47 protein-coding genes, 1 tRNA gene and 1 pseudogene (1 of these 49 only partly in view) are annotated in these 57142 nt (G+C 61.4%); 21 read left to right on the top strand and 28 right to left on the bottom strand.

All coding sequences use genetic code 11. The features are described from left to right. Positions 1-216: 216 nt before the first annotated feature. On the bottom strand, positions 217-1254 hold the full coding sequence (locus ACVWYF_RS08660) for a transglutaminase-like domain-containing protein (protein ID WP_457066685.1): 1038 nt from the start codon (positions 1252-1254) through the stop codon (positions 217-219). Between the two features lie 232 nt (positions 1255-1486). Here ACVWYF_RS08660 and ACVWYF_RS08665 point away from each other — a divergent pair, with 232 nt between their 5' ends. The 3 genes from ACVWYF_RS08665 to ACVWYF_RS08675 all read left to right on the top strand — a co-directional run bounded on the left by ACVWYF_RS08665 (position 1487) and on the right by ACVWYF_RS08675 (position 3718). Further along, the gene (locus ACVWYF_RS08665) at positions 1487-2203 is read left to right on the top strand and encodes a DUF421 domain-containing protein (RefSeq protein ID WP_457066687.1); all 717 of its coding nucleotides are present in this window, start codon (positions 1487-1489) and stop codon (positions 2201-2203) included. A 38-nt stretch (positions 2204-2241) separates the two neighbouring features. Continuing rightward, positions 2242-3117: a helix-turn-helix domain-containing protein gene (locus tag ACVWYF_RS08670; RefSeq protein WP_457066690.1), complete on the top strand. Its 876-nt coding sequence runs from the start codon at positions 2242-2244 to the stop codon at positions 3115-3117. A 166-nt stretch (positions 3118-3283) separates the two neighbouring features. Further along, positions 3284-3718, top strand: coding sequence for a DUF983 domain-containing protein (locus tag ACVWYF_RS08675; protein ID WP_457066692.1), 435 nt, complete (start codon positions 3284-3286; stop codon positions 3716-3718). Positions 3719-3808: 90 nt separating this feature from the next. On the opposite strand, the gene ACVWYF_RS08680 is transcribed toward ACVWYF_RS08675, so the two are convergent. The 4 genes from ACVWYF_RS08680 to ACVWYF_RS08695 form a co-directional block, all read right to left on the bottom strand. Continuing rightward, on the bottom strand, positions 3809-5803 hold the full coding sequence (locus tag ACVWYF_RS08680) for a M1 family metallopeptidase (RefSeq protein ID WP_457066694.1): 1995 nt from the start codon (positions 5801-5803) through the stop codon (positions 3809-3811). 195 nt (positions 5804-5998) lie between these two features. Beyond that, positions 5999-6388, bottom strand: a complete 390-nt coding sequence (locus ACVWYF_RS08685; RefSeq protein ID WP_457066696.1) for a hypothetical protein — start codon at positions 6386-6388, stop codon at positions 5999-6001. 61 nt (positions 6389-6449) lie between these two features. Beyond that, positions 6450-7631 (bottom strand): serine hydrolase domain-containing protein, encoded by a 1182-nt coding sequence (locus ACVWYF_RS08690; protein ID WP_457066698.1) that lies wholly within the window; start codon positions 7629-7631, stop codon positions 6450-6452. Between the two features lie 2 nt (positions 7632-7633). Further along, a complete protein-coding gene (locus ACVWYF_RS08695; protein WP_457066701.1) occupies positions 7634-8275 on the bottom strand; it encodes a hypothetical protein in 642 nt (213 codons plus the stop codon). Positions 8276-8331: 56 nt separating this feature from the next. On the opposite strand from ACVWYF_RS08695, the gene serA reads away from it, so the two are divergent. Then, positions 8332-10233: a phosphoglycerate dehydrogenase gene (serA, locus tag ACVWYF_RS08700; RefSeq protein ID WP_457066704.1), complete on the top strand. Its 1902-nt coding sequence runs from the start codon at positions 8332-8334 to the stop codon at positions 10231-10233. An 82-nt stretch (positions 10234-10315) separates the two neighbouring features. On the opposite strand, the gene ACVWYF_RS08705 is transcribed toward serA, so the two are convergent. Beyond that, entirely contained in the window at positions 10316-12169 is a 1854-nt protein-coding gene (locus tag ACVWYF_RS08705; RefSeq protein WP_457066706.1) for an FG-GAP-like repeat-containing protein, read from the bottom strand. Positions 12170-12553: 384 nt separating this feature from the next. Between ACVWYF_RS08705 and ACVWYF_RS08710 the strand changes: the two genes are divergently transcribed. Continuing rightward, positions 12554-13783, top strand: coding sequence for a YHYH protein (locus ACVWYF_RS08710; RefSeq protein WP_457066709.1), 1230 nt, complete (start codon positions 12554-12556; stop codon positions 13781-13783). Positions 13784-13795: 12 nt separating this feature from the next. Here the strand turns inward: ACVWYF_RS08710 and ACVWYF_RS08715 are convergent, their stop codons facing one another. The 4 genes from ACVWYF_RS08715 to ACVWYF_RS08730 all read right to left on the bottom strand — a co-directional run bounded on the left by ACVWYF_RS08715 (position 13796) and on the right by ACVWYF_RS08730 (position 18281). Beyond that, on the bottom strand, positions 13796-14482 hold the full coding sequence (locus ACVWYF_RS08715) for a GNAT family N-acetyltransferase (RefSeq protein WP_457066711.1): 687 nt from the start codon (positions 14480-14482) through the stop codon (positions 13796-13798). Positions 14483-14536: 54 nt separating this feature from the next. Next, entirely contained in the window at positions 14537-15685 is a 1149-nt protein-coding gene (locus ACVWYF_RS08720) for a DJ-1/PfpI family protein (RefSeq protein WP_457066713.1), read from the bottom strand. Positions 15686-15801: 116 nt separating this feature from the next. Further along, positions 15802-16767 (bottom strand): GlxA family transcriptional regulator, encoded by a 966-nt coding sequence (locus tag ACVWYF_RS08725; protein ID WP_457066716.1) that lies wholly within the window; start codon positions 16765-16767, stop codon positions 15802-15804. An 83-nt stretch (positions 16768-16850) separates the two neighbouring features. Beyond that, complete coding sequence (locus tag ACVWYF_RS08730) at positions 16851-18281, bottom strand: D-alanyl-D-alanine carboxypeptidase (RefSeq protein ID WP_457066718.1); 1431 nt, start codon at positions 18279-18281, stop codon at positions 16851-16853. Between the two features lie 257 nt (positions 18282-18538). Between ACVWYF_RS08730 and ACVWYF_RS08735 the strand changes: the two genes are divergently transcribed. Further along, positions 18539-19138 (top strand): helix-turn-helix transcriptional regulator, encoded by a 600-nt coding sequence (locus ACVWYF_RS08735; RefSeq protein ID WP_457066720.1) that lies wholly within the window; start codon positions 18539-18541, stop codon positions 19136-19138. A 12-nt stretch (positions 19139-19150) separates the two neighbouring features. On the opposite strand, the gene ACVWYF_RS08740 is transcribed toward ACVWYF_RS08735, so the two are convergent. Then, positions 19151-20056 carry a hypothetical protein gene (locus tag ACVWYF_RS08740; RefSeq protein WP_457066723.1) on the bottom strand — a complete coding sequence of 302 codons (906 nt, stop codon included), beginning with the start codon at positions 20054-20056 and terminating at the stop codon, positions 19151-19153. A 286-nt stretch (positions 20057-20342) separates the two neighbouring features. On the opposite strand from ACVWYF_RS08740, the gene ACVWYF_RS08745 reads away from it, so the two are divergent. Beyond that, a complete protein-coding gene (locus ACVWYF_RS08745; protein WP_457066726.1) occupies positions 20343-20621 on the top strand; it encodes a YidH family protein in 279 nt (92 codons plus the stop codon). A 21-nt stretch (positions 20622-20642) separates the two neighbouring features. Here the strand turns inward: ACVWYF_RS08745 and ACVWYF_RS08750 are convergent, their stop codons facing one another. Beyond that, the gene (locus ACVWYF_RS08750; RefSeq protein ID WP_457066729.1) at positions 20643-22253 is read right to left on the bottom strand and encodes a Na+/H+ antiporter; all 1611 of its coding nucleotides are present in this window, start codon (positions 22251-22253) and stop codon (positions 20643-20645) included. Between the two features lie 251 nt (positions 22254-22504). Next, positions 22505-22678, bottom strand: a complete 174-nt coding sequence (locus tag ACVWYF_RS08755) for a hypothetical protein (protein ID WP_457066731.1) — start codon at positions 22676-22678, stop codon at positions 22505-22507. Between the two features lie 222 nt (positions 22679-22900). On the opposite strand from ACVWYF_RS08755, the gene ACVWYF_RS08760 reads away from it, so the two are divergent. The 3 genes from ACVWYF_RS08760 (at position 22901) to ACVWYF_RS08770 (ending at position 27251) form a co-directional block, all read left to right on the top strand. Beyond that, entirely contained in the window at positions 22901-24547 is a 1647-nt protein-coding gene (locus ACVWYF_RS08760; RefSeq protein ID WP_457066734.1) for a CTP synthase, read from the top strand. 230 nt (positions 24548-24777) lie between these two features. Further along, positions 24778-26565, top strand: a complete 1788-nt coding sequence (gene yidC / locus ACVWYF_RS08765; RefSeq protein ID WP_457066737.1) for a membrane protein insertase YidC — start codon at positions 24778-24780, stop codon at positions 26563-26565. A 158-nt stretch (positions 26566-26723) separates the two neighbouring features. Next, on the top strand, positions 26724-27251 hold the full coding sequence (locus ACVWYF_RS08770; protein WP_457066740.1) for a DUF6438 domain-containing protein: 528 nt from the start codon (positions 26724-26726) through the stop codon (positions 27249-27251). A gap of 39 nt (positions 27252-27290) precedes the next feature. Here the strand turns inward: ACVWYF_RS08770 and ACVWYF_RS08775 are convergent, their stop codons facing one another. Together ACVWYF_RS08775 and ACVWYF_RS08780 are read right to left on the bottom strand one after the other, a co-directional pair. After that, positions 27291-28058 carry an alpha/beta hydrolase gene (locus ACVWYF_RS08775; protein ID WP_457066743.1) on the bottom strand — a complete coding sequence of 256 codons (768 nt, stop codon included), beginning with the start codon at positions 28056-28058 and terminating at the stop codon, positions 27291-27293. A gap of 110 nt (positions 28059-28168) precedes the next feature. Then, complete coding sequence (locus ACVWYF_RS08780; protein WP_457066746.1) at positions 28169-29965, bottom strand: ABC transporter substrate-binding protein; 1797 nt, start codon at positions 29963-29965, stop codon at positions 28169-28171. A gap of 182 nt (positions 29966-30147) precedes the next feature. On the opposite strand from ACVWYF_RS08780, the gene ACVWYF_RS08785 reads away from it, so the two are divergent. The 6 genes from ACVWYF_RS08785 to lepB all read left to right on the top strand — a co-directional run bounded on the left by ACVWYF_RS08785 (position 30148) and on the right by lepB (position 35405). Next, a complete protein-coding gene (locus ACVWYF_RS08785) occupies positions 30148-30954 on the top strand; it encodes a ParA family protein (protein WP_342296554.1) in 807 nt (268 codons plus the stop codon). A gap of 5 nt (positions 30955-30959) precedes the next feature. Continuing rightward, positions 30960-31238 (top strand): hypothetical protein, encoded by a 279-nt coding sequence (locus tag ACVWYF_RS08790; RefSeq protein ID WP_457066750.1) that lies wholly within the window; start codon positions 30960-30962, stop codon positions 31236-31238. A 318-nt stretch (positions 31239-31556) separates the two neighbouring features. Continuing rightward, positions 31557-32537 (top strand): ParB/RepB/Spo0J family partition protein, encoded by a 981-nt coding sequence (locus ACVWYF_RS08795; RefSeq protein WP_457066753.1) that lies wholly within the window; start codon positions 31557-31559, stop codon positions 32535-32537. A gap of 111 nt (positions 32538-32648) precedes the next feature. Then, entirely contained in the window at positions 32649-33377 is a 729-nt protein-coding gene (locus ACVWYF_RS08800) for a DUF5683 domain-containing protein (RefSeq protein WP_457066756.1), read from the top strand. Positions 33378-33439: 62 nt separating this feature from the next. Beyond that, complete coding sequence (gene dapB / locus ACVWYF_RS08805) at positions 33440-34159, top strand: 4-hydroxy-tetrahydrodipicolinate reductase (RefSeq protein WP_457066759.1); 720 nt, start codon at positions 33440-33442, stop codon at positions 34157-34159. A 94-nt stretch (positions 34160-34253) separates the two neighbouring features. Then, a complete protein-coding gene (gene lepB, locus ACVWYF_RS08810) occupies positions 34254-35405 on the top strand; it encodes a signal peptidase I (RefSeq protein ID WP_457066762.1) in 1152 nt (383 codons plus the stop codon). 70 nt (positions 35406-35475) lie between these two features. Here the strand turns inward: lepB and ACVWYF_RS08815 are convergent, their stop codons facing one another. Next, a complete protein-coding gene (locus ACVWYF_RS08815; protein ID WP_457066765.1) occupies positions 35476-36138 on the bottom strand; it encodes a uracil-DNA glycosylase in 663 nt (220 codons plus the stop codon). Positions 36139-36253: 115 nt separating this feature from the next. On the opposite strand from ACVWYF_RS08815, the gene apaG reads away from it, so the two are divergent. Then, complete coding sequence (gene apaG, locus ACVWYF_RS08820) at positions 36254-36640, top strand: Co2+/Mg2+ efflux protein ApaG (protein ID WP_457066768.1); 387 nt, start codon at positions 36254-36256, stop codon at positions 36638-36640. Between the two features lie 71 nt (positions 36641-36711). Beyond that, positions 36712-37491, top strand: coding sequence for an O-methyltransferase (locus tag ACVWYF_RS08825; RefSeq protein ID WP_457066771.1), 780 nt, complete (start codon positions 36712-36714; stop codon positions 37489-37491). A gap of 74 nt (positions 37492-37565) precedes the next feature. Here the strand turns inward: ACVWYF_RS08825 and kdsA are convergent, their stop codons facing one another. Both kdsA and ACVWYF_RS08835 read right to left on the bottom strand, forming a co-directional pair. Next, positions 37566-38423: a 3-deoxy-8-phosphooctulonate synthase gene (gene kdsA / locus ACVWYF_RS08830; RefSeq protein WP_457066774.1), complete on the bottom strand. Its 858-nt coding sequence runs from the start codon at positions 38421-38423 to the stop codon at positions 37566-37568. A gap of 94 nt (positions 38424-38517) precedes the next feature. Then, positions 38518-39126, bottom strand: a complete 609-nt coding sequence (locus ACVWYF_RS08835; protein WP_457066777.1) for a methyltransferase domain-containing protein — start codon at positions 39124-39126, stop codon at positions 38518-38520. A 123-nt stretch (positions 39127-39249) separates the two neighbouring features. On the opposite strand from ACVWYF_RS08835, the gene ACVWYF_RS08840 reads away from it, so the two are divergent. Continuing rightward, the gene (locus ACVWYF_RS08840; protein WP_457066780.1) at positions 39250-40200 is read left to right on the top strand and encodes a hypothetical protein; all 951 of its coding nucleotides are present in this window, start codon (positions 39250-39252) and stop codon (positions 40198-40200) included. Between the two features lie 74 nt (positions 40201-40274). Here ACVWYF_RS08840 and ACVWYF_RS08845 read toward each other — a convergent pair whose 3' ends face one another. The 5 genes and pseudogenes from ACVWYF_RS08845 to ACVWYF_RS08865 form a co-directional block, all read right to left on the bottom strand. After that, the gene (locus ACVWYF_RS08845) at positions 40275-42038 is read right to left on the bottom strand and encodes a hypothetical protein (RefSeq protein ID WP_457066783.1); all 1764 of its coding nucleotides are present in this window, start codon (positions 42036-42038) and stop codon (positions 40275-40277) included. A gap of 116 nt (positions 42039-42154) precedes the next feature. Further along, positions 42155-44782, bottom strand: a complete 2628-nt coding sequence (gene cphA / locus ACVWYF_RS08850; RefSeq protein WP_457066786.1) for a cyanophycin synthetase — start codon at positions 44780-44782, stop codon at positions 42155-42157. Positions 44783-44950: 168 nt separating this feature from the next. Next, positions 44951-45021 (bottom strand) — tRNA-Cys (locus tag ACVWYF_RS08855). Positions 45022-45621: 600 nt separating this feature from the next. Beyond that, positions 45622-47433, bottom strand: a pseudogene (gene rpsA, locus ACVWYF_RS08860) (30S ribosomal protein S1); the annotation flags it as partial. A 143-nt stretch (positions 47434-47576) separates the two neighbouring features. Continuing rightward, positions 47577-48176 carry a hypothetical protein gene (locus ACVWYF_RS08865; RefSeq protein ID WP_457066789.1) on the bottom strand — a complete coding sequence of 200 codons (600 nt, stop codon included), beginning with the start codon at positions 48174-48176 and terminating at the stop codon, positions 47577-47579. A 140-nt stretch (positions 48177-48316) separates the two neighbouring features. Here ACVWYF_RS08865 and ACVWYF_RS08870 point away from each other — a divergent pair, with 140 nt between their 5' ends. Beyond that, positions 48317-49156 (top strand): alpha/beta fold hydrolase, encoded by an 840-nt coding sequence (locus ACVWYF_RS08870; RefSeq protein ID WP_457066792.1) that lies wholly within the window; start codon positions 48317-48319, stop codon positions 49154-49156. A gap of 76 nt (positions 49157-49232) precedes the next feature. Here the strand turns inward: ACVWYF_RS08870 and ACVWYF_RS08875 are convergent, their stop codons facing one another. The 5 genes from ACVWYF_RS08875 to tsaD form a co-directional block, all read right to left on the bottom strand. Continuing rightward, a complete protein-coding gene (locus ACVWYF_RS08875; protein WP_457066795.1) occupies positions 49233-50300 on the bottom strand; it encodes a fatty acid desaturase family protein in 1068 nt (355 codons plus the stop codon). A gap of 60 nt (positions 50301-50360) precedes the next feature. Then, positions 50361-50852, bottom strand: a complete 492-nt coding sequence (locus tag ACVWYF_RS08880; RefSeq protein ID WP_457066798.1) for an HNH endonuclease — start codon at positions 50850-50852, stop codon at positions 50361-50363. Between the two features lie 235 nt (positions 50853-51087). After that, entirely contained in the window at positions 51088-51879 is a 792-nt protein-coding gene (locus ACVWYF_RS08885; RefSeq protein ID WP_457066801.1) for a C40 family peptidase, read from the bottom strand. Between the two features lie 140 nt (positions 51880-52019). Then, positions 52020-52478: an SsrA-binding protein SmpB gene (smpB, locus tag ACVWYF_RS08890; protein WP_457066804.1), complete on the bottom strand. Its 459-nt coding sequence runs from the start codon at positions 52476-52478 to the stop codon at positions 52020-52022. A gap of 102 nt (positions 52479-52580) precedes the next feature. Beyond that, positions 52581-53594, bottom strand: a complete 1014-nt coding sequence (tsaD, locus tag ACVWYF_RS08895) for a tRNA (adenosine(37)-N6)-threonylcarbamoyltransferase complex transferase subunit TsaD (RefSeq protein ID WP_457066807.1) — start codon at positions 53592-53594, stop codon at positions 52581-52583. 250 nt (positions 53595-53844) lie between these two features. On the opposite strand from tsaD, the gene ACVWYF_RS08900 reads away from it, so the two are divergent. Continuing rightward, positions 53845-57142: the 5' portion of a translocation/assembly module TamB domain-containing protein gene (locus tag ACVWYF_RS08900; protein WP_457066810.1), read on the top strand. It continues 1322 nt past the right edge of the window; only the first 3298 of its 4620 coding nucleotides appear in the window; the start codon lies at positions 53845-53847; its stop codon lies beyond the right edge, outside the window.

The raw sequence follows: 57142 nt of genomic DNA on the forward strand, positions 1-57142 counted from the left end.
TTAGCCCGCCCACATGATGGCAGGATGAGGACCGCCGCACCACTGGCCGCGCCTTGGATAAGCGCCGACGGCCCAGGTTTAAAACCAGATGTCCATCGCGAAGCCGGACTTCGCAATGGGCACCAAAAAAGCATTCCCAAACGGGCAGCGACTAAAACACCCCGGCCCGCCGACGCTGCTGGAGCGCCGGCGGGCCGAGGTAGTTTCCCGCACTAACTACTGCGCCGTGATGTCCGAATACTCGTACTTCCGGGCCACTTCCAGCGGCTGGCCGTCGGCCTCGGCGTAGGGATACACGAAGTAGTTGAGCGGCGGGCCAGCCTGCTTGGGGGTCAGCACCACGTCGCGGCCCCGGGTGAACTCGACGCGGTTTTCGTCGTGCGCGCCGAAAAAGTAAGCGCGCTTGTCCGGGTTCTTGGCGGCTTCGGAGGCATCGACGGGCACCCAGCCGGTTTCGGGGGTGAAGAATTCGGCCCAGCAGTGGTAGCCCTTGATTTCGCCGTGGCCGCGCTCGGCCGGCAGCGGCAGCCCGATGCTGAAGCGGGCCGGAATGCCCAGCGCCCGGCAGTAGCCGATGACGATGGCGTGGAAATCGGTGCAGTTGCCGCGCCGGGCATCGCAAGCGTAGTAGATATCGCCCCGGCCCCAGCCCTGACCGGTTTTGTCATAGGTGACGGTGCTCACAACGTGCTCGTAGATGGCGCGGGCTTTTTCGAGCGGGGTTTTGGCTCCGGCTTTGGCCACGACTTCTTCGGCCTGAAGCTTGATTTTAGCATCGAGCGGCACGAGGCGGTCAGGGGCCAGCCAGCGGGCCAGGTTGGGGTCCGTTTTTTCTTTGACGGGCTTGGCCGTGGGGGCGTTGGCGCGCAGGTTGAGGTGCTCGCGGCGCGTGATTTGGGCGGTGAGTTTCACCACCAGCGGCGCGGTGGATACGGCGGCGGGCTCGGACCTGGTAAGGCGCAGGTGCAGCATCTGGGTCCCGTATTCGCCCTTCTCGATTTTATACGGCACGGGCAACTCAATCTTGAGGTCGCGCACATCCTGCGAGGCATCGGCGTGGGGTACGGGCAACCACAAATCCAGGGTTTTGGTGCCGGCCGGGGGCACGGGCAAGGTCGCCGTACTGGTGAGCACGAACGTGCGGCTACGGGGCGTGGCCGCCGTTTGGCCCTGGGCACCCAGGCCCGGCAGGTGCGCAGCCGCACCCAACAGCCCCACCCAAATGGCGGGGGAAATCAACAACGAAACATTCACGGCAACGAGGCAACAGGTTGCTGCTGGCGGGCGTCGGCAAAGCTGGATTAAAGCCGATAAATCGGCCCAACCCGGCGGCCACCGCTCCGTGCGATACCCGCCGGCGCGACGCCGCACGCGACGCCCGCCAGTCAGGGCCAACCAGACCCCAGCAGTGCCCCAAAGGTACGGCGCGGCCAACCGTGAGCCGGGCCGTGCGTACCAGCAACGGCTTCACCCCTGCTTCCTTTTCATGCTCTTCCTCGCCGAACCCATCACGCCTTTCGACTGGCAGCGCCTGCTCTGGACGGCCGATGCGCCGCCCACTTTCCTGCTCGAAGTTGTGTTTCGGTGCGTGGTAACCTACCTGCTGCTGCTGGCCACCCTGCGCGTGATGGGCCGGCGCGGGGTGCGGCAACTGTCCATTTTCGAGCTGAGCATTATCCTGGCGCTGGGCTCGGCCGCCGGCGATACCATGTTCTACCACGACACGCCGCTGCTGCCCGTCGTCATCGTGTTTGCCGTGGTGAGTGCCATGTACTGGCTGTTCAACCGCCTCACCGAGTGGTTCCCCCGCTTCAGTGACTGGCTCGAAGGCACGCCCGTGCTGCTGGTGGAAGAAGGCCGCATCAACATGAAAAACCTCGATAACCTCAACCTGACCCAAAAGGAATTATTCGGCGAGTTGCGGCAGCAGCAGGTGGAGCACCTGGGCCAGGTGCGCCGCGCTTACATGGAGGCCACCGGCAACCTCAGCGCCTACTTCTACGCCCCCGATGCCGCCGCCCCTGGCCTGCCCATTTGGCCCGAGCTGCTGGCCAAATCGCAGCACCGCGCGGAGGCTGCCGGTGCCCACGCCTGCTGCAAGTGCGGCGAAGTAAAGGAGTTGGCACGCGGCGATGCGGCGACGTGCCCGATATGCCAGGGCAAGGGCTGGGTACCGGTGTGCGATGCTCAACGGGAGGCGTAATACTCTGGCTCATCCCGCCCCGCGCTACCTTTAGCGGTATGAAGCCCACCGCCCTGACGGGTACGCCCCCGCCGGTTCTGGCCCTGGCCTCGTTTCCGGGGCCGCTGGCCCGCACGCCGTACTACTGCGACCGCCTGCAGAGCCACGTCGTGCGGTTTCCGCACGTCAACGTGCCGCACTCCCACGACTTCTACCTGCTGCTCTACATTACCGAAGGCGCGGGCACGCATACGGTCGATTTGGTGACGTATGAGCTGCGGCCGGGCAGCCTGTTTTTTCTGGCTCCGGGGCAGGTGCATCAGTGGCACTTAGCGCCGGAGACCCGCGGCTTCGTGGTGTTTTTCAGCGCCGATTTCTACCTCTTTCGCTACCCCGGCAGCGGGCTCTACGACTTCCCGTTTTTCGCCAGCGCGCACTCGCCGGTGCTGTATTTGCCGCCGGCCGAAACGGAAATTCGCCCGCTTTTCGAGCGCCTTTTTGCCGAATACGAGGCGCCGCAGGCCAATCAGGCCGAGGTTTTCCGGTCCTACCTGCACCTGGGCCTGGAACTGGCCGCCCGTCACTACGCGGCCCCGGTCGCGGCCGAAACGGGCCTGGCGCAGCAGCAAATCCGGCAGTTTGGGGCGCTGCTCAACCAGCACTTTCGCACCCATCGCAGCGTGCGCGACTACGCCGACTTGCTGCACGTATCGGCCAACCACCTCAACGCCCTGTGCCGCCGGGTGCTCAACAAAACGGCCAGCGCCCTCATCCACGAGCGCATCGTCACCGAGGCGCAGCGGCTGTTGAGCCACTCGGCGCTGGGCGTGGCGCAGGTGGCCTACGAGCTGGGGTTCGAGGATGCCTCGTACTTCGGGCGCTACTTCCGCAAGTACACCGGCCACACGCCCGAGGCCTTCCGGCAGCAGCGTTGATTTGTCCGGTAAGCGCCCGCAAATGGGCGGGAGCTGCAGGGGAAGCGGCTGGTAATTTTGGGGCATCACAAGCGGCAGGTGCCGCGCCGGCCACTTGCGCATGGGCGCGGGCCGCATTTACCCGTATAGACACTACTATCTTATGCACTCCTCCCCCGCCCCGGTTATGGCCGAACCTACCCAAACACCCGAATTCGTCGATTCTACTGCGCTGGCGCTGCTCCAGCTGCGCTGCCCGCGCTGCCACCAGGGCAAGCTGTTCAGCTACTCGGCGCTGAACATCACCCGATTTGCCCAAATGCCCGAGCAGTGCCCCGTGTGCGGCCAGACCTTCGAGCCCGAGCCGGGTTTTTACTTCGGCTCGATGTACATCACCTTCGGCTTCAACGTGGCCACTACGCTGGTGCTGGGCGTGCTCATTTATTACCTGATGGACAACCCCGATGCGTGGGTGTACGTGGCCCTTGTCACCGCCGTCACGGTGCTGCTCACGCCGGTTATTCTGCGGTATTCGCGGGCGCTGATGCTGTATCTGTTTGGCGGCGCGCAGTATAACCCGGATTGGAAGCGGCATCGTCGCATTGGCGCCTCGGAGGATTAATACCCCACGGCGAACCAACCCACAAAAAAGCCCCGGCTGCTCAGGAAGCAGCCGGGGCTTTTCAACTCTCAAACCCTAACGCTTAACTCCTTACTTCAGCACCTGCGCCCGCCACACGTTGTTGGCGGGGTTGGCGTCGGGCAGCAGTTTGGTGGGGTTGAGGCGCACGAGGGTGAGCGGCGTGGTTGAGTTGTAGCGGAAGGTCCAGGTGCCGCTGCGCTGCCACACTTCTACGGGCAGGCGCACGCGGGTGGTCTTGCCGCTGGTTTCGGTCACGTCGGCAATGACGGGCATGGCGGCTTGGCCCTTGTTCTCCACGGTGATGAGGGCACCCTGGGCGGGGTCCTGGTTCACGTAGGCCACGGTGGTCACGGCCTGGTCGAGGGTCCAGTTATTGTACACCCACTCGCGCCAGAACCAGGTCAAATCCTCGCCGCTGGCCTCGTTCATGGTCCGGAAAAAGTCCTTCGGCTGCGGGTGCTTGAAGGCCCAGCGCTTGATATAGGTGCGGAAAGCATAGTCGAACCGGTCCGGCCCCAGAATCTCCTCGCGCAGCAAAAACAGGCCGTAGCCCATCTTGCTATAAGCCGCATAGCCGAGGTAGTTGGAGGGCGTCACGTCGGGCACGGTGTAGGGCGGCACGGCGGCCGGGTCCATGATGTAGCGGATGTTGCCCTGCACCAGCCGCGTGGTGTCGTTCAGCCGCTTAGCGTATTCGCCGTTGTTGAAAGCGCCCGACGACAGGATGTTGATGAAGGTGTTGAAGCCCTCGTCCATCCACGGGTACTTGCGCTCGTTCGAGCCCACAATCATCGGAAACCAGTTGTGACCGAATTCGTGGTCCGTCACGCTGTACAGGCTGGCTTTGCGGGCCTTCACGCCGCAGAACACGATGCCTGGATACTCCATGCCGCCCACCACGCCGGCCACGTTGGTGGCCACCGGGTAGGTGAATTCGTACCACTGCTTCGAGTTGTATTCGATGCTCTTCTTCACGTACTCCGTGCTGCGGTTCCAGGCCGTATCCTGCGCTGCTTCCACCGGGTACAGCGACTGCGCCAATGACTTGCGCCCGCTGGGCAGGTTCATCTTGGCGGCATCCCACACGAAGGCCGACGACGCGGCCCAGGCCACATCGCGTGCCCGCTGGCACTTGAAATGCCAGGTGAGGCGGCCGTTTTTGCCGCCGGGCCGCGAGCCGGCCTGCGTCACCTCGTCCGCCGAGCGCACCATCACGGTCTGGTCCGAGCCGGCCGCTTTGGCCAGGCGGCTTTGCTGGGCCGAGGTCAGGACTTCGGTGGGATTCACCAGCTCACCCGAGCCGCCCACGAGGTAGTTGGCGGGCACGTTCAGGGTGTAGTCGAAGTTGCCGTATTCGAGGTAAAACTCGGCCGTGAGGTAGGGCAGCGTGTTCCAGCCCTCTACGTCGTCGTACACGGCCATGCGCGGGTACCACTGCGCCACCTCAAATATTTCGCCGTTCTTGGTTTGCAGGCGGCCCAGCCGGTCCGAGCCGTATTCCGGAATGCTGAAGCCGTAGGCGATGTCGATTTTCAGCTTGTCGCCGTTCGGCTTCAGGGCCTCGGGCAGCATAATTTGCATGCGCGTATCGGTTACGCGGTAGTTGGCTTTTATCTTTTTGCCGTGTAGCTCGATGCTCACGGTTTGCAGCGAGTCGCCGCCCCGGAAGCCGCGCGAGTTGTTGCCGAAGCGCCCGCCGCCCACCGGCGTGATGGCCGCCCCGCGCGAGTCCTCGCGGTACAGGTTCTGGTCGACCTGTAGCCACACGAAAGCCAGCGCGTCGGGCGAGTTGTTGGTGTAGGTGATGGCCACGGTGGCCGTCACGCGGGCCGTTTTCTCGTCGAGGCGGGCGTCGATTTTATAGTCGGCCGCGTTCTGCCAGTACTCCGCGCCGGGCTGGCCGCCGGCCGTGCGCGTGGGTGTGCTCAGCTGCTCGATGAACGAGGGGTTGAAGAGCGTGCGCGAGTCGTAGGCCGGGCCGGTATTGGGGCTTTGGGCCAGGGCCGGGCCGGCCGCCAGCAGGGCCGCGCCTAGCAGCGCGCCGGGCAGGAAGGGTATTTTCATGCGAAGTATCAGAAGGAAAAAGTAAGTTGAGAGCAACAAGAACATTGCAAAAAGAACGTCATGCTGAGCTTGCCGAAGCATCTCTACCGCGCAACTAATCAATTTTAGTATTGCGGTAGAGATGCTTCGGCTGCGCTCAGCATGACGTTCTTTTTATCCTGTTCAATTCGCCAAAGATACCCGGCGCATCTGCTACTACCGCAGCCGCTGCTGCACCAGCTCCATCAGGCCATTCAGGTCGGCCGCGTCCATCTCCGGCGCTTCGATGAAGGGCGTGAGGCCGCCATCCGCATCCACGGCGAAGGCCGCTGGCAGCGGATGCCCGGCCCATTGCGGGTAGTCGCGCCGGAACTCGTCGCGGTGCGGAAAATCCACCGGCACGGGCAGCGTTTTGATGAATGCACCCCACTCCGGCCGCATCGCCGTGGCCCCGTAGGTGATGGCGCAGAGCGAGCAAGGATAAGTTGAGGGCGAAAGAATTTTGTGGAACATGTCCTTAAGGCCGGCCAGGCGGCCGCCGTCGGCATTGTACACGAAGAGGAGGCGTTGGGGCAGCACTAAAAAACGGGAAGCAGGAGGTGGCATAATAAAGGAAAGCTGATTGACAAACGGCAAACGAGCGCCGCCAGCTGGCTATTCGAAGCGGCTATTTTTCTACGTATTGATAGGGCACGTAATTCTCCCACTGCCAGGGCGTGTCCCGGTCGCCCAGCAACCGTTCCAACAGCGCTTTAAAGATTTTGTCGGCGTTGGAGCTGTTGCCCAGCAGCAGCAGCCCCACCTTGCGCTCGCCGAAGATAACGCTGTGGTTTTCCCAGCCATCGTCGTGCCCTTCCTTAAAATACGCGTGGCCGTAGGGCGACTCAAACGTGCCCCAGCCCAGCCCGTAGCCCAATTTAATCACGCGGTTGCTGTCCGGCGCAGCAACCGATGCCAGCGGCCCAAACTGCGCCTTGAACGGAATGCGTACCTGCGTCCGAATCATTTCCCGCTTGGTGGCCGGCGCTAGGCCCTGGCCCTGCATCACGGCGGCCATAAAGGCGGCGTAGTCGGCCGGCGTGGTTTCCATCGAGCCGGCCGCGCCGGCTTTGGTGCGCTTGTGCTTTTCGAGGGGCTGGCCCTGCTCGTCGTAACCCAGCGCATAATTCTGCTCAAAGGCCGGCTGCCATACGTAGCTGGTGTGCGCCATGCTCAGCGGCCGAAAAACCCGCTCCTCACTCAGCGCTACCAACCCTTTCTGCGTGATGGTTTCGACCACTAGCTGCAGCAGTTGCAGGCCTTCGCCCGAGTACGCGTAGCGCGCCCCGGGCTCAAACTGGAAGCGAAGCTTTTTGTCGGGCGCTATCCAGCGCCAGTTGGGCAGGCCGGTGGTGTGCGTGAGGGCCATGCGGGCCGTGAGGCGCGGCCAGCGCGCATCGTCGGCCAGGTCGTGGTAGGCGTCGTACTCGGGCAGCGGTTTGGGCAGGTATTCGGCCAATGGCCGGTCGAGGTCGAGGCGCTTTTCCTGCACCAGCTGCATCACCAGGTAGGCAAACACCGCCTTGCTGAGCGAGGCCCCGTACATGGCCGTTTGCGGTTCCAGCGGCGCTTTGGTTTCGAGGTTGCGGTAGCCGTAGGTGTGCAGGTAGCGCACCTTATTACCCTCCAGCAACGCCACCGCCAGCCCCGGCACCCGGGCCGAATCCATGAGCTGCTGCACGGTGCGGTCGATGTCGGCCGGGCGCAGGGTGCGGCCGTCGAGGGTGTGGAAGGGGGGCGCTTTCTGGGCTTGGGCGGGCGCGGTGGTCAGGGCCAGCGCGAGGGGCAACAGTTGCAGGAAAGTCTTCATGGCTAGTGAATTTCCAGTTTGGCGTAGGTGAAAGTATTACCGGGGTTTTTGCCGGCCCACATCTTCTTTTTCAGCAGCAGGGTTGAGTTGGAAAGCCAATGGATTTCAACCGGCTCCCAGGTAGCCGGGTCAACCGACGGCTCCAGTATCCAGAGCTGCTTCCAGTGATGGCTTTCGAATCGATAAATCCGAATTTCATTGGGAAAAACGGCATCCTCTATTCCTGCCGATATCGTGGCAAATCTTCTGAAGTCAGGGGAATAAACGGGCATACTGAAAACTTCCGTTTGCTGACCACTTCTATCAACCAGGATATTGCTCGACCATTCGTAGTGGTTATGCTCAATCAAGTGGCATTCCAACTGCGGGCAGTAGCCACGGTAATGATATACTTCCCAATCCGGATTTTCTTCCTCGACCGGATTATCTTTAAAAACCACCCGGCCTTTAGTAGTCGGAATTACAATGCGTCCCCGTATCTTCTTCAGCGGAAAAGTCACGGCTGGCTTAGTTACTACCGCCCCTTTCGCCGCCGCCAGATACGCCGCCTTCGTCAGCGGGCTGAACGTGACGCGCACCGCCGGCGGCACGGCAGCGGGCAGTTTCAGGAGCAGCGTTAGCAGCAGGAGTAGCACTGATTTCATAAAAACTTGGGCGTGGAATGCCGCGCCAAGGTACTGCCGGCCCCACCTTTGCGCTCATGCTCAACGCTGCCGCTCCCCTGCCCTACCTCGTCTTCGATTTCGACAGCACCTTCACGCAGGTTGAAGGGCTGGATGAGCTGGCCGACATTGCCCTGGCCGGCCGCCCCGACGCGGCCGAGCGCGTGGCCCAAATCCGCGCGCTCACCGACCAGGGCATGGCCGGCGAAATCGGTTTCCAGGAGTCGCTGGCCCGGCGGCTGGCGCTGCTGGGGGCCAATGAGCGCCACCTCGCCCCGCTCATTGCCCGCCTCCAAACCAAGGTAAGCGAGAGCATCCGGCGCAACGGGGCCTTCTTCCGGCAGTTTGCGGACCGGATTTATGTGGTGAGCAGCGGCTTCCGCGAATTCATTGAGCCGGTGGTGGCCGAGTTCGGCATTTCAGCCAGCCATGTGCTGGCCAACACCTTCACCTTCGATGCCGAGGGCAACATCATCGGCTGCGACCCGGCCAACGTGCTGAGCCGCGACGGCGGCAAAATCCGGCAGCTGGTGCTGCTCGATTTGGACGGGCCGGTGTACGTGCTCGGCGATGGCTACACCGACTACCAAATCCGCGAAGCCGGGCTGGCCCACCGCTTCTACGCTTACACCGAGAATGTTAGCCGCCCCACCGTGGTGGCCCACGCCGACGAAGTGCTGCCCACCTTCGACGAGTTTTTGTACCAACTAAGACTTCCCATGACTTTATCATACCCCAAAAACCGCATCAAAGTCTTGCTGCTGGAGAATCCCGATGCCCGCGCCGCCGAGCTGTTCCGCCAGGAAGGCTACCAGGTGGAAGAAGTGAAGGGCGGCCTCGACGAGGAAGAGCTAATTGCCCGCATCGAAGGTGTGAGCCTGCTCGGCATTCGCTCCAAAACGCAGGTAACCCAGCGCGTGCTCGATGCGGCCAACCGGCTGATTGGCATCGGTGCTTTTTGTATCGGCACCAACCAAATTGACCTCACCGCCGCCATGAAAAAGGGCGTGGCCGTGTTCAACGCGCCGTTTTCGAACACCCGCTCGGTGGTGGAGCTGGCGCTGGGAGAAATCATTGTGCTGGCCCGCCGCATCCCCGAGAAGAACCCCAAAATGCACCGGGGCGAGTGGGATAAGTCGGCCAACGGCTCGTTCGAGATTCGGGGCAAAACCCTCGGCATTGTGGGCTACGGCAACATCGGCTCGCAGCTTTCGGTGGTGGCCGAGGCCGTGGGCATGAAGGTGGTGTACTTCGACGTGGCCGAAAAACTGCAGCTGGGCAACGCCGTGAAATGCCGCACGCTGGAAGAGCTGCTCACGCAATCCGACGTGGTGACGCTGCACATCGACGGCCGCACTGAAAACACCAACTACATCGGTGCCCCGGAGTTTGCCCTCATGAAAAAAGGCGCGTTATTCCTCAACAACGCCCGGGGCCATGTCGTGGACGTGCCCGCCCTGGCAGCGGCCCTGCGCAGCGGCCACCTCGGCGGCGCGGCCGTGGACGTGTTTCCCTACGAGCCCAAGACCAACAGCGAGAGCTTCGAGAGCGAGCTGCGCGGGCTGACCAACGTGCTGCTCACGCCCCACATCGGTGGTAGCACGGCCGAAGCCCAGCGCAACATTGCCGAGTTCGTGCCCGAGCGCATCATGCAGTACATCAACACGGGTAACACGCAGCAGTCGGTCAACTTCCCCAACATTCAGCTGCCTACGCAGCAGGCGCACCGGCTCATCCACATCCACGCCAACGTGCCCGGCGTGCTGGCCAAAATCAACAACGTGCTGGCCGCCCACCACGTCAACATCCTGGGCCAGTACCTGAAAACCAACGAGCACATCGGCTACGTGATTACCGACATCAACCGCGAGTACGACCACGAAGTAATTCAGGCCCTGCGCGAGGTGGAGCACACCATCAAGTTCCGGGTGCTGTACTAAACCGACAGTCCTCCAACGAACACGGCCCCGGTGCTCCTTGCGGAGGCCGGGGCCGTGTTTATTTAGCCTGAATTACCGCCGCTTATTGGCGGGTTACTTTGCGGCTGATGCTGCCGCCGGCCGTGGTGAGGCGCAGGACGTAGACCCCAGCGGGCAGCTCGGGCAGGCCGGCCAGCACCTGGGGCGCGGCACCGAGGGCCAGCTTGGTAGCGAACACCGGGCGGCCGGCCAGCGAAAACAGCGTCACGGCCGTGGCCTGGGGCTCGATGGTGCCGGGCAGGGCCACCGACAGCTGACTGGTGAAGGGGTTGGGGTAGGCTTCGGCGGTGGCGGGAGTTGTAACAGCGGCGACGGTGGCGCGGCTCAGGGTCACGACCGGCGAGAAGTTGAGGGTACCGTCCAGGTCCACCTGGCGCAGGCGGTAGTAGCGGCGGCTGGCAGCCTGGGCGGTGGCCGAGGCATCGAGGTACTCGTAGTTGTGGGCGCTGGTGCTGGTACCGGCGGCGGCCAGCTCGGCCACGGCCACGAAGGCAGTGCCATCGGCCGAGGCTTCAACCACGAAGCTGGCGCTTTTCAATTCCTGAGCGGTGGTCCAGGTCAGGCGGTTGCCGGCGCTGGTGGCCTGGCCGCCGAAGGCGCTGAGCACCACCGGCAGCGGAGCCGTGATGGTGGGCGCGGCGGCCGAAACCGCTTGCTCGTAGCGGAACACCGTGCCGTTGCCGTTGCCGATGAAGAGGTCCAGCAGGCCGTCGCCGTCGTAGTCGGTTACGGCCGGGGCCGCGTAGCCGCCGCTGTTGCTGGGGTTGGTGCCCGAGTTGCTCATATTAATGACGCTGGCGGCCGTGCCGGCCGTGCTCAGGTTCTGCACGAAGCTAAAGGTGAGGGCGTTGACCGAGGTCTGGGTGTATAGCTGCACGTTGCCGGCCACATTGCCTACCAGCATATCGAGCTTGCCGTCGCCGTCGTAGTCGGTGATGAGGGGCTTGCTCACGTCGCCGGCATCGAGAATGGTGGTGCCATCGGCCAACTTGATGGTAGTGGCAGCGCTGAAGCCGGCCGTGGTATTATTGGTGGCGGCCAGCTGCTCGTAACGGTTCAGGTAACCATTGTTGCTGCCCACGATGATGTCAACCAGGCCGTCGTTATCGATGTCACCCACCGAAGGACGGGCGTAAGAACCGGCGTTGGCCACGGTGGTAGTGGTTACGCCGTAGGGGTTGACGAACAAGGTGGTGCCGGCTCCCATTTTGAACGCGTTGGCACCCGTGCTGGCGGCTTGCTCGTAAATCAGCACTTTGCCGTTTTCCTCGCCCACGATGATTTCCTGCAGGCCGTCGCCGTCGAGGTCGCTCACCGTTGGCTTGGCGTAGAGGCCCACATCGACGGTACCGCCGGCCGCGAACGTAATAAGCGTGCCGGTGGTGCTGAATGCGCCGTTGGTCGTCGTCTGCTCGTAGTCAATCATGGTGCCGTCGCCCTGGCCCACCAGCAGCTCCAGCAGGCCGTCTTTGTCGAGGTCGGCGGCCACGGGGGTCGAGAAGTTGCCGGCGGCCGTGGCGCTGGTGGCGTTCACGCTCAGCTGACCGTAGTTCCGGTTTGAGGAAACCCGGGTCACGCCCATTCGGGCCGCGCTCACGGCGGTGCCGGCGGCGGTGGTCAGCCGCACCCGGCCCGTGCCCGCGGCGGCCGGCACGATAAAGGTGGCCGTGGTAGCGGGCACCAGGCCCGCCGAAGCCCGCACGGCCTGCCCGTTCAGCAGCACCGAGGTGAAGCCCGTGAGGTTGGTGCCGGTGATGGTGACCGTGGCACCGGGGGCGGCCGTGGTCGGCGTTACGCTGCTGATGGTGGGCGCCTGGGCCATGGCGGCGGCGGGCAGCAGCAAACCCAGCGTGGCCAGGCAGAACAAACGAGCGGCGGGAGTAGCGAGCGTAAACATATTGCTGATAATGAGGGGAAGTGACTTGGGGAGGGGCCAGCTTAATTGCGACCGTTTTGATGATACAAAGCTCCTCACCGGGGCCGGGTGGTATTTTTTCCTTCGTCTAATCCGGTCACTTTCCCGTTCAATGAACCCGATTTCCCAGCGAATGAAATCCGGGCCGCTAACTGGCCAAAAAGTGCGTACCCAGCCCTTTGAAGGCGTTTTTACCGGGCTGTTTTTCTTCCATCGAGCACTATCGATAAGTCGTCGGCCTAAACTGGCCGTTGGTCGGTGCAAATTCCCGGGTTGGAGAAATATTGGGGGGCAAGCCTGCGACCGGGCTTACTTTCAGGCTTGATTCGCGTTTTTTCCGGTCGTCTCTCTTCAACTCCTGCCTCTATGCCCTATCGCTACTTCCTGGCCCTGCTACTACTGATTCCCGCTCTGGGCCGCGCCCAGATAACCCCCATTGTGAGCGGCTGGCTGGTGAACACCACCGGGGCCACCGGCTACAACAACATCCCGAGCAACGTGCAGCGCGTGCAGTACTCGGCGGCCAACGTGTACATCACCTGCACGGGCATTCCGGGCTACGCCATCGGCGGCTGGGGCAACAACCCCAATACGGCCACCAACCAAAACTTCGTGTTCAAGATAACGCGCACACCCACGCCCAACACCGGCCCGGCCACGGCCACGCCCCTGGGCCACACCGGCATCTGGAGCAACGGCGTGAGCCTCTTCAACGCCAAGGACGCCATGAGCTACAACAACGCGGGCGTGTGGAACCAGAACGCCATCGTGGTCGAAGGCCCCGGCTTCGACTCCTGCCTGGGCCACCCGGCCGGCAACGGTGAGTACCACCACCACCTCAACCCGCGCTGCCTCTATAACGACCACGACAGCAGCCGCCACGCCCCGCTCATCGGCTTTGCTCTCGATGGCTACCCCATTTACGGGGCCTACGGCTACGCCAATGCCAACGGCACCGGCCCCATCAAAAGCATGAAGACTTCGTACCGCGCCCGCAACATCACGGCCCGCACCACGCTGCCCGACGGCAGCACCGCCAGCTCGGCCGGCCCGGCCATCAACACGGCCAAGCCGCTGGGCTACTATGTGGAAGATTTCGAATACGTGGCCGGCCGGGGCGATTTGGACGTACACAACGGCCGCTTCTGCGTGACGCCGGAGTACCCGGCCGGCACCTATGCCTACTTTGTCACCATCAATAGCCGCTACGAAGGGGCTTACCCCTACACGCCCGGCCCTACTTATTATGGCGTGATTCCGGCCGGGGCCATCGGCCCGCAGTCGGGCCACGCGGTGGTAAATGAGCCAGTGACGACCTACGTGGTGACGGCTACTTTCCTGGCCGCCGGCCTGCAAATCAGTGCCTACCCCAATCCGGCCAGCAATAGCCTCACCGTGGCCCCCGAAGGCGGCGTAGCCAACGACCTGCGCGCCACATTATTCAACACGTTGGGCCAGCCCGTGACGGCGGCGGTAGCCCTGCATCCGTCGGTGCCGGCTGAGCTCGATTTATCCACTGTCGCGGCCGGGGTTTATTACCTCAAAGTGCAGGGCGCGGCAGTTGGCGGCACCCAAAAAATTGTGGTGACACATTGATGCCCTCCAGCCTCAGGCCGGATTTTTCCGGATGATGTAAAAGCTCATCTCCTTGCGGGCCACAAACCCGAGGTGCTGATAGAGCTGGATGGCCCGCGTATTGTCGGCTTTTACGTGTAGAAACGGGATGCCCGCGGCGGCAATGATGCGCTGGGCCTGGCGCTGAATGAGCTGGCCGGCGTAGCCCCGGCCCAAGTGGTCGGGATGGGTGCATACCGCGCTGATTTCAGCGTACGGGGCCGGATTCATCCGTTGCCCGGCCATCGCCACCAGCTCATTCCCCTCATAAATGCCTTCGTAGTGCCCGAACGCAATGGTGTTGGGGAAGAACGGGCCGGGGTTGGTTTGCCTGGTGAGGGCCAGCATGGCGGGCACCTGCGCCGGCCCCAGCAGCATGGCGGGCGGGCTGTCTGGGATGTCCGCTCCCGGCCGCTCCTGCACCATTTGCCCCACCTGCATTTGCTGCACCACCTGCCATTGGGGCGGAATGACCATTGGCACCGGGCTAACCACGCCCAGCACGCGTTCGGCGGGCACCAGGGCGTGGAGCGCATCAAAAGCCTGCGGCGTGAAGGTTTCAAACCCCACAAACGGCGACACGTCTTCCGCAAAATACTTTACCTGCGCGGTGCCATTCGCCAGGGGTTCATTGCCCGAAATCAGCGCGTTCCAAACGGGGTTATCAAGTATATGGGCCATGAATTCGATGATTGGGCAGGGGCCAAAAATACGCATCAGGGCAGAGAAAAGCCTCTAAAATCCCGGATACTCAAAATCCAGCGCCACACCGTAGGCGGTGGCCCGGCCGTAGCGGGCCGCGATGCCAGCCAGGGCATTATCGAGCTGCTGCGTAGCGGGCCGGCCATCGAAAGCCGGCAGCAGGAGGCCCGGCGGGTTGGGGGCACCCGTCGCTTGGTCGGGCACCACCATTAGGCCGTGGCGCGTGCGCAACGGCTCCCGGGTGGCGGCCACGGCGCAGGCGCGGCTGCGGCCGGTGCGCGAGTACGCATCGATGGTCAGGGCCAGGGCAATGTCGTCGACCCCAGGCGCGACTGGTACGCCAATGCTTTGCCGCCTGAAGAACCAGCCGTTGGTAAGATTCACGGCCAGCAGCGCCGTAAGGTTGCGGCCGAAGCGCGGGTGGAAGCTGTCGCTGTTGTGCCGGGGGCTCCAGTCGGCCACGCCCAGCGCCCGGGCCAGCGCGGCGGCCCGGGCGGGGCCGGCAATGGCCTCCACCAGCGCCAGCGAAACCGGCACCGCCGCGCTGATGCCAGCGCTGGAAATGAATTTACCATCGGCCACGTAGCGGGTATTGGTCAGCCAGGTGGTGGCCGGGTATTTCGCTTTGCGCAGGCTTTCGGTGGCCCAGTGCGCGGTGGCGCGGTGGCCGGTTAGCAGGCCGGCATTGGCCACCACCAGCGCGCCGTCGCAAATGCTGACAATGGTGCTGCCCTTGCCGGCCTGCGCCGTAATCCAGGCCAGCAGCACCGGGTCGGCACTTTTCACCACGGCGGGCACAATTACATAGTCGGCCCCGGCCGGAAAGCGCGCGTCAAAGGCCTGAATCGTGGCATCCGGCCGGAGCTGCAAGGCCGGCCGCATGCTGAGCAGGCCCGGCCGGGTGGCCACTGCCAGCACCTCGGCGGCCCCCGACTGCGCCAGCACCGCATAGGGAATCACGAAGTCGGTAAGCTCGGTGGCGCTGTTCTCGCCGATGACGGCCACCACCGGCCGGCTGCGCCCAAACCGGGCCAAATACGGGGCTATTCGCTCGGTTGGCACGGCAGCTGGGGCCGTTTTGGGCGGCGCATCAGCGGGCTGGGCCGCAGTTGTTTTCAACGCCCCAATCAGCAGGGTCGACGCCAATACAGCAGCCAGCAGAAATCGAAAAATGAGGGACATGGGCTTGATTACAGAAAAAAGGGTGAGGAAATAAAAGGGCGCGCACAGCCAGCCAGGCATTGGGCCAATGCTGATTTCAAAAAGCACGAAAGAGCGCAGGGGCCGAAAAGCGCCGCCTAGGGGGCCAGGGCAGGGCGCGCAATTTCGCCGGCGGGCTTGGGCAAAATGCGCTGAAGCTGCCGCACGTTGCGGAAGCCGCATTGGGCGGCAATGGCCTCGCGGGTCAGGCCCGGGTCGCGGTGCAGGGTGCGGGCCAGCTCCTGGCGCAGGGCGGTGGTGTACTCATTGAGCGTGAGCCCCGTGGCCAGGCGAAAGGTGCGGGTGAGCGTGCGCGGGCTCATATGCACCAGCTCGGCCAGGGTGTCGAGGGTAGCGCCGGCGGCCAGGTTTTCGGTGAGCCAGTCCTGCACGCGATGCACGGCCGAGTTGAGGTGGTTGCGGTAGTCGAGGTAGATGCTCTGCTGGCTGTGGCCGGCCCCGCGCCGGGCGTACACCACCAGCTCGCGGGCCACCTTGGTGGCGAATAATGGCCCGTGCGCTTCTTCCAGCAGGTACAGCGCCAGGTCGATGCCGGCCGTGATGCCCGCGCTGGTGTACAGGTTTCCGGCCTGCACGAACAGCTGGTCGGCCTGGGCCAGCACCAGCGGGTGGCGGGCCTGCAACTCGGCCAGCCGCTTCCAGTGCGTGGTGCATTTGCGGCCATCCAGCAGCCCGGCTTCGGCCAGAATGAATGCGCCGGTACACACCGAGCAAACCCGGATGCCCCGGCCGTGCTGCTCACGCAGCCAGGCAAAAAAGCCGCTTCCCTCCTGCCGGAACGCGGCGGAGCGCAGGTAGTCCATGTCCACGCCCGGCACGAAAATCAAATCGCCGGGCTCCACCTGAACATCCTCGAAAGCCCGCAGCGGCCCCAGGCCCAGGCCGGCCGAGCTGGTGCTCGCCGCGCCGGCATAGGAGCAGTACGTGAGCCGGTACGGCCGGCCATATTCGGCCGCCTCGTAAAAGACCTGCACGGGACCCGTTAAATCGAGCAAATGCACGCCGGGCGGCACAACAAACACAACGTGGGGCAAGGATTTCATACGGTGGCTGAATTTCTGAGTCAAAAGTACTGGCTCAGAAATTCAACCATCAGCCATTCACCGGACGTATCCGGCCAATGTTGCTACAGCCGCTCGCGCACCTGGCGCAGCACCCGCTCCACCTCGTTGCGCATGTCGCCGCTGTCCACTACGTGGTTATTGTTCATGAAGGTGAAGGCCACCAGCCGGCCGCTTTTGGTGCGCAGGTAGCCGCACACGTTGAGGTTGTTGCTCAGGGTGCCGGTTTTGCCCCACACCCAGGGGCCGGCGGCGTCGTGGTAGCGCTTGCGCAGGGTGCCCTGGCCGCCGCCGGCCGCCAGTAGGCTCAGCAGGCGGCGCTCGGGCAACTCCTGGTGCAGCTTGAGGAGCAGAGCCGTGAGGGTACGCGGGGTGACGAGGTTGAGGCGCGAGAGCCCCGAGCCATCCACCCAGACCACGGGGTCGGGCAGGCCGGTGAGCAGGTTTTTGCGGGCATAGCGAATTGCGCGGGCAGTGCTGAGCGAGTCGTGGCGGCCTATTTTGGTGCTGCACATCAGCAGCAACTGCTCGGCCAGGAAGTTGTCGCTCACGCGCAGCATACGGCGGTAGAGGGAGTCCACGCGCAACCCGTTCAGCGTGCGAACGGAGTCCAGGCCCGGCCGGGGGTGCCACACGGCCCCGGTGGTGGCGCGGCGCAGGGTGTCGCCCAGTAGCCGCAGCATCAGCCCGCTGCTGGTGACGAAGGGGGTTTCATCGACCCACTTCCGGGTGGTGGGCAGCACGTAGAAGCGGTTTTCGTGCAGGGCGCGGATGACGTGGGTGTCCTTATCGAGGGCCGGCGTGAGCAAATCGGCCGGGGCCGGCCCCGCCAGCGGCGCGAAGAAGCGCGGCAACACCCGCACCCGTGACTGCGGCACCAGCCCCGCCCGCACGGCCGCCCCGCCGCCCCTGCGCACCGGCGCGGGCGGCGTGGCGTAAAACCGCACGGTGTTACCGTAAATCGGGAAGGCGGCGCGCTCGGCCTGGAAATAGTAGCCGTAGTCGTCCCAGGTCCAGCCGGGGCCGAAGGGGGCCACGCAGGCAATGGCGCAGTAGGCGAGGCTGTGCTCGGGGCGGTGCAGCAGGAAGTTGTAGGCGCGGCGGCTGGGCACGTCGCCGTGCAGCAGCGTGGGGTCGCCGGTGCCCTGGAAAAACAGGGTGTCGCCACGGCTGAAATAGCGCAGGCTGGGCAGCGAGTCGCCGAGCAGGTGCAGGCCGGTGTAGAAGCTGAACAGCTTCATGTTGCTGGCCGGGGTAAAGTATTTGGTTTCCTGGAAGCCGTAGAACGGCCGGGCGCTGTCGGCGTAGGCCAGGCTGATTCCCACCTGGTGCTGGGCCAGCACCGGCGAGGCCGCTAGCAATGAATCGAGCCAGGGCAGGCGCGGGCCGGGCACCGGCGCGGCGGCCACCGGCGGCTTCTCCGGGGCCTGGGCGCAGGCCGATAGCTGGGTGGTCCCAATCGTGAGTAGCAGCAGGAAATAGAGCGGACGTAGCATTGGCCGCAACTTACGCAGCAAACGGGGCTGGGGTGGCCGTCGCTGGTTTCATAATGGCCCGGTCCGGCCGCTCATCATCCCTGCTGTTACCGAAAGCAGAATGCCTTGCGCGGCTACAACGCATTGAATACAGACGCGCTTGCCTAGCACGGAAAATAGTGTTGAAACATATTTGGCTTTACAATTGGAATATGTTTCAAGGTGTGAAACATATTCTTTATTTTTATGTGAATAAGTTTCACTGGATTCATAGTACCATGGCCCGCCCTTCCAATTTCCCCGATTCGCGCCTGGCCATTCTGCGGCGATACCTGGGCTTGCAGCAGGAGCAGCTGGCCCTGTTTCTGGGCATCAGCCGCAGCCTGCTGGCCAACATCGAAGCCAACCGGCGCGCGATGAGCCGGGTTGTTCACGAGCGCGCGGCCCCTTTGCTGGCCCTGCTGCCCGAATCGGCGCTGCTTACCGTACTGGCCGTGCCCCCGCCGCCGCCCGCCCTACCCGCCGCGCCCGCCCCCGGCCAGCTGGAAGCCCGCCGCGACTACTGCCAATGGCGCGCCGCCAACCTGCGCTACGAGCTGCGCACCCTCAACCATCGGGCGGCCGTGGCCCTCCGCTGGCAGCAGGCCTTGCCCGCGCTGCTGGCCGCCATGCCCCCGGCCGCGCCCGCCCCGGCCCCGCCCGGTGACTGGGCCCGCCTCAGCTATCCGCGCCTGCTGGCGCAGCAATGCGCCACCGCCTTCACCCCCGACGACGCGGCCCGCCACCACCTGCTCCGCCTGCAAGCCGAGGCATTGGAGGCGGAAGCGGCCGCCCTGGCAATGCTATTACCAACGCACCAGGCTGGCCGGCCGGAGTAGCGGCGCGGGTTGCTACACGCTGGCTGCTGCGGGCCGCTGGCCGAAGCGTTGCTTCAGGTCGTCGTAGGCCGCGGGCGAAATGGCCAGGTGCTGCACCACGGTGGCCGTTGCCTCGGTGGCTTTGCCTTTGTCGTCGACTTTGGGGGTCACGTTTTCCAGGGTCAGGTACCGGCAGGCGGGGTCGTTGGCCACGCGGTGCAGCTTGAGGCGGGCGAAGGGGGCGGGCCCGGATTGCGCCGGGTGGAGCGCGAGGGCGTGGAACTGACCGGTTTCGAGGGCCGTGCGGGTTTGGGCGGCGTCCTGGGCGAAGGCGATGGGGTGGGCCAGGGTTTCTTCCTCGGCCCACTCGTTGGTGAGTTCCGAGAAGGGCTCATCGGCCTGCGACCGGGCCAGCAGGTAGGCCCCGCCAATGATAATCAGCAGTTCCACCACCCACACAAACCACAGGAACGCGCCCGAGGGCGTGGCTCCTTTCAACGACCAGGTACCGGTTTCGTTGATTTTACCAATTGCATTCCACATCGCGCCCGGATGGGTGAGCACATCAACAAACAGGCGCGGGCTAAAGGAGGTGCTGGTATCGGCATTGCGCCCGGTGCCGGTGGTTTCGGAGTTGAACAGCAGGGTGAGGTACACGGTCCATTCCAGGTAGGTGGCGGCCAGGCCCACCAGCACCGCCAGCGCGGCCACGCCCTTCGGGCTGCGCAGCTTGCCGGCCCGCGCCAGCAGCATCAGCACCCCTCCCAATACCAACCCAAAACCCAGGCACAGAAAGAAGTTGATGTAGACGAAAGGGATGTACCAGATGGCGTAGATGTAGACAAACGCCAGCACGGCGGCGGCCACCGCGCCCCCCAGCAAAAACAGCAGCACGCCCCCAAGGGGCATTTTATTGGAAGGCTGGTAATAAAGACTCATGCGAAAAAAGTGAAGACAGAGGAATAAATTCAGTCAAAATAAACGACAAATAATAAGTCCCCCTGCCCTATCCAAACATTTCCACGGTGTCCTCCGGAGCGGTGCTTCGGGAGTATGCTTTGCTTTCCCAACCAGCTTTTACGGCATCGCAGGACCTGTCCTCCCCGCCTTTCTGGCGAAGGGCTTCGTATCAGGGAGCGCGCGGCAGACACAGCGGCCGAATGCGACCGAAAAACTATTCGGGGATAAAAAATCTTTTTTTTCTGAGCTTGTGCTCACCGGCCTCATGCTTCCGTCCGCCAACACTCCCCTCTCCCTCACCGACCGGCTGGCCCTCCAGCGTACCCGCCTCGCCAACGAACGCACCCTGCTCACTTACGTGCGTACCGGCCTGGCCCTGGTGGGTTTTGGCCTGGCCCTGCTCCAGTTTCATCCCGAGCGCGGCGGCCGGCTGGGCTACACGGCCCTGGCCGTGGCGGCGGTGGTGCTGCTGGTGGGCCTGCTGCGCTTTCGGGTGCATCGCCGGGAGCTGGTTGCCTGCGCGCAAGCCCCCAGGCCCTGCTAGCCGGCTCCGCCAGCCCCGCTCCTACCGCTCGATGTGCTTCACCTTGGCCTCGTCCAAATCGAGCTGGGCTTCCTGCTGGCGCAGCACTTCCTCATCGAAAGAGTCGTGGTGGCGCAGGTGCTCCAGCGCCGTGCGCTCCACTTGCAGCACGTCGAGCAGCACGCGGTGGTACTGGCGCAGGGCGTCGCGGCCCGCTTCATCCACTTCCAGCGAATTGAGGGTGTGGGTGGTGAGGCTCACCTCAGTTTCCATGCGCTGCTGGAGGCGGGCGATGAGCTCATTGGCCTGAACCTCGGCGGGGTAGTGACGCTTCAGGTGCTTCACGGCGGCGGTGCGCAGGTGCAGGCGCACGCCGGCTTCCTGCTCTTCGAGGGGCGTGCTGTCGTCGCGCTCGGCTAGTTTGGTGAGGCGGATGAGGGCCGGCAGCGAGAGCCCCTGGAGCACGAGCGTCACCAGAATGACCACGAAGGTGATGAACAGAATGAGGTTGCGCTGCGGAAATGCCTGCCCACCGCCCGCCAGCAGCGGCACCGACAGCGCCGAAGCCAGCGACAGCACCCCGCGCATGCCCGCCCAGCCCAGCACCAGCGTGCCCTGCCAGCCGGGGCTGGGCTCGCTGGCGCGGATGCTCCGGCTCAGCCAGCGCGGAATAAAAGCCGCCGGAAACATCCACAGCAGCCGAATTATAATCACCAGCCCGCTCATCAGCAGGCCGTAGGTAATGGCCTGCTGCAACGAATAATTGCCCAGTCCCTCCACCGCAATGGGCAGCTGCAGGCCGATGAGAATGAACACCAGCCCATTGAGCACGAAACTCACGCTGGCCCACACGCTGTAGGCCTGCAGGCGGGTATTGGCATCGAATACCCGGTGCGAGAGGTGCGCGAGCAGCAGCCCGCCGCTCACCACCGCCAGCACACCCGAAAAGTGGAATTCCTCAGCCAGCAGGTACATCACGTAAGGCGCCATGAAGGTGAGCACCGTGTTGATGCTGGGTGTGGTGGGCAGGTATTTATGGATGAGAAAAAAGCCGTAGGCCACGCCCAGCCCCACCACCAGCCCCATGCCGCTCACCAGCAAAAAGCTGGTGGCGGCCTGCTGCCACACAAACGTGCCCGAGAGCACCGCCAGCAGCGCAAACCGGAATACAATCAGGCTACTGGCATCGTTTATCAGACTCTCCCCCTCCAGAATGGCCGTCACCCGCCGGGGCACTTTGATGCCGCGCAGCACCGAGGTAGCCGCCACGGCATCGGGCGGCGAAATGATGCCGCCCAGCAAAAACCCCAGCCCCAGCGTGAACCCCGGAATCACGGCCCGCGCCACGTAGGCCACGATGAGCGAAGTGAAGGCCACCAGCCCGAACGCGAGCAGCCCAATGGCCCGCCGCCAGCGCCAGAAGTCGTTCCACGAGGTCGTCCAGGCCGCTTCGTAGAGCAGCGGCGGCAGGAAAATCAAGAAAATGAGGTCCGGCGCGATGGCCACGCGCGGTAGCCCCGGCACGAAACTCAGTCCCAGCCCGCCCAGCACCAGGAAAATGGGATAGGAAATACCCAGCTTCTGCCCCAGCATCACCAGCAGAAACACGGCGAACAGCAGGCCGAGGATGAGCAGCAGGATGGAATGGAGCATGGGCACTCGGTTGGGTTGAACAACCCAAAGGAACGTCAGTCCGCGCGAGCCTGCGAGTGGTCAGGCGGAGTGAGCGGCATGTTGTGGTAAAGCAAGTCCGTCATGCAGAGCGCAGCGAAGCATCTTGCCCGCTCAACGCAATCCAGTTGAAAGGATTAGTGACTGCGGTAAAGATGCTTCGCTGCGCTCTGCATGACGGGTTTATCGCTGCTGCTCGTCATTACCAACGAATCCACTCACCGGGCTTTCCGCTACTGATGCCACAGCCGCCGGCCCATGGTTGGCCGCCGGGGCCGGTCGAAAATCACCACGTAGAGCACTCCGAGCAAGGGCGTGAGCAGCAGGGCCGTGAGCAGCCGCAGGTGCCAGTAGTGTACCGGGCTCAGGCCCCAGGCCTGCACGAGGTGGTTGATGAAGTGTGCCATAAATAAATGTACACATTATCAATAGATTCTGCAATCGATTCCGGCCCATTTTGCAATCGTTTGTTCAGGCGGGCACAAAGTTTTTTTTTCAAACGGCAGTATCCGCCTTGGCCGGATGAACTTAGCTGTACCCGCCCCCCCCGCTTTCGCTGCCCCGCCACGCCCACGCTGCCCAGATTTATCGCCGTCCCAAATTCGGGTGCCGTACTTTTGACTCCCGTCATGCCCGAACGCTCCAACCCCTCCCCCAGCGCGTCGGCAGCGAAATACATTTTCGTTACCGGCGGCGTCACTTCTTCACTCGGCAAAGGAATTATTTCCGCCTCGCTCGCCAAGCTTTTGCAGGCCCGCGGGTTCCGAGTCACCATCCAGAAGTTCGACCCCTATATCAACATCGACCCCGGTACGCTGAACCCGTACGAACACGGCGAGTGCTACGTGACCGACGACGGAGCCGAAACCGACCTCGACCTCGGCCACTACGAGCGGTTCTTGAACACGCCCACCTCGCAGGCCAACAACGTCACCACCGGCCGCATCTACGACCACGTCATCCGCCGCGAGCGTGAAGGCGCCTTTCTGGGCAAAACCGTGCAGGTGGTGCCCCACATCACCGACGAAATCAAGCGGCGCATGCTGCTGCTGGGCCAGAACGGCCAGTTCGACGTGGTGATTACCGAAATCGGCGGCTGCATCGGCGACATCGAGAGCCTGCCCTTCGTGGAGGCCGTGCGCCAGCTGCGCTGGGAGCTGCCCGATGCCGACTCGCTAGTCATTCACCTCACGCTGGTACCCTACCTGAAGGCCGCCGGCGAGCTCAAAACCAAACCCACCCAGCACTCGGTGCGCGATTTGCGCGAGGCGGGCCTCCAGCCCGACATCTTGGTGTGCCGCACCGAGCACCCCATGCCGGCCGAGATGCGCCGCAAAATCGCGCTGTTCTGCAACGTGAAAATCAACTCGGTTATCGAAAGCCTCGATGCCGACAGCATCTACTCGGTGCCGCTGCTCATGCGCAAGGAGGGCCTCGATGAGCGGGTTATCAAACGCCTGAAACTGACCGGCGGCACGCTGCAACCCGATTTGGAAGCCTGGAAAGACTTCCTCGGCAAGCTGAAAAATCCGACTGAAGAGGTGACCATTGCCCTCGTGGGCAAGTACGTGGAACTGCCCGACGCCTACAAATCCATCAACGAAGCCTTCGTCCACGCCGGCGCGCAAAACGAGTGCAAGGTGACGGTGCGCAGCATCCAGTCCGACAACATCACGCCCGAAAACATTGCCGGCCTGCTGCACGGCTGCGATGGCGTGCTGGTAGCGCCCGGTTTCGGCGAGCGGGGCTTTGAAGGCAAGATTGTGGCTGTGAAGTACGTGCGGGAAAACAATATCCCCTTCTTCGGCATCTGCCTGGGCATGCAGGTGGCCGTGGTGGAATACGCCCGCAACGTCCTCGGCCTACTCGATGCCAACTCTACCGAGATGGATTCCCTCACGCCCAACCCCGTGGTGGCCATGATGGAAGAGCAGAAAAACATCACCCTGAAAGGCGGCACCATGCGCCTCGGGGCCTACGCCTGCGACCTGCGCCGGGGCTCCAAAGCCGCTAAAGCCTACGCCCGTAACCACATCAGCGAGCGCCACCGCCACCGCTACGAGTTCAACAACCAGTACCTGAAGCAGTTCGAGGACTCGGGCCTGCAAGCCACCGGCACCAACCCGGAAACCGGCCTGGTGGAAGTGGTTGAGCTGCCCACGCACCCCTGGTTCGTGGCCGGCCAGTTCCACCCCGAGCTGAAAAGCACCGTGGAAAACCCGCATCCGCTGTTCGTGCGGTTTGTGCGGGCGGCCATTCAGCACCGGAAAGGGTAGGACGCCTGCACTTAATTCAGTCGCCTGTCATCCTTTATCTGGCGTCCGCTTGCGAAGGACCTTATCACCGCTGAACGGTTTGCTGTAATGTCAAGCCATGCAAACGCGATAAAGACCTTCGCAAGCGAAAGCCAGATAAAGGATGACAGGCAACTTCATTCTTAATTCCTCATTTTTCCTTAAGCGCAGCGTCCCTCCGTACCTTTGCCCCTTCGCAACCTTTTTTACTAATGGATAGAAATTCAGCAACCGGCCTGTTCCTCATTTCGGCCTTGCTCCTCGTGTACCTGTTCTTCTTCAGCCCGAAGAAGCCGGATGAAAAAGCCGCCGGCAAAACCCCGCCCGCGACCACGGCCGCTGCCCAGGCCGGCGCAACGCCCGCCGCCCCTACGGCCCTGGCCCCGGAAACCGCCCTCGACACCACGGCCGGTCCGGCCAAGGACGTGACCCTGGCCAACGAAAACCTGACCGTCACTTTCTCGACCCGCGGGGGCCGCATCACGGCCGTGCGGATGAACAAGTACAAGACGTTCTTCGGCCAGCCGCTCGATTTGTTCGACGCCAAAAGCGCCCGCATGGACACCAAATTCCGGACCGTGGATGGTAAGACCATCAAGTTTTCGGATTTGAATTTCCAGGCGGTGCCTTCGCAGGCCGCCGCGGGCTCGGTGCTCACGTTCAGCGCGCCGGTGGCCGGCGGCAGCATCGTGCAGACATATTCGCTGCCTGCCAACAGCTTCGAGCTGAAGTACGACCTGCGCCTGTTGGGCCTGGAGCGCACCGTGGCCCAGGAGCCGCTCACCTTCACCTTCGTGGACCAGGTACGCCAGACCGAGCAGGACCTCAAGCAGAACCGCAACCACACCACCATCAACCACTACCTGGCCGCCGGCGACCAGGGCGCGCTGGCCGAAGCCAGCGAAAAGCCCGAGGAATACAAGGCCGCCGGCCCCGTAAAATGGGCCGCCCACAAGCACGACTTCTTCGTGGCCGGCTTCATTGCCGACCAGCAGCCCTTCGCGGGCGGCGCGTTCAACGCCGACGTGAACCTGGCCGACTCCACGACCATCAAAACCCTGAGTTCGACGCTGACCATTCCGGTGGCCGAGGTGGAGCAGGGCCGCGGCCAGTACCGCTTCTTCTTCGGCCCGAACGCCTTCAACCTGCTGAAGGCCGTAACGCCTGAGTTCGACCGCAACGTGTACCTCGGCTGGGGCCTGTTCCGCTGGGTGAACCGCTTTGTGGTGCTGCCGGTGTTCCACTTCCTGGAGCAGTTTATCTCGTCCTACGGCATCATCATCGCGCTGCTGGTGCTGCTTATCAAGCTGGTCACCTGGCCACTCACCTACAAAACCTATGAGAGCCAGGCCCGCATGAAAGTGCTGAAGCCCGAGATTGACGAGCTGAAAGCCAAGCACGGCGACGATGCCACCAAGGTGCAGCAGGAAACCATGAAGCTGTACCAGGAATTCGGCGTGAGCCCCCTGAGCGGCTGCGTGCCCACGCTGCTCACGATGCCGATTCTGTTTGCCATGTTCCAGTTCTTCCCGAACGCCATCGAGCTGCGCCAGCAAAGCTTTCTGTGGGCCAAGGACCTGAGCAGCTACGACGTGTTCATCCAGCTGCCTTTCTACGTGAAATGGTACGGCGACCACGTCTCCATGTTCACGCTGATGATGACGGCCTCGACCCTGCTCATGACCTGGCAGAGCAACCAGACCAACACGGCCATGCAGGGCCCGATGAAGACGTATAGCTACCTGATGCCCATCATCTTCCTGTTCGTGCTGAACAGCTTCGCGGCGGGCCTCACCTGGTACTACTTCGTATCGAACGTCATCACCTTCGCGCAGCAGGCCATCACGAAAACGTTCGTGGATGACACGAAAATCCGCGCCCAGCTTGACGCCAATAAAATCAAAAACAAGGACAAGAAGCCCGGCGGCATTCAGGGCCGCATTGCCGAAGCCATGAAGGCCGCGCAGGAGCGCGAGGCCCAGGCCAAGCGCAAATCGTAGGCTGAACAGCTGATTAGCACGTCATGCTTCGGCTTCGCTCAGCATGACGTGCTGCTTTACCACCCAAACCGGCAATACCGAAACCGCAGGCACGGTTTTCGTATTGCCGGTTTTTTGTGCGCTTACTTTTACGCTCGCATCACCTCACCCCAACCACCATGCGCTCCCTCTCGCTCCTGCTGCTACTTAGCTTCTTCGGGTTCAGCTTCGTGCTGCCCGCCTGCGCCCAACGGATGTCGACCCAAAAGGTGAAGGCCGGTAAAAAGACCGCCGCTGCCCCCAAGGCCGCCACGCCCACTGCCGCCGGACCGGTCCTCACCTTTGAGCGGACGCCCTGCTACGGCACCTGCCCCGGCTACAGCATGCAGGTGTACGCCGACGGCCGCGTGGCCTACGAAGGCCGCCGCGCCGTGCCCCTGATGGGCAAGCAGGAGCTAAAACTGCCCGCCGCCGCTGTGGCCGATATGCTACGCCAGGCCAAAGAAGTTCACTTCGAGACGTTTGATAAGCAATACTCCCGCAACACTTCCGACCTGCCTGGCACTATCGTGGCCATCCGCCAGCCCGACGGTACGCTGAAAAGCGTGACGGTTGAGGAAGGCGCTCCCGAAAACGTGCGAAGCTTCTTCACTTATCTTGGCAACCAGTTCGACCAGCTGGCCCAGCTCAACGGCGTAGAGAAATAGGCGGCCGACGCGGCTAATCTGTAGCGCCTCAAAAACAACCTAACGCGGGCTCACCGCGCGCGGCTTAAACACCGCCCGAAAGGCGCTGAGCGCCGCCGGGTGGTAAATGGTGGCGTGGGTTTCCTGCGGCATCGGTTCATAGTGCCAAGTACCGATACGGGTGGCTTCGGGGCCGGCGGCATCTACCAGCTGGCGCGTGGCTTTCAGGTCGCCCTGGCTACTGGTGGCCAGGTATACGGTGACCGGCGGCCGGCCGGTGGTGCGCAGCAACGCGTTTCCCTCTTTGGCCAACTGGCCATTATTCCACCACAGGCTGGGGTCGAAGGCGAGGTAGATATTGAACAATTTGGGCTCCAGCAGCAGGGTTTCGACCACAAACAGGCCGGCCAGCGACTCCCCCACGATGGCCGTTTCGGCCGTGGTGCGGTAGCGCTGCCGCACCTGCGGCATCAACTCCTCCCGGATGAACTGCCGGTAGGCAGCCGAGCCACCCACTTTGGGCGCAATTTTCCGGTCCTCGGCGTTGGTGGTGGGGCCGGTGAGGTCGCGGCGGCGCTGGGTATTTTCAATGCCCACCAAGATGAAGGGCCGCATAGTGCCATTACCGGTCAGCACCTGCACGAGGCCCGCGACGTGCAGGAAATCTTCCCCTAGCCCACCGTCAGGCATGTACAGCACCGGTAGTCGCACCGTAGCCGAGTCGGTATAGGCCGGCGGCAGGTACACGTTGATGCGTCGAGTTTCGCCCAGCGCTTTGGATTCGAGGGTAAAGGTCTGGCCAATAGCCAGCGGGGCGGCGGCAGTCACACTAGTAGACTGAGCATGTGCGCTCTGCCCTGCGGCCCAAGCCAACGCTCCCGTCAACAACACAATTCGCAGATACCGCATTGTCTGTTCCGTTTCGGTGAAATGAATGGCTACTCCTTGCGCACGCGCTCCAGCAGCAGCTGGTTCATCGGGTTTGGAGTGAGGCCGCGCACGTTGTTCTGCGTCAGGCGTACTACCTCATCGTAATACAGGCTGATAACGGGCGATTCCTCCACCACAATCCGGTCCATGGCCTGGTAGAGCGCGGTGCGCTTGGCCACGTTCTGGGTGCGGCGGGCTTCGTCGTAGAGCTGGTCGTAGACCGCGCTTTTGAAGTGGGTTTTGTCGGGGCCGGCGGGGCTGAAATTGGGGCTGTAGAACAGCGCCAGGTAGTTTTCCGCATCGGGGTAATCACCGAGCCAGCTTTTGGCGAAGAAGGCCACCCGGCCGTTATCCACTAAATCCTGCTGCGCCGCTGATTGGTTGATGTCAATCTGAACCTGCACGCCCACATCGGCCCACTGCTTCTGCAAATACTCGCCTATCTCCTTGCGTTCCAGTACGGTGCTGAGGCGCAGCTTCAGCGGGCGCTGGGGGCCGTAGCCGGCGGCGCGCAGCAGCTGGCGGGATTTCTGCGGCTGAAAGGTGTAGCCGGGCACCTGCTCCTGTGAAAACGAGGGCAGCGCCTTCGGCACGAAGCCGGAGGTGCCGGCATCGCCCACGCCATTGAGCAGGTATTTCAGCATTTCGGGCTTGTTGATGGCGTAATTCAGAGCCTGGCGCACGCGCTTATCGCGCAACGCCCGGCCCTGAATGGCCTGCTCGCCAATCAAATTGGCCGAATCGAGCTGAAAACCCAAGTATTCGGTATTCAGGTACGGTGCTTTCTGCACCGTGAACTTGCCCTTGAAATCGTCCCGAATGGTGCCATCGGGGTGCATAATCAAATCGCGCGAGCCGGCCCGGATGCCCGACAGAAAATCCAGCTTACCCTGCATAAAAGTCAGAAACTCCGTTTTGCGGTCAGGCAGGAAGCTCACGGCCACGGCATCGAGGTAGGGCAACGAATGGCCTTTTTTATCGCTCCGCCAGTAGTCGGGGTTGCGCTTATAAAGCAGCACGTTGCCTTCGTCCCAGAGCTTGAACCGGAACGGCCCCGTGCCCACCGGGTGCTCGCGGAAATCCTTGCCGTATTTCTCCACGGCCTCGTGCGGCACCACGTAGGCATACGGCATCGTGAGGATGCCCAGAAACGGAATGAACGGTTCCTTTAAATGAATGCGCAGCGTGGAGTCATTCGCCGCCACAAAAGCCGTGTCGCTGATGCTACCATCGGGTTTCTCCAGCACCTTGCCCCGGAAAATCCAGCCGCCCGAGCTGGCCGTGGCCGCATCAAGAATGCGCTTGAAACTGTAGACGAAATCCTGCGCAACAACCTGACGCGTAGCCACGGGATAAGCTTCTGTTCCATACTTTTCCACTTCAGCCCTGTTGCGCTCAGGATGGTCCTTCAACTCTTGGTCTATCAATGCTTTCGTATCTGCACCTGAAGGCATGAATACGGCTTCATTTTCATGGAAAAACACACCCTGCCGCAGCACGAACGTGTACGTTCGCCCATCGGGCGAAATTGAGTAGCGCCGGGCCAGCGCGGGCACCGGCAGCAGCGTCGAATCCAGCTCCATTAACCCATTGAATAGCTGCGATACGGCCCAGGAATTGGCCTGGTTGCGGGCAAAAGCGGGGTCGAGCGAGGACAGGGCCTCGGGCTGGTTGTAGCGGAATACGCGGCGCTCGTCGGCGGCCGGGCGGGCCGTGTCGTGGCAGCTGGCCAGGGCCAGCGCAGGCAGCCAGAATCTAAAAGGTTTAGCCAGTGAGCTAGCCCAGCGAGTCAAAAAAGGGGCCATGCGAACAGGGAAAGAATGTATCTTTGTCACAATGCTACGGCAAAAGTTATTAGTTATTAGTTGCCAGTTGTTCGTTATCAGTTGTTAGTCGGAAAGCGTGAAAACGCCCGGGCCCTGATACTGAACATCCAATACCAAGCAACTGACAACTGACAACGACCAACTGACAACTAGAGAGACTCATGGGAAAAATCATCGCGGTAGCCAATCAGAAGGGCGGGGTGGGCAAAACCACTACCTCCATTAACCTCGCGGCGTCCCTGGCCGCCCTGGACTACCGGACCCTGCTCGTCGATGCCGACCCCCAGGCCAACGCCACCTCGGGCGTGGGCTACGACCCCAAGGACATCCAGAACAGCATCTACGAGTGCATGGTGGACGGCATCAACGCCCGCGACATCATCGTGCCCACCAACATCCTGCCCCACCTCGACCTCATGCCCTCCCACATCGACCTGGTGGGGGCCGAAGTGGAAATGATAAACCTGCCCAACCGCGAAGAGAAAATGAAGGAGGCCCTGCGCCCCCTCGCCGCCGAGTACGACTTCATCATCATCGACTGCTCGCCCTCGCTCGGCCTCATCACGGTCAACGCCCTCACGGCGGCGCACTCGGTCATCATCCCGGTACAGTGCGAGTATTTCGCCCTCGAAGGCCTGGGTAAACTTCTGAATACCATCAAAATCATTCAGAGCCGCCTCAACACCGAGCTCGAAATCGAAGGCATCCTGCTCACGATGTATGACGTACGCCTGCGCCTCTCCAACCAGGTCGTGGAGGAAGTGCGGATGCACTTCCAGCAGCTGGCCTTTGACACCATCATCCCCCGCAACGTGAAGCTGAGCGAGTCGCCCAGCTTTGGCATCCCCGTCATTCTGCACGACGCCGAGAGCAAAGGCTCCATCAGCTACCTCAACCTGGCACGCGAAATCGTGGAGAAGAATAGCGTGGAGGCTACCGAGGAAACGGCGGAGGACGAGCGGATTTAGGGGTTATGATTGATAAGCAAACCGACCCCGTTGCTTGGTCTCTGCTAATTGATGAGTTGAAAGACGCCCAAGATGCGATAAACACCCTGCTCAGAGACGCAAATAATGAATCTGATTATGGGGAGGAAGAGTTTAGAGTCGATATGGCCCATGCCTTTATGCACTTGAATCGGGCTTGGCATTGTCGAAACGCAACCCTGGCACAACATGACGATAATGCCATTTGGGATGAGTGGGCGCAGTATCCCACCGATTTAAACCCTCTGAATTCGCCAGGTTTATAAAATATATTACTCTTCACATCGTACAGCAGTTAGCCCCAGCGGGGCGACATGTCGGTAGCAACCAAAGCTTCCTTAGATTCTCAAAGCCCCGTCGGGGCGGCATTCGTTGAATGAGTGTCGCCGCGATGGGGCTTTTTAGTTCTCCGCGCCTTGATTTTCTACCGATATGCCGCCCCCCTAGGGCCGGAAATCAGCTGTATCAGACCCTGATTTTAACCTCAACCGCCCGCGCCAAACTTATCGGCTTGCCCTTCGCCCAACAATCCGTAATTTTGACATCCGTTGCCGCAGGCCTTTTATGGGCGCGGCCGATGAACTATGCCGCTAGAGAAGAACGAAGAGAAATTGCAAGCTGCCCTGGCCGCCGCCGCCGCAGTGAAACGCAAGGGTGGGCTGGGCCGGGGCCTGAATGCCCTCATTGAAGGCAGCTACGACAAAAAAGGCGACCGGCCCGGCTCCGGCGACCGGCTCGTGTCGCATCCCGTCAACTCGGTTGGCCTCATCTCCGTCGAGCACATCGAGGCCAACCCCTACCAGCCCCGCACGCACTTCGACAAGGAAGCGCTGCAGGAACTAGCCGACAGCATTAAAATTCAGGGCATTATCCAGCCCGTGACCTTGCGCCAGCTCGGCACTAATTCCTACCAGCTCATCAGTGGCGAGCGCCGCCTGCAAGCCTCCAAGCTGGCGGGCCTGGAGACGATTCCGGCCTACATCCGCAAGGCCGACGACCAGCAGATGCTGGAAATGGCCCTGATTGAGAACATTCAGCGCGAAAACCTGAATGCCATCGAAATCGCCCTCAGCTACCAGCGCCTGCTGAGCGAGTGCAACCTGCGACAGGAAGAGCTGGGCGACCGCGTGGGCAAGAACCGCACGACCGTGACCAACTACCTGCGCCTGCTCAAGCTGCCGCCCGATGTGCAGATTGGCCTGCGCGACGCTGAAATCAGCATGGGCCACGCCCGCGCCCTCATCGGCCTCGACGATGCCAAGCTGCAGGTCGAGCTGTTCCGCAAAACCGTGGCCGAGGAACTCTCCGTGCGCCGCGTGGAAGAGCTGGTGCGCAACGGCTACGGCCGTGGGGCCGAGGCAAAGCCCAAGCCCGACGGCGATACTACGCCGCCCCCGCCCGCCGTGCCGGTGGCGGAAATCCGCCGCGCCGAGCGCCACCTCACCGACCGGTTTGGCTCCCGCGTGCAGGTGCGCCCTACGTCCAAGGGCAACGGCGAAATCAAAATTGCTTTCGATTCGGTGGAAGACATGCAGCGCATTCTGCACATTCTGCAGCCGTCGTAGGCCGGCCGTCCCGCCGGCTGCGTAGCTTGGACCGATGGCTTGCAGTGGCCGTTTTTCGGCCTTCGTTGACCAATGCGCTAAACGCCGGCGTTTCTCGTTAACAGGCTTGCCATGAAAAATCCGTATTCCTTTCTCGCAGGCTTTGCCTTGCTAACCAGCGCCTTGCTGGATAATTCCCGCGTTCAGGCGCAGGTATTTACCTCACCCGGCGCTACCACCACGCCTACCACCATCGTGCCCGATACCACCGAGCGCCGGGAAGTGGTGATGACACCCGAAGCCAAAAAGCAAAAAGCCGCCGCCGATTCGGCCAAGCGCACTGAACATATGTTCCGGGCCTTTGGCTACAAGGGCATTCGCCTCACGCGGCCCGGCAAAGCGGCCATGCTGGCCCTGGTGCTGCCCGGCGCGGGCCAGATTTACAACCACAAATACTGGAAGTTGCCGCTGGTGTACGGTGCGCTGGGAGGCGTGATATATGGCGAATATTATTACCAGAAGCATTACAGCGATTTTGCCTACGCCCTAAATGAGGTGGATGCTGGCCGAAAAAAGGTGCTCAACCCGGATTTTAAAAGCGGTGCCGATTTAGTGCGCAGCAGAGACGGCCTCAGTAGCGGCGTAATATTTTACCGGGGCTACCGCGACATCTTTTACCTCTACATCGGCCTGGCCTATGGCCTGCAAATCGTGGATGCGCTGGTTGATGCGCATCTCCAGGATTTTGACGTGAGCGACGACCTGAGCCTGCACTGGGAACCCCGAATGATGGCCGTGCCCGGCCAAACCAGCTTCCTGCCCACGGCTCCAGGCGTTATGTTTGCGCTGCGCGTGAAATAGGCGCGGGCCAATATTTTTGCTTTGGTTATCTGCTACTTACTGAATCCCGACTACCTGAACGCATGAAAATCCTCCTCATCGGCTACGGCAAAATGGGCCAGACCATTGGGGCATTGGCCGCCCAGCGCGGGCACGAAATCGCGGGCATCGTGGACCTGCACGCCAGCCAATCGAACATCCGCGATTTCACCCCGCAAACCGTCGACGTCGCCATCGAATTCACGCATCCCGATTCGGCTTTTGCCAACGTGATGACCAGCCTGGGCCAGGGCATTCCCGTGGTGTGCGGCTCCACGGGCTGGCTGCATCATTTTGAAGAGGCCCGCGCCCTGACTACTGAGCTGGGCGGCAGCCTGTTCTACGCCTCCAACTACAGCGTCGGCGTGAACCTGTTTTTCCACTTCAACGAGTACATCGCGGCCAAAATGGCCCAGTACGGGGGCTACGACGTGGCGATGCGCGAAATCCACCACACCCAGAAAATTGACCAGCCCAGCGGCACCGCCCTCACGGCGGCCGAAGGCATCCTGCGCCACTTCCCCGCCAAAACTACCTGGCGCAACGCCCCGGCCGAAGCGCCCGCCGAGCTGGCCATCATCAGCGAGCGCACCGGCGATGCCGTGGGTACGCACATCGTCACCTATACTTCCGATGTGGACGTGCTGGAGCTGAAGCACGAGGCCCGCAGCCGCGAAGGCTTCGCCCTGGGTGCGCTGCTGGCAGCCGAGTGGCTGCCCGGCCGGCCGGGGGTTTTCGGAATGAAAGAGCTGCTGGATTTGTAGTCCTTCCGGCTTTCGCAGGCGGCCCCGGGCCGGCCTCACGTTCTGCTGCGTTTCTTTGCCTGATTTTCATTGCCAAGCCCAAGCTTGCTCCCCCATGTCTTTGCTCAAAACCGACCCCACCGCTCCGCCCCAGCCGCCCAAAACGAAAACCCGCGAATGGGCCGATTCGCTGATTTTTGCCATCGTGGCCGCCACGCTCATTCGCTGGGCTACATTTGAGGCCTACACCATTCCTTCGCCCAGCATGGAAGCGTCGCTGCTGGTGGGCGACTACCTGTTTGTAAGCAAGTTGCACTACGGTCCCATCACGCCCCAAACGCCCTTGCAGGTACCCCTCACGCACCAAACCTTGTGGGGCACGGGCCTGAAAAGCTACTCCGACCTCATTCAGCTGCCCACGTTCCGGCTGCCGGGCTTCTCCGAAATCAAGCGCAACGACGTGGTGGTATTCCACGTGCCCCACGAAACACAATATCCGGCTGACCTGCGTACCAACTACATCAAGCGTTGCGTGGCCGTGGCCGGCGATACCCTGGAAATTAAAGATGGGCAGGTGTTCCTCAACGGCAAGCCCGGCGTGACGCCTCCCGGCCTGCAAACCACGTATTTTATGCAGGTCGACAACCCCAACGATGAAGTGCTGGCCGCTTTGCGCAGCCAGGGCGTAGTGGACTACGAAGCGCCCGGCGGCCTGCCCCAGGCCGTGCCCGGCCCCACGCAGGGCACCTACGGATACACCATCAGCTGCACCCAGGCGGCGGCCGACTACTTCAAAAAGCAGCCCTACGTAAAGGGCATGACGGTGCTCCAACCGCAGGTACAGCTGTTCCCCGACGTGGCCGATTTCCACGGCTCCACGGCCATGAGCGCCACCCCGCGCAACTGGAGCCTCGACAACTACGGCCCGCTGCCCATCCCCAAGAAGGGCCAGACCATTGCCCTGAGCCCCGCCAACGCCGCTATCTACTTCAAAATAGTGGCCCGCTACGAGCACAATACCGGCGTTACTTGGCAGGACGGCATGATTTACCAGGATGGCAAAATGCTCACCAGCTACACCCTGAAGCAGAATTACTACATGATGATGGGCGACAATCGCCACAACTCGGAGGATTCGCGTTTCTGGGGTTTCGTGCCCGAAGACCACGTCGTGGGCAAGGCCGTCCTTATCTGGCTCTCCACGGACCCCAACGCCGATTTCTGGCACAAAATCCGCTGGAACCGCCTGTTCAACATCATCCATTAATTAGGGCTGGCATTGCCAGACGCGAAAAAGCCCGCTCAACAGCGGGCTTTTTTTATTGAGCACCCAGCGCCTACCACTTCACCGGTGCCAGCTTATGCTCCACCAGCCAGGCATTGGCTTTGCTGAAGGGCTTGCTGCCAAAAAACCCTTTATCGGCCGCGTAGGGCGATGGATGCACTGATTTTATAATCAGGTGCTTGCGCTCATCAATCAGCTCCGATTTCTTGCCCGCGTAAGCGCCCCAAAGGATGAATACGACGTGCGCCTTCTCATTGGAAACCTTGCGGATAACCTCGTCGGTAAATTCCTCCCAGCCTTTTTTCTGGTGCGAGGCCGGCTCGGTGGCGCGCACCGTGAGCGTGGCGTTCAGGAGCAGCACGCCCTGCTCGGCCCAGCGGTCGAGGTTACCGTTGGCGGGGGGCGGCGTACCGGGAATATCGGCTTGCAGCTCCTTGAAAATATTCACCAGCGAAGGCGGCGTGCGCTGCCCGTCCTGCACCGAAAACGACAGGCCATGCGCCTGGTTTTTTCCGTGGTAGGGGTCCTGGCCCAGAATCACGACCTTGACCTTATCAAACGGGGTAGCCTCGAAGGCGTGGAAAATATTGGAGCCCGCCGGGTAGACGGTGGCAGTGGCGTATTCGCCCTTCACAAACGCAATAAGGCGTTGGAAATATGGTTTTTCGAACTCGTCGGCCAACACGGGCCGCCAGCTTTCGGCTATCTTTACCATTGAGTTTTTGAGAAAAATAAAACGGGTTTGTGCGGCGTTGTGGAGCCAAATTTGCGTAAAACCAATTCTGGCGGGCGGCTGTTACGCCCGCAGCTACTTCTTAGCTCCGCCGACTATGCCCACCACCACTACGCAAGGCGTCACCGTTTCGGTTACGACCAACTACTTGCCCGATTACTCCAGCCCGGGCCAGGAGCATTTCGTGTTCGCCTATAAAATCGACATTCGCAACAACAGCGAGTTCACCGTGAAGCTGTTGCGCCGCCACTGGCACATTCACGACGCCAACGGCGTGGTGCGCGAAGTAGAGGGCGAAGGCGTGGTAGGCCGCCAGCCCGTGCTGGAGCCCGGCGAGGCCCACCAGTACGTGAGCGGCTGCAACCTGAAATCAGGAGTGGGCAAAATGCGCGGCACCTACCTCATGGAGCGCCTCGCCAACGGCCAGGAATTCACGGTCGAAATCCCGGAGTTTACCCTCATGGTGCCGTATCGGTTGAACTAACGAGCTTCCATCTATTCCTGAAAAAGCGGACGGCGGTGCGACCTTTGCGGTTCGCACTGTCCGTCCGCTTCTTGTTTCAACTTCTCGCTTACCTCCGCTTCTGGCTTCATTCGGGCAATGCCCACGGGCTACACTCGCCGTTCGTGTTCGGCCTCTATACCTCGGCCGTCCGGCACACGGGCAGCTATGGGGCCTACGCGGCCGTGGAAGCGCGGCGGCAACAATTGCTCGGCAGCGCGGCCAGCATCAGCGTGACAGATTTGGGGGCGGGCTCGCACACCGGCGCGGGCCGGCAGCGCCGCGTGGCCGACATTGCCCGCACGGCCGCTAAACCGCCGCATCTGGCGCAGCTGCTGTTTCGGCTGGTCAATTATTTCCGGCCCACCACCATTCTGGAGTTGGGCACTTCCCTGGGCCTCACCACGGCCTACCTGGCTGCGGCCGATTCGCGGCACCACGTCACCACCTTCGAGGGCTGTCCCAACGTAGCCAGCGTGGCCCGCGAAACTTTTGCGGCCCTCGGAATCAACAACGTGAGCATCGTGGAGGGCAACATTGATGACACCCTCGCTCCTGCCCTCGTGGCTTTGCCCGCGCCCGTCGACTTCGCCTTTTTCGACGGCAACCACCGCTATGAGCCGACCCTGCGGTATTTCGAGTTGTGCTTAGCCCACCGCACCGACGAATCGGTGTTTGTTTTCGACGATATTCACTGGTCCGAAGAGATGGAGCGGGCCTGGGAGGCCATCAAAATCCACCCCGAAGTGACGGTGACGGTCGACTTATTCTACATCGGGCTGGTCTTCTTTCGGAAGAACCAGCCCAAGCAGCATTTCTCGCTACGGGTGTGAGTGTACCGTGGACGCTGCGACTCCGCGCGTTTGAACGGCCCACGGCGCGGACTCGCAGCGTCCACGGTACAGCACTAAGGCAACTGGTTCAGCTCTACTTCGCCCCGGTCCTGAATGGCCTGGCGCACGCGGGTCAGCTTTTGCAACAGGGCTTCGAGCTGGTCGAGCGGCAGCATGTTGGCCCCATCGGATAGGGCCGTGGCGGGCGTGGGGTGGGTTTCGATGAACAGGCCGTCGGCCCCCACGGCAATGGCAGCTTTGGCGATGGTTTCGATGAGGGCGGGCTGGCCGCCGGTCACGCCGCTGGCTTGGTTGGGCTGTTGCAGCGAGTGCGTCACGTCCATCACCACGGGCACCCCGAACTGGCGCATGGTGGGCAGGTTGCGGAAATCGACCACCAGCTCGGAGTAGCCGAAGGAATTCCCGCGCTCGGTGAGGATGACGTTGGGGTTGCCGGCCTGGCGCACTTTGTCCACGGCCCATTTCATGGCCTCGCCGCTCAGGAACTGGCCTTTTTTGATATTAACGACCTTGCCGGTTTGGGCGGCGGCCACCAGCAAATCGGTCTGCCGGCACAGGAAGGCCGGGATTTGCAGCACGTCCACGTACTCGGCGGCCAGCGCGGCCTCGGTCGATTCGTGGATATCGGTAACGGTAGGTACGCCGATTTCACGCCCTACCTTTTGCAGGATGCGTAGCGCCGTTTCGTCGCCGATGCCCGTGAACGAGTCCAGTCGCGAACGGTTGGCCTTGCGGTACGAGCCCTTGAAGATGAAGGGAATCTGCAGCTTATCCGTCATGTGCTTGATGCGCTCGGCGATGCGCAGAGCCATATCTTCGCCTTCGATGACGCAGGGGCCGGCCATGAGGAAGAACTGGCCGGAATTGGTATGGCGAAAGTGCGGGAGGGTGTTGGCGAGGGCTTGAAGCATGTTTTCGTGAGCTGTAGCGCGAAGCAGAAGCTTCGCGGGGCATGAAATAGAGTAGTAAGATGACGCGGGCGGGATGCGAAGCTTCCGCTCCGCGCTACAGTTTTTTCAAACAAATAAACAGCTCCCGTCCCTGCCGGGGCTTGAGCGAATTGGTAGCCGTCTCAAAATGCCGGAATTCAAAATATGGTGCGAAATACGCACGGTATTCTTCCCGGCTGCCGCCGAACGGCGGCTCCTGCACGGGGCCAAAATCAGTGTCGAAGAGCAGCCCCATGAGCGTGCCGCCGGGCCGAAGCAGGTGGGCGCACTGCCGGGCATACGCCGGGCGCAGGGCCGGGTTGAGGGCACAGAAAAAGGTCTGCTCCACAATTAAATCGTAGGCAGGGGCGTTGGGCAGGCCAAAGAAGTCGGCCAGGAGCAGGTGTTCCCGGGGGAAATCGGGCACGCGGGCGGCCAGCGCCGCGAGGGCTTCCGGGGCGATGTCGGCCACGAACACCTGCCGGAAACCCCGCTGGTGCAGATACTCGGCCTCGTAGGCGCGGCCGGCCCCGGGGATGAGGATGCGCGGCTGCGCGGCCACGTCGAGCTGGTCGAAATAGGCGCGTAGCGGCGGGGTGATGGTGTGGGCATCCCAGCCGTCGCGGCCGGTAGCGTAACGTGCTTGCCAGTAGGCCGCATCGAAGTTCGCAGAAACCGTTTCCATAGGGCCGAAGTATAGAATAAACTTGCCAGGGCAATAAAGTCCCCTATTTTTACGCCAAAGGTACGCGGCGCGTAGCAGCACGAACCTTGATTTTTTCCGCTTCTCTCGCTTAACTATTCCCGCATGGACCCGAACGAAACCCCCGAACCCCGCTCCAATAACAGCCGCGTCCTCCTTTGGGTAGCCCTCGTGCTGGTCCTCCTGGGCATCAACGGCGTTCTGTTTTACCTCAACCAGCAGAAAGGCCAGCAAAACGAAGTGCTGACCACCGAAGTGAAAGCCAAGGACAGCAAGCTCCAGGAACAAATCAAGCAGTACGAAGCACTGAAGGCTGATTTTGAGCGCCAAAGCTCGGAGTTGCAAGCCCTGGGCCTGAGCAACGATTCGCTGGAATCCAAAATCGCCGGCGTGAATGCCGACCTGCTGAAGCTGCGCTCCTTTAAGGCCGGCAGCTTCTCCATTGCCCAGCAAAACCTGTTCAAGCAACGCGCCCAGAACCTGGAAGGCCAGCTGCGGAAGAAGGACGACGACATTGCCCAATTGAAAAAGGACAACGAGTCGCTGTACACCGAAACCACGACGCTGAAAGAGAAGCAGAACAAGCTGTCTGATACCATCAGCACGGTGGTGCGCAGCAACAAGGAGCTGTCCGAGAAAGTAACGGTGGCGTCACGCCTGCAGGCCGATAACATCCACGTGGCCATCATCACGTCCAAAAACAAGGAGAAGGACGACGACAAGGAGGAGTTCAAAGCCAAGCGCGTGGAGAAAGTCAAAATCACCGCCAACCTGGCCCGCAACGACGTGTCGCCCAAAGAAACCAAAGCCATCTACCTGCGCATCCTAGAGCCCGATGGCGCGGCCCTCTACAACCTAAGCACGGGAGGCGGCACTTTCACCGTGGACGGCCAGGAAGCGTTTTACACCCAAAAGCAGGACGTGGTGTACGACAATACCAAGCAGAAGCTGGAATTCGTGTACGCCAAAGGGGCCGAGTACAAGAAGGGCCTGCACACGGTGGAGCTCTACGAAAGCGGCCAACTGATGGGCAAAACGACCTTTACATTAAAGTAGCGCGAACTTTCTAGTTCGCATTGCACAAAAAAAGCCGCTCTCAGGAGCGGCTTTTTTTGTGCAGGCAATATTCCCTACTCCACCGCCAAGCGCTGGGCCGGGCCAGCCCCGCGCAGCAGGTAGAGGCCGGCGGGCAGCCCGCGCAGGTCGAGCGCGACCTCGGGGCCGGCCGGGGCGGGGTAGCGGCGCACGGCCCGTCCCAGCGCATCGGTGAGGGTGAGGGGAGCGGGGGCGGTGCCGGCGGGCAGGCGCAGGGTGGCCGTGCCGTGGGCGGGGTTAGGGAAGAGTTGCGCAGGGATGAGGGGGTGGCCTGCGGTGGTGGCCGTGAGGGTGGGGTCGGTGAGGGCGGCCAGATAGCCGAGGGGTAAAGGGGGATTGGAGTTGACAAGGGTGATGGTACCGAAACCTGCCGTGGGACTTTGAAAGTCCCCTGCCACGTACACGCTGGTGCCGTTCACAGCCAGCGCGGTGGCATAATCGTTGCCGATACCACCGGCCCGCTGCGCCCAGGCGAAGCTGCCCGTGCCGCCCGCGTTAGTAAGCTTGGCCACGAACACGTCATAATTGCCCATATTAGCATCCGCATTGGCCAAGATGGCGGGGCCAAAATCCGCCATGGGGCTGCCAAAACCTCCGGCCACGTACACGCTAGTGCCCCCCAGGGCCAGCGCACGGGCAAAATCGTCGCCCGTGCCGCCGGCCCGCTGCGCCCAGGCGAAACCACCTGCAGGGCCCGCATCAGTGAGCTTGGTCACGAATACATCAGAAGAGCCTCTATTAGTAACTGCATTGGTCAAGGTGGCGGAACCGAATCCCACCGTGGGGCTGTAAAACTCTCCAGCCACGTATAAGCTGGTGCCGCTCAAGGCCAGCGCGCGGGCAAAATCGTCGCCCGTGCCACCGGCCTGCTGCGCCCAGACGAAGCTACCTGTAGGGCCCGCATCGGTGAGCTTGGTCACAAACACGTCGAAAGCGCCCGCATTAGCCAGAGTGGCGGAACCGAAACCCGCCGTGAGGCCTCCGAAAGCACCGGCTACGTACACGCTGGTGCCGCTCACTGCCAACGTGCTTGCAAAATCATAGCCCGTGCCGCCAGCCCGCTGTGCCCAAGCAAAGCTGCCCGTGCCGCCCGCGTCGGTGAGCTTGGCTACGAACACGTCAAAAGAAATGTTCGCATTGGCCAAGGTGGCTGAACCGAAGCTCGCCATGGGGCTACCAAAACTTCCGGCCACGTACACGCTGGTGCCGTTCACGGCCAGCGCGGTGGCAAAATCGGTATCGATGCCGCCGGCCCGCTGCGCCCAGGCGAAACTACTTGTGCTGCCTGCGTCAGTGAGCTTGGCCACGAACACGTCGTCATTACCCGTGTTAGCGTCCGCATTGGCCAGGGTGGCGGAGCCAAAGTCCGCCGTCGGGCTGCCAAAATACCCTGCCACGTAGACGCTGGTGCCGCCCAAGGCCAGCGCGTTGGCAATATCATAGCCCGTGCCGCCAGCCCGCTGCGCCCACACGAACTGGTTGCTGGCCGGGTTGAACTTGGCCACGAACACGTCATAGCTTCCGAGGCTGGTGAGCATGGTGCCGCCCAGCACCACCGTATTTGCGAAACTGCCGGCCAAGTAAACATTGCCCGCCGCATCGAGGGCCGTGGCTGTCACTATCGAGTTGTTGCCCCCCGCCGCTGCAGTAGCCACCGCCACTGCCTGCGTCGACTGCCAGGCCGGGGCCTGGGCTGCCGCCGGCAGGTGACAGACCAGCAGGAGAAAGGCCAGCAGGAGAAAGGCCAGCAGGGTGCGAGCCACCCCGTCGGGGAGTGGAAAGGAGGTAAAGTTGAACATGGAAAGGAAGGAAATGACAAGGAGTAGCAGTTACAATATACAAGTAGGGTGCGGGGAAGTACCCGGCAGGGAATAAACCCTACCGGGTACTTCCCCGCACCCTACTCTCGCCGTCCTCAGATAGCCTTCTCGAACTCGTCCAGCTTGGCGATGGTAGCCGCGATATTCTCCGCGAACATGGTGATAACCGCGCCTTTCGGGGCCGTTTTCAGGACGTAGTCGATGGCATCGGGCTCCTTCTCGATGTAGGTGATTTTCAGGTCGGGCTTGTCGAGGCGCAGGCCGCGCTCCATGATTTCGCGCAGGAATTCCTTCGACTTGCCGCGCAGGTCGCGGTCCTGGCGCAGAATGACTTCGTCGAAAATGCGGCCGGCGATGCGGGCGAAGCCCAGCGTGTCCTCATCGCGGCGGTCGCCCAGGCCTGATACCACGCCGATTTTGTGCGTGGCCGGCGTGGCCTCCATGAACTCGGCGAATTTGGTGATGCCGGCTGTGTTGTGGGCGTAGTCCACAATCACATCGAACTTGGGGAATTTGTAGACGTTCATCCGGCCCGGCGTTTTGGTGGCCGAGGGTACGAAGGTGCGCAACGCGGTTTTGATATCGTCACTCGTAAAGCCGGCCAGGTAGCCGGCCAGCGCTGCCGCCAGGCAGTTCTCGATGTTGAAGCCCGCCCGGCCCTCAAACGTAATCGGAAACTCGGCGGCCCGGTCGATGCGCAGCTTGTAGCTGTTACGATAGATGGTCACGTAGCCTTCCTCGTACACCGCCGCCACGCCGCCGGCCTCCACATGCTCCAGAATGCGCGGATTCTTCTCATCCATGCTGAACAGGGCCACGCGGCAGTCCACGGTGCGGGCCATGGCGTACACCAGGTCGTCGTCGGCGTTGAGGACGGCCCAACCGTTTTTGCGCACCGTGCGGGGCAGCACACCCTTCACGGCGGCCATTTCCTCCACGGTGTAGATGTCGCGCATCCCGAGGTGGTCGGCCGCTACGTTGGTCACTACCGCGATGTCGCAGCTATGAAAGCCCAGGCCCGAGCGCAGCATCCCGCCCCGTGCCGTTTCGAGCACCGCGTAGTTCACGGTCGGGTCTTTCAATACAAATTCAGCGCTCTGGCCGCCGGTGCAGTCGCCCGTTTGGAGCTGCACGCCTTGAATATAGATGCCGTCAGTCGTCGTGAAGCCCACTTTGTAGCCCTTGCTGGCCACCAGATGCGCGATGAGGCGCGTCGTCGTCGTCTTACCGTTGGTGCCGGTCACGGCGATAATCGGAATACGGGCCGTGCTGCCGCGCGGGAATAGCATGTCTACCACTGGGGCAGCAACGTTGCGCGGCAGGCCCTCGGCCGGCGAAATGTGCATCCGGAAGCCCGGCGCGGCATTCACCTCAATCACGGCACCACGGCTCTCATTTAGCGGCACGGCAATGTCGGTGGCCATCAAATCAATCCCGCAGATATCAAGGCCCACGATGCCGGCCACGCGCTCGGCCAGCAGCACGTTGTAGGGGTGCATCTGGTCGGTTACGTCGGTGGCAGTGCCGCCGGTGCTGATGTTGGCCGTGCTTTTCAGGTAAATTTCCTCGCCGGCTGGCAGCACCGATTTCAGGCTCAGCTTGCGGGCTTTGAGAATGTCCAGCGTAGGTTTATCGGCCTTGATGCTGGTGAGCACCTTTTCGTGGCCAATGCCCCGGCGCGGGTCCTTGTTCACCTCATCAATGAGCTTTTGAATGGTGCTTTTGCCATCGCCGGTCACGGCGGCCGGCGTGCGCTTGGCGGCGGCAATGAGCTTGCCGTTCACCACCAGCAGGCGGAAATCGAAGCCTTCGATAAACTGCTCCACAATCACGGCCCGCGAATATGCCTGCGCGGCCACCAGACCTTCGGCGGCATCTTTCCAGTTCATGATGCGGATGGTAGCCCCCTTGCCGTGGTTGCCGTCCAGCGGCTTGGTCACGATGGGGAAGCCCAACTCGTCAATCGCATCGCGCAGGCCGGCCTCCGAATACACGGTGGTGCCGCGCGGTACGGGCACGCCCGCATCGTTGAGCATGGCCTTGGTGCGGTTCTTATTGCCGGCCACCTCCACGCCCGCGTGCGAGGTCAGGCTGGTCGTGGTGGCCCAGATGCGGCGCTGGTTCACGCCATAGCCCAGCTGAATGATGCTGGTATTCTTGAGCTGGATGTAGGGAATGTTACGCGAAGCGGCTTCGGCCACAATGCTGTACGTGCTCGGCCCAAAAAACTCATCTTCCCGAATTTCGTGCAACTCAGTGATGATGGGCTTGAGGTCCACCTTTTCCTTTTTGCACAGGGCTTCCACCACTTCCACGGCGGCCTCGGCGGCGCGGCGGCCCGCACGCTCTTCTTGGTAGGCAAATACCACGTACTCCACCCCTTCCTCGTGCGCCGGGTAGCTCTTGCCCCAAAACGTGGGCATAGCGGCCTGCCGTTGCAGCTCCAGCGCCACATGCTGAATGACGTAGCCCAGCGGCTCGCCGTCATTCAGCGCTTCCAGCGTCAGGGGCTGGTGCTTGGCGGCCTGCTTGCCGCTCATGCCGCCCGGCTGCACGGTCTCAATATTCGGAAAAAGCTTCATCAACCGCCCAGCAAAGCCCGGCACGGCATTCGACCACTGACCGGCAAACTCCTGCAAATCAACTTTGGCAACGATGAGCTTGTGGTGCTTTACAGACCAGTAGCTCGGCCCGCGCATGGTGCGGAGGTCAATAATCTTCATATGGTGTGGGGTGGTAAGAGACGGGGTTCAGGCGCAAGTACGGCCAACGGCGCAGCTTGGCTACGAAATGTAGGCATAATGTGCCCAAAACCCACTGCCCGGCCCATCATCCACGAAAAAAGCCCCATCGGCCGGATGGCAAATGGGGCTTTTCGCAACAATAATCAGAGGTGACGGGCGGATTCGAACCGCCGTAGGAGGTTTTGCAGACCTCTACCTAGCCACTCGGTCACGTCACCAGTAGTGGTCTTTTGGGAGCGCAAAGGTAACGAGGCCGTTTGGCATGGGCAAGGTTTTGGCACAAAAAAAGCCCCGGCGCGTACGCCGGGGCTCCTTTCTGCAACTAGGCTAAGCGGTTAGGCTTTGGCTTCGTCGTCTTTTTTATCGGCAGCGTCGTCACCGGCAACCAGGCCTTTGGCCTTGTCAACCAGGTCACCGGCTACTTCCGAAGCTTTGTGGAAAGCTTCCGAGTGCGTCACGGCATCCACAGCGTCAGCGGCGGCGTGCTTCACTTTGTCGAAGGTTTCGTTGTGCGAAACGGCTTCGGCAGCGTCGGCGGCCACTTCTTTCACTTTGTCGAAGGCTGCGGAGGCAGCACCCGTGATGCTGGCCAGCAGGCCACCTTCTTCAGCAGCCTCAGCGGCCGGAGCAGCTTCGGCAGCCGGAGCAGTGCCTTCGATGGTAGCAGCAGCCTTAGCAGCGGCTTTTGGCGTGGCAGCAGCCGAGGCACCTTTGCCAGCGGCCGCACCGTCCTCCAGCGCCTGAGCGTTGTCGGGGCCGGCAGCGGGCACATCGGCGGGCTTGGTAGCGGCAGCAGCTTTCAGCTTCTGCTCACCAGCCTTGCGCTCGTTGCCCATCATCTGGTCGCGCAGGGCGCTCAGCGCGTCCAGGTCACCGAGGGTCGACTTCTCTTCCGTCTTCTTCAAGTCGCTGATTTTGCCTTCGCCCTGGGGTTCGCCAGCTTTCGCGTTGGTTTTCTTCTTGAACTTGGAGTTGCGGCTATCGTCTTCAGCAGCGGCAGCTTTGTCGAACACAGCCGTGTGCGAGAGCACGATGCGGCGGTCATCCTTCGAGAACTCCGTTACGCGGAAGTCGAGCGACTCACCGTTTTCAGCGTTCGAGCCATCCTCTTTCACCAGCGATTTGGGGTAAGCGAAGCCCTCGATGCCGTAAGGCAATTCGAGTACTGCGCCACGCTCCGACTTCTCGGTGATGGTAGCCTTGTGTACCGAGCCGGGGGTGAATACCGTCTGGAAGGTATCCCAGGGGTTTTCTTCCAGCTGCTTGTGGCCCAGGGCCAGGCGCCGAGCGCCGAGGTCCAGTTCCAACACCACTACGTCCAGTTTGTCACCCACCTTCACCATTTCCGATGGGTGCTTGATTTTCTTGGTCCACGACAGGTCGGAGACGTGTACGAGGCCGTCCACACCTTCTTCCAGCTCAACGAACAGGCCGAAGTTGGTCAGGTTGCGCACAAGGCCGCTGTGCTTGGTGCCCACGGCGTACTTGTCGCCGAAGTCGCCACGCGTCCAGGGGTCTTCGGTCAATTGCTTGATGCCGAGGCTCATCTTGCGGTCTTCGCGATCGAGCGTCAGAATCTGCGCTTCTACCGTGTCGCCCTGCTTGATGAAATCCTGCGGGTTGCGCAGGTGCTGGCTCCAGCTCATTTCCGAAACGTGGATGAGGCCTTCCACACCGGGTACCACTTCCATGAATGCGCCGTAGTCGGCCACGTTCACGATGCGGCCCGATACTTTCGAACCCGGCTGCAGGTCGGCCGGCAGCGAATCCCACGGGTGGGGAGTCAGCTGCTTCAAGCCCAGCGAAATACGCTTCTTGGCTTCGTCGAAGTCCAGAACCACGATGTTCAGTTTCTGGTCCAAGGTCAGCACTTCGCTCGGGTGAGCGATGCGTCCCCACGAAATGTCCGTGATGTGCAGCAGACCGTCGACACCGCCGAGGTCGATGAACACGCCGAAGTTGGTCATGTTCTTGATGTTGCCTTCCAGAATCTGACCCTTTTCGAGGTTGTTCAGGATAGCCTCACGCTGCTTCTCGAGGTCTTTCTCGATAAGTACTTTATGCGACACCACTACGTTGTCGAAAGCGGAGTTGATTTTCACCACCTTCACTTCCATGCGACGGCCAACATAAATGTCGAAGTCGCGGATAGGCTTCACGTCGATTTGCGAGCCGGGCAGGAAGGCTTCTACGCCATCGAGCTCCATGATGAGGCCGCCTTTGGTACGACGCTTCACTACCCCTTCGAGGATGGTATCCAGCTCGAGGGCATCGTAAATAGCCTTCCAGGCCTGCTTGATTTTAGCTTTCTTACGGCTCAGGATGAGCTGGCCGTTGATGTCTTCCTGGTCTTCGATGAACACCTCAACTTCGTCACCGATTTTCAGGTCGGGCAGGTCGCGGAATTCGGTAATCGACACCAGACCATCGGATTTGAAGCCGATGTTCAGGATTACGTCGCGGTCGGTAATGCCAACTACGGTGCCCTTCACTACTTCTTCTTCCTGGACAGTGGTCAGCGTGTCGCCGTACATCTGCTCCATCTCGGCGCGCTGGTCGGCCGAGTAGTTTCCACCAAAACCGGTGGCTCCGACATTATCCCAGTCGAAATCGTCAATCAAATCTGCCATAAATAGCTTTTGGACACCGCTTAGGTAAACGAGAAGGCCGGTGCCCGGGCCAATTCGCGGTTCTTGTTGAACTCCTTGCTGTTAGTCAACAAGGCCCGCCACCCTGGCGGGGGCGCAAAGGTACGGGTTTTCAGGCGGTTTTGCTAGTGCCCTTTCTTACCGTTTGTGCCATGAAACTCTTTAGCAACTTGCAGGAAGTACTTCGACATCAAAGCGTCGGCTGCACTCATTCTGAAATGTTCAGCCATAAGCTCCATGTCTGGCTCTGCTTGCGGCTTACTTTTCCCCAATAGCTTTCTGATATTTTTCTTTACCACTATTGGTTTAAACGGACCTTTCATGGCCTCAATGACATAAGAACACGCCAACACCGATTCGTTGGGGTCTTCACTTTCTAGCATGAACTTGACAAAGAAATCTAGATACCGCGTGCAATCATATTTTTCTAGTGGCCAGATAAAGTTCGAAGAATAGTTTTCATTCTCAGGAGCTTGTGCTGCCCGTATCAATGGTTTGATTACCCGTTCATCTTTGGCGGTGCTAAACACTTTACCAATGAACCATTGCGTTTCGCGTTGCAAACTTGATTTGAGAAGTTTAATCAGTTCGGCGATGGCTTTATTCCTTGGTTTTTCAATAGCAATTCGTAGTGCTTCGAGTTCTCGGCTCAAGGCAGAATCTGGTGCAGCCTCTTTCTGCATCTTTCGCAACTGCTGCCCGTGGGTAAGTCGTCGTTTTCTCATTCGGTAAAGAAAGTTGGAATCATCGCAACCAACTCGTCAACTGCCATAAGCCCTAATCTTAACCCAACTCCGCAAAACCTCCCACAATGCTACGCCCGTAAGGAGAGAGTATCAATACATCCAAAACTCTCTTTCACGTAATGGCACATATCAAAGCAGGTAACGATGCCGCCGGGCATCCGGTCAATATTTTCTACGAAGACTGGGGCCAGGGCGCGCCAGTGGTGCTCATCCACGGCTGGCCGCTCGACCATACCATGTGGGAGCATCAGGCGGTGGCGCTGGCCAAGGCCGGCCACCGTGTAATTGCCTACGACCGGCGCGGTTTCGGCCGCTCGTCGCGCCCGTGGGGCGGATATGATTACGACACGCTGGCCTCGGACCTGAACGCACTACTGACGGAGTTGGACCTTACCGGCGTGACGCTGGTGGGCTTCTCGATGGGCGGCGGCGAAATTGCCCGCTACATCGGCAACTATGGGCAGGAGCGGCTGGCCCGCGTGGCCTTCGTAAGCGCCGTGACGCCCTACATGCTGCAAACCAGCGACAACCCCGACGGCGTGCCGCAGAAGGTATTTGACGGTATGCACGAAGGCATTCTCAAAGACCGGTTTGCTTTCCTGGAAAGCTTCGCCAAGGATTTCTACGGCCAGAGCCTTATCAGCCACCCGGTGAGCCAGGCGGTGCTGAACTGGAACCAGACGGTAACCACGCTGGCCGCCCCCAATGCGACCAACGACTGCGTGACCTCGTTCTCGGGCACCGACTTCCGCGACGATTTGAAGAAAATAACCGTACCCACCCTCGTTATTCACGGCGACAAAGACCAGACGGTACCCTTCCCGGTGAGCGGCGAGCGCACGGCCCAAATGGTGGCTGGCGCTGAGCTGAAGGTGTACGAAGGCGAGCCCCACGGCCTGTTTTTCACGGCCAAGGATAAGCTGACGAAAGACCTGCTAGCCTTCGTGGGCGGGAAATAATCAGTCGAATTTGGACAAGCAAAAGGCCCCGTTGCAACTGCAACGGGGCCTTTTTCAATTTGGATAGTTGCGATGCTTAAGCGGCGCGGCCCATCTGGCGGAGGAAGCCGACGTGCGAGGCGATAGCCGAGCGAGTGCGGGCGTAGTTATTATATTTTACATCGAACTCGTCGCACACCTGCTGCACGATTTTGCTGATGGCGGGGTAGTGCACATGTGAGATTTTCGGGAACAGGTGGTGCTCAATCTGGAAGTTGAGGCCGCCTACCAGCCAGCTAACCACCTTATTATCAGTAGCAAAGTTGGCCGTGGTCCGCACCTGATGGATGGCCCACTCGTCCTCCAGCTTACCGGTGGTGGCGTGGGGCACGGGGAAAGCGGCATCCTCCACGGTGTGGGCCAGCTGGAACACCATGCTTAGGACCAGACCGGCCACGGCCGTGCTCAGCATGAAGCCCGCGAACCACGGCAGGAAGCCAACCATGTAGATGGGCAGCGCCACGTAGAGCAAGAGGTTCAGGACTTTGAAGCCCCAGAAGCTGACGTGCTCGCCGGTGTTCATCGGCTTGAGGCCGATGGCCCCAATTTGGCGGGAAAAGTACTTCTGGTAGTCCATGGCAAAAATCCAGGACGTGTAGAGCATGCAGTAGAGCGCCCAGAAGTAGAAGTGCTGGTAGCGGTGCAGCGGGTGCTTGGGCTGGTCGGGCGTCATGCGCATCCAGGGCTGGATGTTGATGTCGTCGTCGTGGCCCTCAATGTTGGTGTAGGTGTGGTGGATGAGGTTGTGCTTCGAGTTCCACATGTAGGGGCTGCCGCCGAGCACGCCGAGCGTGTAGGCTGCCACGCGGTTCATCCAGGGGTAGCGCGAGAAACTGCCGTGAGACCCGTCATGCATCACGTTGAAACCGATGGCGGCGATGGTGCAGCCCAGCAAAGCGCATTCGAGCAAGGCCCAGCCGGTGGCGGGCGTGAAAAATACGAGGTGGACGTAGAGCGCCACCATGATGCCCACGAGCAATATTGCTTTGAACAAGAGACTGGCATTACCCGTCATTGGCCGGCCGGACTCTTCAAAGTATTGATTTATCCGGGTTTTCAACTCGGTGTGAAACGAGCGGGTCGCAGCGAATTTGGGTAAGGCCATGGGCAAGAATTGGGATGATGAAGCACAAATGTACTCTGCCCCAACCCGGCCCGACCAAACTTAGTTTAGATACTCGTGCCAGTTCTGGTCGATAGTGCCCGCCGAGAGGCGCAGGAAACCCGACAACGTCGGCTTTTTGGGCTGCTGCCGAATGGTTAAACCCGCTTCATTGGGCGTGTGGTGGCCTTTGGCGTGGTTGCAGCGGGCACAGGCCGTGAGCAGGTTGGTCCACGAAGATTCTCCGCCACGCGAACGGGGCACGACGTGGTCGAGCGTCAGATTCTTGGGCGAGCCGCAGTACTGGCACTCGAAATGGTCGCGCTTGAAGATGTTGTGGCGGCTCAGGGCAATGCCTTTGTAGGGCACGCGCACGTAGCGCTGCAAGCGGATGATGCTTGGCTTGGGATAGGCTTGCGAAATCGTTCGGAGGGTGCCGTCGGACTTGGCTATCATTTCCGCTTTGTCGAGAAACAGGAGCACAAACGCCTTTTGCACGCTACACAGGGTGATGGCGGTATAGTCGCCATTCAGCACTAACACTTTTTGGTCCATACACGCGTCGGGTTTCGGATAACCCGCCGAAAGCTAGCGGTTTCCGACCAGATAAACAAGCATATTGGGGTTAAGTTCAGCGGGGAATCAGGGACGAAGCAAGAACGTCATGCAGAGCGCAGCGAAGCATCTTGCCCACCACCAGTAAACCTTTCGATTGGATTATTGGTAGCGGGCAAGATGCGTCGCTGCGCTCTGCATGACGTTCTATTTTGCTCTTGCTTACCCTCCCCTCCTACTCCGGCAGCAGGCGCTTTATCAGCCGCAGCTTGTGGGAGTAGCGCTGCCGGTCGCGGTTGTAAATGCCGTTGTGGTCGAGCGGGTCGAGACGGACTTCGCCGTGAGCGTGCAAAATCTGGCCTTCGTCCATCACCATGCCGACGTGTACGATACGGCCTTCTGCATTGTCGAAGAAGGCTAGGTCGCCGAACTTGGCCTGGGCCACGAAATGCACGGGGCGGCCGTGGTCAATCTGCTGGCGGGCGTCGCGCGGGAGCTGGATACCGACCAGGCCGTAGAGTTGCTGGCACAGGCCGGAGCAGTCGAGACCGAAGACGCTTTTACCGCCCCACACGTAGGGGGCCTTCAGGTACATGAGGGCGATTTTGCGTAGCAGGGCCGCCTGGCGGGCGGTATCGGGGGCGGCGGCGGGGTTGGTGGCAGTGCCGTTGTAGAAGTAGTTGCGCTCGCCGATGCGGACGTTCATACCATCGAAAAACGGCAGGCGGCATCCCAGCGTGAGCGGGATTTTGGTGGTAGCGTCGCTCACGGCCTGCACCACATCGAGGGCGCGGGGGTGGTCCTGGGCGCGCCAGGCGGCATAATACTCGGGCGAAACGGGCGTGTGCTGCTTGGTATCAATCCAGCCCACGTAATCGTCGGCAGCGAGCTGAACCTGCAGCCAGCTTTCCTGCTTCACCAGAATGTGGTAGCATTCGCCGAAAAGCAGTTGGGTAACGAGCTCGGCCCGGTCGTTGGGCTCGGCGCGGACGGGGACGGCGCTGAGTGCGCAGATGCCGGGATTCAAAATAATGTGAGAATGTGGGTGATGTGGAAATATGAGAATGAAGGCCAAGTCATGCTTCCACCATTACAAAGATGCTACCATTGCCCCGAAAGCAGCTCAGCAAGGCTATATTTTCACATCCCCCATATTTTTCACCTCCATCACATCCGCTCCATGTCGCGCTTCTGGGCTTTTTCCTTGAGGTCGTTGCGCTTGTCGTAGAGCTTTTTGCCTTGGGCGAGGGCGATTTCGATTTTGGCGAAGCCCCGGTCCGTCACGAACAGGCGCAGGGGGATGATGGTGAGGCCCTGGTCGACACTTTTACCGGCCAACTGCTTCAGCTCGCGCTTGTTGAGCAGGAGCTTGCGGGCCCGCATGGCATCGTGGTTGTTGTAAGTACCCAGGGAATAGGGCGCGATGCGGATGGAGTGAATCCAGAGGTCGCCGCGCTGGTCGAAGGTGCAGTAGCCGTCGGTGAGGTTCACGTTGCCGTCGCGGATGCTTTTTATTTCCGTGCCTTGCAGCATCACGCCCGCGTCGTACTTGGCCAGGAAGGTGTATTCGTGGCTGGCGCGGCGGTTTTTGATGTTGATGATGACAGGTTTATCGTCTTTGGCCATGATGGTAGTGTAGTGTAGCACACGCTTTAGCTTGTGCATCGTTGCGCAGTTTTGGCACAAGCTAAAGCATGTGCTACATGCAAACGGGGCGCGAAGCTACGCCTACGTCAGCTTCAGGCGCGGGTTGGGGCTGGTGAGCTGGTCAGCGAAGTCGCCCGCTTCGTACTGGAAATGCGCGGTCATGGCCACCATAGCGGCGTTATCGGTGCAGAAGGCGAAATCGGGGATGAAAACCTGCCAGTTTTGGGCCACGGCCTCAGCCTCAAGGGCGGTGCGCAGGCCGGAGTTGGCGGCCACGCCCCCAGCGAGGGCCACTTGGGTGAGGCCGGTATCATGAGCGGCGCGGCGGAGCTGGCGCAGCAGCGTGGCCACGATGGTGTGCTGGATGCTGGCGCAGAGGTCGGGCAGGTTTTCGGCCACGAAATCAGGATTGGCCGCTACTTCCTTTTTCAGGAAATACATCACCGACGTTTTCAGGCCGCTAAACGAGAAATCGTAGCCGGGCATAGCGCCCACCGGGAAGGCGAAGCGCTGCGGATTACCCTGGCGGGCCAGTTTGTCAAGGTGCGGGCCGCCGGGGTACGGCAGGCCGAGGAGCTTGGCGGTTTTATCGAAGGCTTCGCCGGCGGCATCGTCGATGGTTTGGCCGATGACTTCCATTTCCAGCGCCGATTTCACCACCACCAACTGCGTGTGGCCGCCGCTCACGGTGAGGCAGAGGAAGGGAAAATCAGGCTTGGGGTCGCGCAGGAAATGAGCCAGGATGTGCGCCCGCATGTGGTTCACGGCCAGCAGCGGTTTGTCGAGCGCCAGCGCCAAGGTCTTCGCGAACATGCCGCCTACTAATAAGGAGCCGAGCAGGCCGGGGCCCTGGGTGACGGCCACGGCGTCGAGGTCGGCCTTGGTAATGCCGGCTTCGCGGAGGGCCGCTGTGACGACGGGCAGCAGGTGCTGCTGGTGGGCGCGCGAGGCCAGCTCGGGCACCACGCCGCCGTACTGCTCATGGACTTTCTGGGTGGCCACGACGTTGCTCAGCAGCTGGCCGCCAGCCAGAACGGCCGCGCCGGTGTCGTCGCACGACGATTCGATGGCGAGGATGATGGGGTGCGCTGGCATGGATAAAATTTGGAGTAGCTAATAACGAAAACGGGCGCAGCGCAGCCAAAGGCCAAACGCCTTGGTAGGCTTAGTCAGAGCAGCGCGCCCACAAAGTTCGGCCGAAGGAGTTGAACCCCGACCGTGCATTGGCCGTTCCTTTGGCGTGATAATTGGCTTCCCGCTGACTTCCGGTTGTCGCCAACGGCTAAAAAACCGCAACTTTGCGGATTAACCCGCGATTCTCGCATACAAATCTCCCCCTGGTCCGGTGCGTCGTTTCTTCGCCATTCTGCTAAAAATACTGCTGGGCCTCGCGCTACTGGTGGTGTTGGCCGTGGTGGGGGCGCTGGTGGCGTTGCGCGTTCCGAGCGTGCAAACGCGGCTGGCTCACGAGGCGGCCGACGTGCTAACGAAGAAGCTGGGCCAGCAGGTGACGATTGGCGGAATCGACATCCGGCCGTTTTCGCGGGTGCTGCTCGATGGCGTGAGCGTGAAGGACCGGCGCGGCGGCGAGTTGTTCAGCATCGGGCGGGCTGATGCGGATATTTCCCTGTTTTCAGTGTTCGACCCGCGGCACCTACACATTGCCACGCTCACGCTGAACGAACCGCGCTTTGAGTTGAAAAACCTGCCGGGCCAGCCCGATTCGACCACGTTCAGCCAGTTTATGGCTTCGGTGAAGCGGCTGATTGGGCCATCGAAGGACACCGCCAAATCGGCCCCGTTCGATTTTGAGATTGCCACTGTGGCCCTGCGCAACGGCCATTTTGCCATCGAGAAAAGCGACGCGCCACGGTCTAAAACTTACGGCCAGAGCATTGACTACGACCACCTTTTAGTCGACAGCATCTACGCCGACATCTCCAAAATCCGGCTTGAAGACACGCTGCGGATGCGCATCAGCCAGCTGCACGCGGTGGAAACGCCTTCGCGGACGCAGCTCCGCGAAATCACGGCGGATATGACGTACGGGCCGCATTTCTGGGAATTTAAGGATTTGAGCCTGCGCGTGGGCCGCAGCCAGATTAAGGATTATGTGCGGTTTGAGTTTCGGGTTTTCGGCAATTTCACCGACTATAATGACTCGATGAAGACCATTGCGCACCTGCGCAATTCCAAGATTTATTCGGATGACATTGCCAGGTTTGCGCCCCAGCTGGCTACGCTGCACGAGTCGGTGGCCATATCGGGCAATGCCTCGGGCTACGTGCGCGATTTCAAGGTGAACAACCTGGATGTGCGCTACGGCACCGGCACCCACATTGTGGCCAAGCGCGCCCACGCCGACGGCCTGCCCAATTATAAGGAGAGCTTTATCGACCTGCGCCTGCTGCCTTCAGTGGTGGTGGCCAACGATTTGAAGAAGTGGCTGCCGGCCTCAGCCAATAAGATTGTGCAGCGTTTGGGCACGGTGAAATTGCAGGGTCAGATGCTGGGTTTCTACAACGACTTCGTGGCCAATGCTTCGTTCGATACGGCTTTGGGGTTTGTGTCGACCGACGTGAACCTCAAGACCAAAACCGACCTCACGCACGCCACCTATGAAGGCACGGTGCGCTCCAACGCCTTCCAGGTGGGCAAGTTTCTGGGCGATGAAAGCATCATCCGGGATGTGACGCTGAACGGGAAGGTTTCGGGCGTGGGCTTTTTGCCACCGTTTGCGCGGGGCCAGGCCGCGCTCACGGTGCCGGCCATCTGGCTCAATGGCTACCGCTACCACAACATCGCGCTCAGTGGCGACTTTCACCAGCAGGCTTTCAACGGCCACCTCACGGTGAACGACCCGGCCGTGCGCCTCGTGGCCGACGGCCACGTAGACCTCGACCGCGAACACCAGGACGTGGATATCAAAACCAAAATCGACCACGCCAACCTGCGCACGCTGGGCCTGCTGAGCCAGCCGCTGACCGTGGCCACCACCGCCGACGTGAAATTCAAGGGCGTGCAGCTCGACTCGCTCATCGGCCACGCTTACCTGCGCCACTCGCGCTTCGCCCTGGATGGCCGCAAGCTCAATCTTGACACGCTGGACGTGGTGAGCACCCGCAACCGCCTGAACCAGCGCCGCGTAACGCTGCGTTCAGAAGCACTAAACGCCAGCCTAGCCGGCACGTTCAACACTTCCGATGTGGTGCGCGACGTGCAGACGCTCATCGCGGAGTATCGGCTCAACTTCGAGAGCAACGCGGTGGCCACGGCCGACTATTACCGCCGCAAGCGCCAGCGCACTTTGCCGGTGTATCAAGTTGACTTGCTGCTTAATCTGAAAAAAGCCAACCCGGTGCTAACGCTGTTTGTGCCCGATTTGCGGGTGGCTGATGGCAGCCGCATCGACGGCTCGTTCCGGAACGGGGCCACGTCGATTTTCCAGTTGGGCGGCCACCTCGACAGCCTGCGCTACGGCCCGGTGCAGACAGTGAACGACAACTTCGACTTCCTGACTTCGAAACTGCCTTACAAGTCCGATATTCTGGCCCAGGCCAGCATCACCAGCGACCGGCAGGTGCTGCCGGGGTTGGGCCGCACCGAGAAGTTCATCGTGGAAGGCGTGTGGGACCAGCAGCGCATCAACTTTTCGACTTCGCTGGCCCAGACAGGCACCACCAACAAGGCCACCATCAACGGCTCGCTGGGCTTTTTGGCGCGGGCGGTGGAAGTTATTTTCCGGAAGTCGGACGTGCATTTGCTGGACAAGGACTGGACCATCGCGGAGAATAACTCGGTGCGGATTTCGAACTACGGCAAGGAATTCGACATCAAGAACCTGACGTTCAGCAACGGGGAGCAGTTTGTGGGCGCGCAGGGCTTTATTTCGCCTGATGCCAGCCAGCCGCCGCTGCAGCTGCAAATCAAGGACTTTGAGCTGGCCACGCTCAAAACCCTGACCGGCCAGAACCTCTCGGGCCGCGTGAACGCGCAAGGCACCGTGAGCGGCGTGTACGGCCCGCTGGCTATCAGCAGCACGCTGGGCGTGGACTCCCTGAAGTACGACGGCACGCTGATTGGCCAAGTGGCCGGGCGCGGCGACTGGGACAATGCCGCTGGCAAGCTGCGCGTGAACCTGGACGTGGCCCGCGCCGGCCAGTCGGTGCTGACCGTGCTGGGCGACATCGCGCCGAAGGACCCGACTAACCAGTTCAACCTCACCGGCACGCTCAATGATGCGCCCATTGTGCTGGCGCAGCCCTTTTTGGGGTCATTGTTCAAGAACCTGGGCGGCACCGGGCGGGGCGAGCTGCGACTCACGGGCTTGTTTGGCGCGCCCAACTTGCTGGGTTACGTGGATGTGAGCAACGGCCGACTCACCTTCGGCTACCTGGGCACAACCTACACGTTTGCCGACCGCATCAGCTTCACCAATAAGTCGATAGAGTTCCGCAACATCAAGCTGCGCGACGTGCTGGGCAACACCGGCACCGTGGATGGCATTGTGAACCACCACGGCTTCAAGGACATGAGCCTGGACATTGCGGCCAATTTCCGGAAGATGCAGGTGCTCAACACCACGCGCAAGGACAACCAGCTGTATTTCGGCACGGCCTACGCCACCGGCACCGCCCGCGTGA

It is taken from the genome of Hymenobacter sp. UYAg731, assembly GCF_054061335.1.

Excerpts from the sequence above, each read along its gene's own strand:
- ACVWYF_RS08785 (WP_342296554.1), top strand. The coding sequence starts at position 30,148 with ATGGGAAAAATCATCGCGGTAGCCAATCAGAAGGGCGGGGTGGGCAAA.
- ACVWYF_RS08745 (WP_457066726.1), top strand. The coding sequence starts at position 20,343 with ATGCTTCCGTCCGCCAACACTCCCCTCTCCCTCACCGACCGGCTGGCC.
- ACVWYF_RS08740 (WP_457066723.1), bottom strand. The coding sequence starts at position 20,056 with ATGAGTCTTTATTACCAGCCTTCCAATAAAATGCCCCTTGGGGGCGTG.
- ACVWYF_RS08780 (WP_457066746.1), bottom strand. The coding sequence starts at position 29,965 with ATGGCCCCTTTTTTGACTCGCTGGGCTAGCTCACTGGCTAAACCTTTT.
- ACVWYF_RS08815 (WP_457066765.1), bottom strand. The coding sequence starts at position 36,138 with ATGGTAAAGATAGCCGAAAGCTGGCGGCCCGTGTTGGCCGACGAGTTC.
- ACVWYF_RS08755 (WP_457066731.1), bottom strand. The coding sequence starts at position 22,678 with ATGGCACACTTCATCAACCACCTCGTGCAGGCCTGGGGCCTGAGCCCG.
- ACVWYF_RS08795 (WP_457066753.1), top strand. The coding sequence starts at position 31,557 with ATGCCGCTAGAGAAGAACGAAGAGAAATTGCAAGCTGCCCTGGCCGCC.
- ACVWYF_RS08735 (WP_457066720.1), top strand. The coding sequence starts at position 18,539 with ATGGCCCGCCCTTCCAATTTCCCCGATTCGCGCCTGGCCATTCTGCGG.
- ACVWYF_RS08800 (WP_457066756.1), top strand. The coding sequence starts at position 32,649 with ATGAAAAATCCGTATTCCTTTCTCGCAGGCTTTGCCTTGCTAACCAGC.
- dapB (WP_457066759.1), top strand. The coding sequence starts at position 33,440 with ATGAAAATCCTCCTCATCGGCTACGGCAAAATGGGCCAGACCATTGGG.
- tsaD (WP_457066807.1), bottom strand. The coding sequence starts at position 53,594 with ATGCCAGCGCACCCCATCATCCTCGCCATCGAATCGTCGTGCGACGAC.
- ACVWYF_RS08750 (WP_457066729.1), bottom strand. The coding sequence starts at position 22,253 with ATGCTCCATTCCATCCTGCTGCTCATCCTCGGCCTGCTGTTCGCCGTG.
- ACVWYF_RS08685 (WP_457066696.1), bottom strand. The coding sequence starts at position 6,388 with ATGCCACCTCCTGCTTCCCGTTTTTTAGTGCTGCCCCAACGCCTCCTC.
- cphA (WP_457066786.1), bottom strand. The coding sequence starts at position 44,782 with ATGAAGATTATTGACCTCCGCACCATGCGCGGGCCGAGCTACTGGTCT.
- ACVWYF_RS08710 (WP_457066709.1), top strand. The coding sequence starts at position 12,554 with ATGCCCTATCGCTACTTCCTGGCCCTGCTACTACTGATTCCCGCTCTG.
- serA (WP_457066704.1), top strand. The coding sequence starts at position 8,332 with ATGCTCAACGCTGCCGCTCCCCTGCCCTACCTCGTCTTCGATTTCGAC.
- ACVWYF_RS08705 (WP_457066706.1), bottom strand. The coding sequence starts at position 12,169 with ATGTTTACGCTCGCTACTCCCGCCGCTCGTTTGTTCTGCCTGGCCACG.
- ACVWYF_RS08730 (WP_457066718.1), bottom strand. The coding sequence starts at position 18,281 with ATGCTACGTCCGCTCTATTTCCTGCTGCTACTCACGATTGGGACCACC.
- ACVWYF_RS08790 (WP_457066750.1), top strand. The coding sequence starts at position 30,960 with ATGATTGATAAGCAAACCGACCCCGTTGCTTGGTCTCTGCTAATTGAT.
- ACVWYF_RS08725 (WP_457066716.1), bottom strand. The coding sequence starts at position 16,767 with ATGAAATCCTTGCCCCACGTTGTGTTTGTTGTGCCGCCCGGCGTGCAT.
- ACVWYF_RS08665 (WP_457066687.1), top strand. The coding sequence starts at position 1,487 with ATGCTCTTCCTCGCCGAACCCATCACGCCTTTCGACTGGCAGCGCCTG.
- ACVWYF_RS08760 (WP_457066734.1), top strand. The coding sequence starts at position 22,901 with ATGCCCGAACGCTCCAACCCCTCCCCCAGCGCGTCGGCAGCGAAATAC.
- ACVWYF_RS08695 (WP_457066701.1), bottom strand. The coding sequence starts at position 8,275 with ATGAAATCAGTGCTACTCCTGCTGCTAACGCTGCTCCTGAAACTGCCC.
- ACVWYF_RS08675 (WP_457066692.1), top strand. The coding sequence starts at position 3,284 with ATGGCCGAACCTACCCAAACACCCGAATTCGTCGATTCTACTGCGCTG.
- ACVWYF_RS08870 (WP_457066792.1), top strand. The coding sequence starts at position 48,317 with ATGGCACATATCAAAGCAGGTAACGATGCCGCCGGGCATCCGGTCAAT.
- lepB (WP_457066762.1), top strand. The coding sequence starts at position 34,254 with ATGTCTTTGCTCAAAACCGACCCCACCGCTCCGCCCCAGCCGCCCAAA.
- ACVWYF_RS08680 (WP_457066694.1), bottom strand. The coding sequence starts at position 5,803 with ATGAAAATACCCTTCCTGCCCGGCGCGCTGCTAGGCGCGGCCCTGCTG.
- ACVWYF_RS08690 (WP_457066698.1), bottom strand. The coding sequence starts at position 7,631 with ATGAAGACTTTCCTGCAACTGTTGCCCCTCGCGCTGGCCCTGACCACC.
- ACVWYF_RS08865 (WP_457066789.1), bottom strand. The coding sequence starts at position 48,176 with ATGAGAAAACGACGACTTACCCACGGGCAGCAGTTGCGAAAGATGCAG.
- smpB (WP_457066804.1), bottom strand. The coding sequence starts at position 52,478 with ATGGCCAAAGACGATAAACCTGTCATCATCAACATCAAAAACCGCCGC.
- apaG (WP_457066768.1), top strand. The coding sequence starts at position 36,254 with ATGCCCACCACCACTACGCAAGGCGTCACCGTTTCGGTTACGACCAAC.
- yidC (WP_457066737.1), top strand. The coding sequence starts at position 24,778 with ATGGATAGAAATTCAGCAACCGGCCTGTTCCTCATTTCGGCCTTGCTC.
- ACVWYF_RS08845 (WP_457066783.1), bottom strand. The coding sequence starts at position 42,038 with ATGTTCAACTTTACCTCCTTTCCACTCCCCGACGGGGTGGCTCGCACC.
- ACVWYF_RS08875 (WP_457066795.1), bottom strand. The coding sequence starts at position 50,300 with ATGGCCTTACCCAAATTCGCTGCGACCCGCTCGTTTCACACCGAGTTG.
- ACVWYF_RS08835 (WP_457066777.1), bottom strand. The coding sequence starts at position 39,126 with ATGGAAACGGTTTCTGCGAACTTCGATGCGGCCTACTGGCAAGCACGT.
- ACVWYF_RS08840 (WP_457066780.1), top strand. The coding sequence starts at position 39,250 with ATGGACCCGAACGAAACCCCCGAACCCCGCTCCAATAACAGCCGCGTC.
- ACVWYF_RS08770 (WP_457066740.1), top strand. The coding sequence starts at position 26,724 with ATGCGCTCCCTCTCGCTCCTGCTGCTACTTAGCTTCTTCGGGTTCAGC.
- ACVWYF_RS08720 (WP_457066713.1), bottom strand. The coding sequence starts at position 15,685 with ATGTCCCTCATTTTTCGATTTCTGCTGGCTGCTGTATTGGCGTCGACC.
- ACVWYF_RS08715 (WP_457066711.1), bottom strand. The coding sequence starts at position 14,482 with ATGGCCCATATACTTGATAACCCCGTTTGGAACGCGCTGATTTCGGGC.
- ACVWYF_RS08880 (WP_457066798.1), bottom strand. The coding sequence starts at position 50,852 with ATGGACCAAAAAGTGTTAGTGCTGAATGGCGACTATACCGCCATCACC.
- kdsA (WP_457066774.1), bottom strand. The coding sequence starts at position 38,423 with ATGCTTCAAGCCCTCGCCAACACCCTCCCGCACTTTCGCCATACCAAT.
- ACVWYF_RS08670 (WP_457066690.1), top strand. The coding sequence starts at position 2,242 with ATGAAGCCCACCGCCCTGACGGGTACGCCCCCGCCGGTTCTGGCCCTG.